This window comes from Rathayibacter sp. AY1D1 (genome assembly GCF_002932635.1).
Classification (GTDB): Bacteria; Actinomycetota; Actinomycetes; order Actinomycetales; family Microbacteriaceae; genus Rathayibacter.
In genome coordinates this window covers 1-55,911 of record NZ_PSVY01000013.1, presented here as the reverse complement: position 1 = coordinate 55,911, position 55,911 = coordinate 1, and the positions used below count along the sequence as shown (strand labels likewise).

Below are 55,911 nucleotides of genomic sequence, written 5' to 3'. Positions count from 1 at the left end.
GCCCTCGTGCTCGCGCTCTGCGGATGCTCCGCGGACGGCACGGCGGCCCGCCGCGCGGCCGACGCCTTCCTCTCCGCGCTCGCCGACGGCGACGGCCGCGCGGCGTGCGCGCTGCTCACCGATTCCGCCCGCGAGGCCGTGGAGGACCGGTAGGGCGACTGCCCCGGCGGCGTGCTGGAGCTCGGGATCGCGGAAGACGGAGCAGGGGACGCCGAGGTCTACGGCCGGGCGGCGATCGTGCGCTCCGGCGGCAGCGCGGTGTTCCTCACCCCGGGCGACGACGGCTGGCTGGTGCGCGCGGCGGGGTGCACGCCGGTGGCGGACGCGCCCTTCGACTGCGTCCTGGACGGGAGCTGACGTGCGCACCGCTTCCGCCCTGTACTACGCCGTGATCGTGCTCGGCCTGATCGGGTTCTTCGCCGTCGGGATCCTCGGGAGGTGAGCCGGATGCGCCGCTTCCTGCGCGAGAACGGACTCTCGCTGTTCTTCCTCGCGATCTTCCTGCTCGCTCTCCTCGGGCAGTCGTTCGCCGGGCTCGCCGCGTACAACGACACCCAGGTCGCGGAGGGGCTGCGGGAGGTCGGCTACTGGCGCTTCGTCACCTCCTCCGACTTCGCGATCGACGTCGCCGAGAACTGGCAGTCGGAGTACCTCCAGTTCTTCCTCTACATCGGCGCGACCGTCTGGCTCGTGCAGCGCGGCTCGCCCGAGTCGAAGCGGGTGGGCGAGGAGGGCCTCGAGACCGACGAGCAGCAGAAGGCGGGGGCGTCCGCGGAGGACGACTCGCCGCCCTCGGCGTCCGCCGGCGGCGTGCGGCAGGCGCTGTTCTCGCACTCGCTGCTGCTGGTGATGGGGGTGGTGTTCCTGCTGTCCTGGGCGGCGCAGTCGGTGACGGGCGTCGTGGCCTACAACGAGGAGCAGCTGACGAGCCTGGAAGCGCCCGTCGACTGGCTCGGCTACGTCTCCTCCGCCGACTTCTGGAACCGGACGCTCCAGAACTGGCAGTCGGAGTTCCTCGCGGTGGGCAGCATGGCGGCGCTCGCCGTGTTCCTGCGCGAGCGCGGGTCGAGCGAGTCGAAGAAGGTGGGCGACCCGCACGGGCGGACGGGGATCTGAGCGGTCAGGGGGCGTCGGATCGGACGCGAATCTCGTCGCCCTCGAGGGCGAACCGCAGGGACGTGCCGATCGGGAACCGCTCGCGCAGGGCCTCCGGCGCCGCCGACGTCACGGTGAACTGCGCGACCGCGGGGAACGCTCCGGCCGTGCAGCCCTGGAAGAACAGGCCGTCCTGCGGCTCGGCGGTCCGCACGGTGGAGAGGCACGAGCCGGCGCTCGAGGAGCGGCGCTGCCGGACGACGGTGAGCCCCGTGTCGGCGGGCAGGCTCTGCCGCACGACGGTGAGCCCGCCGAAGTCCTCGGTGGTGACCGATCCGTCGAACCCCAGTCCCTCCCAGCCGGGGAGGTCGGTGCCGTTCGACAGCAGCAGCACGGCGACCTCGCGGCCGGGCTGTCCGTCCCCGGCGGTGGCGAGGAGGGTGGCCCCCGCGGCGACGGCGGCCGTCGCGGCCAGCGCGGCGAGGAGGAGGAGGCCGCGCCGACGGGAGCGGCGGGGCGGGACGTGGCCGAAAGGGTCGGACTCCTCGTCGGCGGAGGCGTCCGCGGAAGGTGCCGCGTCCTCCGGCGCCGCGTCCCCGGAGACCGCGGGAACCACCGCGCCCGGCAGTGCGGTGCCGAGGGCGGGACGGACGCGGGCCTCGAGCGCGGAGAGCCGGGCGAGCGCGCCGGGGTCCCGCTCGATGTCGGAGCCTCGGCCGTAGGCGCGCCGCTGCAGCTCCGCGAGCTCGTCCGGTCGCTGATCGTCCACCCCCGGATCCTCGCAGGCCCGGCGCCCGAGCGGGACCCGCCGGCGCGCCGAGGTCCTGGCGGTCGAGCAGCCCGGACGGCTCATCGAGACCCGGTGGACGGTGCGGCCGCTCGGCCGGCGGGGGAGGTCAGTCGTCGTCGTCGTCGAGGTCGTCGTCGCGGTCGGCGGCGATCATCTCGACGATCGTGTCGACCGTGAGCCAGGGGCCGTTGCTGACCTCGCCGATCTTCTCGCGGTCCTTGAAGACGACGATGCGGTCGCTGAGGCGCACCACCTCCTCCAGCTCGGACGAGATGTAGACGACGGTCACCCCCTCCTTCGCGAGCTGCGCGATGTGCGCCTGGATCTCGACCTTCGACGCCACGTCGATCCCGCGCGCCGGCTCGTCGAGCACGAGTAGCCGCGGACGGGTCGCGAGCCACCGCGCGAGGACCACCTTCTGCTGGTTGCCTCCGGAGAGGTACTTCACCGGGATGTCCGGGTCGGCCGGCGAGATGTTGAGCGCCTCGACGTAGGTGCGCACCAGGGTGTCGGTCTCGGCGGCCGAGAGCGGGTGCGCCCAGCCGCGCAGAGCCTGCAGGCCCAGCACGAGGTTCTCGCGGAGGGAGAGGTCGCCGATGATCCCGTCCTCGCGGCGGTTCTCGCTCGAGTGGGCGATGCGGTGGCGCAGGCCCGACACCGGGTCGGAGATGCGGGCGGGCTCGCCGTCGATCAGCACCTCGCCGGTGTCCGGCTTCTCGACTCCGCTCACGAGCGACGCCAGCTCGGTGCGCCCCGAGCCGCGCAGGCCCGCGAAGCCCACGATCTCGCCGCGGTGCAGCTCCAGATCGGTCGGGCCCACGGCGCCGCGGCGGCCGATCCCGTGCGCGCGGTAGATCGCCGGGCCGACCGGCTGGCGGCGGTGCTCGCGGCGGTCGGAGCCGATCTGCCGCAGCGCATCGATGTCCTTGCCGATCATCTTCGCGATCAGCTCGGCGCGGTCCATGGTGTGCGCCGGGTACTCGCCGACGGTGCCGCCGTCGCGGAGCACCGTCAGCCGGTCGCTGAGGGTGAGGACCTGCTCGAGGAAGTGCGAGACGAACAGGATCGCGACGCCCTGGTCGCGCAGCCTCCGCAGCACCGTGAAGAGGCGGGCCACGTCGCTGAGGTCGAGGCTGGAGGTGGGCTCGTCGAGCACGAGCACGCGCGGACGGTCGACCATCGCGCGGCTGATCGCGACAAGCTGGCGGATCGCCGGCGAGAGCGAGCGCAGCGGCAGGTGCGGGTCGAGGTCCTCCAGGCCCAGCTCGGCGAGCATCTCGGCCGCGCGGTGGTGGGTGCGCGACCAGGAGATGCCGAAGCGGCCGCGGACCTCGTGTCCGAGCATCACGTTCTCGCCGATGCTGAGGTTGTCGGTGAGGCGCTCGTCCTGGAACACGGCCGTGATGCCCGCTGCCTTCGCCTCCGCCGGGCCGCTGAAGCGCCGGGCGACGCCGTCGACGAGGATCTCGCCCGCGTCGGGCTGGTGGATGCCGGTGAGCGTCTTGATCAGCGTGGACTTGCCCGCGCCGTTCTCGCCCATCAGTCCGTGGATCTCGCCCGGCACCAGCCGCAGGTTCCCGTCCTTCAGAGCGGGTCCGGAGGCGAAGGAGACGCGGATGCCGGTCATCTCGACGACGGGTGCCGCGGAGCTCCGGGTCGTCCTCGATGAGATCGCCACGTGCCGTCCTCGGTTCGTGTGCGGCGCGCCGTCAGGGTCCGGCGTGCCAGGGGCTGCCGCCGATGATACGCGAGCGCATGCGGCGGGACGGGAACAGGAGGGTCACGATCGGGGAGCGGCCGTGGAGGAGCGGATCACCAGCTCCGTGGGGATCCGGGTGCGCTGCGGGATCTCCTGGCCGCGGATCCTCGCGTGGATCACCTCGGCGACCGTCGTCCCCAGCTTGTCGAAGTCCTGGCGGACCGTCGTCAGCGGCGGGAGGAAGTGGCGGGCGGTGGGCAGGTCGTCGAAGCCGACGATGCTCATGTCCTCGGGCACGCGGATCCCGCGCTCGACGAGGCCGTGGATCACTCCGAGCGCCATCTCGTCGTTCGCGACGACCATCGCGGTGAAGTCGGGCACCGACTGCAGGCTAGCGGCGAAGTCGTACCCGGAGTCCGGGGTCCAGTCGCCGATGACGATGGGGCGCTCGTGCATCCCCCACGACTTCGCGCGGCTGTGGAAGGCGCGCTCGCGGGCGCGCGCGTCGAGCCAGTCGAGGGGGCCGGAGAGGTGCAGCACGTCGCGGTGGCCGAGGTTCCCCAGGTGGTCGACGGCCTGGAACATGCCGGCCTGCTGGTCGACCGAGACGGTGAGGAAGCTCGGATCCTTATCGCTCTTCACCACGAGCGTCGGCACGCCGATCTCGACGGTGCGGAGGGTCGCCACGGAGGAGGAGCGCGGCGCGATCACGCAGAGCGCGTCGATCCCGAGGCCCATCAGGTGGGCGATCGCGTCGGTGGGGGTCATCTCGAGGTCCGGCCGCAGCGCGACGGAGGTGATCGAGTACCCCTTCTCGCGGGCGGCGCGCTCGATCGCGCGGAGGGTGCTCGACGGCCCGTACTCGGCGCCGCTCTCGATCATCACGCCGATGCGGTCGGTGCGCTGCGTGACGAGGGAGCGGGCGGCGATGTTCGGCCGGTAGTTGAGCTCGTCGACCGCCTCGAGGACCTTCTGGCGGGTCGACTCCTTGATGTTGGGGTGCCCGCTGAGCACGCGCGACACGGTCATGTGCGAGACGCCCGCGACCGCCGCGACATGGCGGAGGTTCGGCCGATCGGCCATGAGAGGACCTCCTCCGCTCCCCGGGCGGGTGAGCCGCGCCACCCCGGCGCGGACGAGGCTCAGAGGGCTCGGCTGCCGGGGGTGGCACCAGCATAGTCAGGCGGGGCCGACCTCCCGGTGGGCGCCTCCTGAGCGGGCGGGCATCGTCCGTTCCGCTGCCGGATCCGCCGTGGCGCGGGGCGGGCGGGACCGTCCCGGTCGCGTCGCTCTCACTGCGGTCCTCGATGATCGAGGGGGCTCCGGGGCGTCGTGAGCCCTCGCCAGAACACGTCGTGCAGGGAATGCTCGGCGACGAGCTCCGGAAGGATCGGGGCCGCGTCCGCTCCTCGTAGGAGGATGTCGTCCAACGAAGCGATGACGTCCACGACCGAGCGCGGAGTGAACTGCCCGGCGAGACGTTTCGCCTTCGCGCGGACGTTGTTGGGCGTGGGGCCCGCATCGATCACGGAGTGGTTCCAGAGCCGGCTGTGGTGAGCGCACCGGTTGCGCAGGTAGACGAGTGCGCGGACCCGGTAGGCGAAACCGGCTCGGGCGACTCCCAGACCGGACGCGACGTCCCCCGCGAGCGATCCTCGTGCCCCTCGCTCGATGCATCTCGACAGAGTTCCGAAGGACCAGGCCTCGACGGCCGACCACACCGGTAGCTCGCCGAAGGCGGCCGCGCCCCTGCCGCCGGGGAGCTCCGTGAAGCGGAGGACATGCCGTTCCCTGCTGCGCTCGATGTCGCGGAGGCACGAATCGACTGTCGACTCCGCGTTCGGAGACTCGGAGTAGAAGCTCTTCTCGAGAGAGCACTCGTACGGGCCGTGCTGACGAGCGATGACATGAGCCGTACGGCTGCGGAGAAGGATCTCGGCATGAGCCAGTCGAGCACGCAGGCTCTGCCGCAGCGCTTCATCTGCGTCGCAGACCGCTCGGACGTCCTCGAACGAGACTCCGTCCGCGAACGAGTCGTCCCCGTCGTGCGGAGCCCGCTGGAAGTAGCGGGCGTACCCGGAGAAGCGGTAGTAGTTCTGCGCGGCCAGGTAGCTCGTGCAGGCCTCCCCGTCGGCGATGCCGAGCCCGCGGTCACGGAGGAGCTGGACCTGCTGCTTCCACGACAGGCTCGGTTTCCGTGCCATCGCAGTACCTCGGTGCCGAAGAAAAAGGCCCCTCCCATGTGAGCATCGCGGAGAGGCTTGGGAGGGGGTCGATCGGATCGAATCTACCAGGCGTCCCTCAGCCGTGGTCCCTGCGGCGCCACTCGACCAGCAGGTGGCACGAGTGCTGATCGGACCATCGCCGCAGGACGGAGAGGGCCGACCGCTGCGGCGCCGAACGCTGCGGGTCTTCGAAGGCGCGGGGCGGGCGAGTACTCTCGGGAGCCTCATGGCACGCGACAACGAACCGACCGTCACCCTCACCGATCCGCTCGAGGAGCGCCTGCGCGCGCAGGTCGCCCGCGAGGGGGAGCGCAACGTCGCCCTGCGATCCGCGGCCCTGCTCACCGGCGGGTACGAGGGCGAGTCCTTCCTCCTCACCGTGGGCGGCGAGCACGCCAACGGGATCCTCAAGGGAGCGCCCTCCCTCTACTGGCCCGAGCTCTGGGGCGCCCGCGCGCTCCTCTACGTCTGGGACGACGACGCCGCCGACGCGGTGACCGCCGGACTCGCGAACCCCTCCTGGCGCGTCCGCGAGATGTGCGCCCGCGTCTGCGCCGAGCGCGTGCTGGGCGGGCAGAAGAAGCTGTCCCGCCTGACCACCGATGAGCACCCCCGGGTCCGCGCGGCAGGAGCCCGCGCTCTCGTGGCGGCCGCTCTGGCGGGGATCTCCTCCGGTCGCGACGCGAAGGGCGAGTTCGCGGCGAGCGTCGAGGCCGTCCTGACGGGCATGCTCCGCGACCCGGACCGCGACGTCCGCCGCGCCGCGCAGCAGTCGGCCGACGCGCTGCGGGACGCCCGCTCGGCCTGAGCGGACCGCCCGCCGGCGGTCGAGGCGTCGCGAAGGGCCGCTTCCCGGCTCCGATGACGACCGTTCGTGACGCCTCGGAGCCCCGGGGGCTCAGCCGACCAGGTGCGTCGCGCGCTCGAAGGCGCGCTTCAGCTCGTCGCGCTTGCGGGGCTGGCTCATCGCCCTCTGGCCGGGGCTCCACGAGTCGATGACCGTCGGGCCGTCGACCAGGTACGGCTCGATGTTCTTCTTCCAGCCGCTGGTCGGCGCGGTCCCGGCGTTGACGACGACCCGCAGGTCGGGGAGCAGCGGCAGGAGCCGGCGCAGCTCCATCGCGCCCTGCCGCACCTCGTCCGCGTCGGGGGCGCCGTCGAGCTGCCACGGCACGATGTTCCAGACCAGGGTGCGGGCGTGCAGTCCGACCTCGTCGCGGAGGGTCCAGGTCGAGGCGGCGGTCGCGTCGTCGTTGTCGACCGAGACGAAGCCGGAGCCGTCGGGGGCGGTCGACATCGGTCCCGGGGCCTCCAGCACGATGAGCGCACGCGCCTCGACGCCGGCCTCGGCCGGGTCGAAGTCGGGCACCACGGCACCCGGATGCCTGCGCATGCGCCGGGCGAGGAGCTCCTCGCGGAACGCCCGGAGGGGCTGCACCGAGGGCTCGTCCTCGAGCAGGGCCCGGCGCTCGTCGAGGGCGGAGCGGTCGCGGAAGCCGTACGGCTCGGTCAGGAACACCCTCCGAGGCTAGTCGCGATCGGCGCCGCCGCGGGAGGTGGGCCTGCGGGCGCCCTCCTGGGTGACCCCTGCAGGGCCTGGCTCGCGCCGCCCCCGGCTCCTACGGTCTGACTGCAGTCGAGAATCTGGACCGGAGGGGGTCACCGTGTCGGACGAGCCGTCAGTGAGCATCGGGGTTCCGTACGTCGAAGGGGGGTCGTCGCCACAGGTGCTGGACGTGTACAGCAGGTCGGTGTCCCCGGCCGAGGACGCCGCTCGGCCGGCCGTCGTGCTGATCCACGGCGGCGGGTGGTTCCGGGGGGACAAGAGCAAGGAGCGGGCGCTCGCGACGATGCTGGTCGACGCCGGCTACCTCGTGTTCGCGGCGGACTACCGCGAGGCTCCGGACTCGGTCTTCCCGGCCAGCAGGGACGACGTGCTCGCCGCGGAGCGGTGGGCGGTCGCGTCCGAGTGGGCGTTCGACCGGAGCAGACTGGCGTTCTTCGGCGGATCGGCGGGCGGGAACCTGGTCGTGGAGGCCGCGATCGCCACCGGCCGGCCCGCCGTCAGCTGGTCGGGGATGTTCGACCTCCTCGGCATCGTCGAGGCGACCGACGACCTCCCGGCCACGCCGACGACGCAGGACCTCGACGCCATGAAGAGCGCCGACATCAACCAGACCGGCCGGAACGACGCCTTCCTGCGCTGGACGATCCTCAACGAGGTCGGGGGCGACCGCGGGCTGCTCACCGCCGCCTCAACGACGCGCCACGCCTCCCCGGACGGTGGGCCGGTGTTCCTGGCCAACTCGCTCGGCGAGTTCGTCCCCGTGAGCGACGCGCAGGCCATGCAGGCGGCGCTCTCCGCGGTCGGAGTCGCCAGCACGCTGCAGCTGATCCCGGGCACCCGTCACGCCGAGGGGTACACGGAGGCGGCCATCGGCCCCTCGCTCGCCTTCCTCCGCGACGCCCTCCCGCCGGCCCGAGCATGACGACGACGGAGTTCGCCGGAGTCGGAAACGTCTTCTACTTCGTCGACGACCTCGACGCCGCGATCGCCTGGTACTCGGCGCGGCTCGGGCGCGAGCCCGTCGTCCGCGGCGGGGCGCTCGTGGCCTACGACCTGGACGGCACCCGCCTGACGCTGCACGAGCGGGACGAGCTGAACCGGCCCGGACCCGACGGCACGAGCCCGTACTGGACGGTCCCCGACGTCGACGCCGTCGTCGCCGACTGGACGGCGAACGGCGCCGTCGCCCACCGCGGTCCGAAGACGGTGTTCACGGGGGAGCGGCTGTGCCAGCTGCTGGACCCGTTCGGCAACCTCTTCTCGGTGCGGCAGGCCGTGCCCCGTGACTGAGGACGTCGCTCCGGCTCCGGCCGCCCCGGCGCAGACGTCCGCGCCGGCGCAGCCGTCGGCCTGGGCGCCCATGGCGATCACCGCCTTCCGCGTGCTGTGGTTCGCCCAGCTGGGCAGCAACATCGGCACCTGGATGCAGACCGTCGGAGCCCAGTGGTACCTGGTCGAGGCGGCCGCGGGCGCGGCGGTCGTCGCGCTCGTGCAGACGGCGAGCCTGGCGCCCTCGATCCTCGTCGCCCTCCCCGCGGGCGTGCTGGCCGACTCGCTCGACCGGCGGCGGCTGCTCATCTGGGGGTCGTCGGCCAGCGCGCTGCTGGCGGCGGCTCTGACGGTCGTGGCGGCGGTCGGTGCGCTGACGCCGTGGACGATCCTGGCCTTCACCTTCCTCCTCGGCATCACCTCCACCCTGACCTCGCCCGCCTGGCAGGCGATCCAGCCGGAGCTCGTGCCCCGGAACCTGATCGCGGCGTCGTCGGCCCTCGGAGGGGTGACGGTGAACGGCGCGCGCGCGGTCGGCCCGGCCCTGGCGGGCGTCGTCCTCTCGGCGTTCGGCGCTCCGGTAGTCTTCGGCATCAATGCACTGAGCTTCATCGGCGCGGCGCTCGCTCTGCTCTGGTGGAAGCGGCCGGCGCAGACCGGCCTCGACGACCGCGAGCAGTTCGGCGCCGCGCTGAAGGGAGGGATCCGGTACGTCGCCTCCGCGCACCTCGTCCGCCGGATCCTCCTCCGCTCCGCGCTCTTCGCCCTGCCGGCCAGTGCGCTCTGGGCGCTGCTGCCGCTCACCGCGAAGCGCCTCCAGCTCGACTCCAGCGGCTACGGCTTCCTCCTCGGGGCCCTCGGTGCCGGTGCCGTGCTCGGCGTCTTCGCCCTGCCGCTCGCCCGCCGGAAGCTCTCGGACGACGTCGTCATCGGGGCGAGCGCCGTGCTGTTCGCGGCGGGGACGCTCGCGGCGGCCTTCCTGCCCCTCGTCCCGGCGCTGCTGCTGCTGGTCCTCGCGGGGCTGGCCTGGATCGGCACCCTCACCGTGCTGAACGCGGCACTGCAGCTCACACTGCCGCAGTGGGTGCGGTCCCGCGGAGCCTCGATCTACATCCTGGTCTTCATGGGGACCATGGCGGTCGGCTCGATCGGCTGGGGCCTGGCCGCGCAGGTGCTCGGCACCGCGCCCGCGTACGCCGCGGCGGCCGCTCTGCTCCTCCTCGTGGCGGCCAGCGTGCGGGTACTGCCGCTGCTGCCGGGGACGGGCACCGTCGACCGCAGCATCTCGATGTCGTGGCCGACGCCCACGCTGGTGTTCGAGCCGGAGCCGACGGACGGGCCGGTGATGGTGCAGATCTCGTGGACGGTCCGCCCCGACTCCCTCGCGGACTTCCGATCGGCCTTGCGGCTGCTGGAGAGCTCCCGCCGCCGGACCGGCGCCTCGCGGTGGGCGCTCTACCGGAGCGGGGAGGAGGCCGACGTGCAGCTGGAGACGTTCATGGTGCCCTCGTGGGGCGAGTTCCGGCGGCAGGAGACCCAGCGGCTCACCGGCCGCGACCGCGAGATCCGCGCGGCGGCGCTGACCCACGCCGACGGCGATCCCGTCGAGCGGCACTTCTTCCCGAGCGCGACGCCCTCCTCCTGAGAGAGGGAGCGGCGGCGAGCCGTCCCCGTGATCGTCGAGACGCCGGCCTGCGAGCGGTGTCCCGGCGGCGCGCGGACGCCTCGGCGCGTCTCGGGCGCGAGGGCCGAGGTGCGCCGCGGTCAGCCGCCGACGGTGGAGCCGAAGCCGGACTTGCCGGAGGAGCCGAAGCCGCCCGAGAGGGTCGCCTTCGAGCCGACGGTCGAGCCGGCCGGCGCACGCTGCACGACGTCGGGCTGGGTCGCTCCGCGGGCCGCGAAGCCGCCGGACGCGACGGGCGCCCAACTGGTCGCCCGCGTCGAGTTCCAGCGCGAGGACGCGAAGATCAGCGGGCCGAGCCAGAAGCCGCCGGCGTAGTGCCCGCGGTACTCGTCGGTCGCCTCGCACAGCTGCTCGGGGTCGTCGCCGACCTCCTCGCCCTGCGCCTGGAGCTGGGCGATCTGCTCCCGCACGTCGGCGAGGCAGTCCTCGCGGCTCGCGTAGACGGGGCGCTCGGCGTTCTCGGGGATGACGTAGTCCTGGCCGTCGGCTCCCGTGGCGACGACGCCGTCGGTCGAGGGGCCGCCGTTCGCGAGAGCGACGGCGAGGCCCACCGCGCCGACCGCGACCGCGCCGCCGATGAGCAGGCCGCGGCGGTTCTTCGCGATGCCGCTGATGCCCACGCTCCGGGAGCGGTGGGGAGCGGTGCGGGTGGAGCCGTCGCCGCGGCCGGTGCCGCCGCTCGAGCCGCCGCTCGGCGTGCCGGAGCCCGCCTCGGGCTCGCGGCTGCCCCAGTCGTTCCCGGAGCTCGGCGTCCCGGAATCGCCGGGGGTGCGGTCGTCGTCCGTCATCGGGTCTCCTCGTCCTGCGGGCGGGCCGCGCGGGTGTCCTGCGGCCGGTCGTGCTCGGGGGCGCCGTACTCGGGCGCGGGGGTGCCGGGCGCGGGAGCGCCGTAGGCGGGGGTGGCGCCGTGCCCGGGGCGGGAGGCGGCCGACGCGCCGTCCGCGGCCGTCGCGACCCCGTCGCTCCGTCCGCCCTCGATGTAGTGGGGGACGAACTCCGCCAGGTCGCCGGTGATCAGGCCGCTCGTCTCGCGCACGTCGATGCCGGCCGGGGTCTCGCCGACGATCCAGCTGCCGATGACGACGGTCTTCCCGTCGACCCGGGCCAGCTCGGCGCGCTCCTGGTGGATGAAGCCCTCGGCGCCGTAGCTCCCGCCGTTCTCGGCGACGACCGAGCCGTCGGCGTCGAGGACCGTCACGTTGGCGCCCTCCCGCCCCAGGCGCGGCTTGCGCACCTGGGCGGTGCCGGGCAGCGGATGCACGGAGGCGGGCAGCAGGTTCGGGTGGCCGCGGAACATCTCCCACAGCACCACCAGCAGCTGCTTGTTGCTGAGCAGGAGCTTCCACGCCGGCTCGACCCAGCGGGTGCGCTCGCGCCGGTCGAGGAGGAGGCCGCCGAACTGCTCGCCGAGCATCCACTCCCACGGGTAGAGCTTGAAGACGTGGCGGATCGGCTCGCCGTCGCCGTCGAGGAAGCCGGCGCCGTCGAGCTCGTAGCGGATGTCCTCGACGAAGATCAGCTTGGGGTCGAAGCCGGCCTGCGCCGCGGTCTCGGCCATGTAGGCGACGGTGTCGGCGTCCTCGACGATCAGCTCGCCGTCTCCGGAGTCGTGCAGCGACGCGAGGTGCAGCCGGGCGCCCTCGTCGAGGCTCCAGCGCTCGAGGCGGAGGTGGCGCCACTGCTCGACGAGCTGCTCGTGCAGGCTGTTGAACTGGTCGGCGTCGGGCCCCTTCGTCTCGACGAGCCACTGCCACTGGGCCGCGGCGGTCTCGACCAGCGAGGTCGGGGTGTCGGCGTTGAACTCGAGCAGCTTCACTGCGCCCGCGCCGTCGTAGGCGAGGTCGAAGCGGCCGTAGACCGTGGGGTCGTCCTCGTCCCACGAGGTGCGCACCAGGTCGTGGAAGCGGGGCGGGATGCCGAACTCGGCGAAGCGGCCCTTCCGCACCACGAGCTCGCACGCCTCCATGCAGAGGTCGAAGAGCTCCGAGGTCGTGCGCTCGAGCAGGTCGATCTCGGCGGGCTCGAAGGAGTAGGCCGCGGACTCGTTCCAGTAGGGGCGGCCGCCCTCGGAGGGGAGGTCGTAGAAGCTGAAGCCGATCTCGTCGCAGCGGGCTCGCCAGTCCGGTCGCGGAGTGAGGGTGTGTCTGCGCATGATGTCCGGCAAGTGTAGGTCGGGCGTCCGCGTGAGGGCAGGGGGTGGCGCCGTCCTCCGCGCTAGCCTCGACGGGAGCGAAAGGCCGTGCCATGACCGCACCCCTCCCGCTCGCGGGCGTCCGCGTCCTCGAGCTCGGCAACTTCATCGCGGCGCCCACCGCGGGCCGGCTGCTCGCCGACTTCGGCGCCGAGGTGATCAAGGTGGAGCGGCCCGGCACGGGGGACGAGCTGCGCCGCTGGCGGCTGCACGAGGGGTCCGAGACCTCGCTCCTCTTCCACACGATCAACCGCAACAAGCGCTCGATCGCGCTCGACCTGCGCACGGACGAGGGGCGCGACGCCGTCCGCCGCCTGGTCGCCGAGTGCGACGTGGTGCTCGAGAACTTCCGGCCCGGCACGCTCGAGCGCTGGGGGATCGGGCCGGCCGTGCTCGACGATGCCCGGCCCGGCATCGTGATCGGCCGCATCTCCGCGTTCGGGCAGACCGGCCCGCTGTCGGCCCGGCCCGGGTTCGCGGCGGTCGCGGAGGCGATGGGCGGGTTCCGCGAGCTGGTCGGCGACCCGGACCGGCCGCCCGTGCGCGTCGGCGTCTCGATCGGCGACTCGATCGCCGGGCTGTACGCGGGCTACGGAGTGATGATGGCGCTGTTCCAGCGCGAGACCCGCCGCTCCGCGGGGCTGGATCCGGCACCGCTGGCGGAGCGGGTCGTCGACGTCGCGCTGCACGAGGCGATGTTCTCGATGACGGAGTCGCTGATCCCCGACTACCAGGCGCACGGCATCGTCCGGGAGCGCGTCGGCGGGCGGATGGAGGGCATCGCCCCGACCAACGCCTACACCTGCGCCGACGGGGCGAGCATCGTGATCGCGGGGAACGCGGACGCGATCTTCCAGCGGCTGATGGCGGTGATCGGCCGCGCCGACCTGGGCGGGGACCCGGCGCTCGCCTCGAACGAGCAGCGCTGGGCCCGGCGCGACGAGCTGGACGCGGCGATCGGCGCGTGGACGGCGGGCCGCACCGCCGCCGAGGCGCTCGCGGTCCTCGACGACGAGGGCGTCCCCTCCGGCCCGATCTACACGGCCGCCGACATCAGCGCGAGCGAGCAGTACGCGGCGCGCGACATGATCCAGGCCTTCGACGTCGAGGACGCCGGCGGCACCCTGTGCGGCGTGGGCTTCCCGGGGATCGTGCCGGTGCTCGGCGGCCGCTCCCTCCCCATCCGCTCGCTCGCGCCCGACCTGGGCCAGGACACCGAGGAGGTGCTGGGGATGCTCCGGCGGATCGGTCCCGCTGCTCCCTCCGCCGGCGGGGCTGCTGCTGCAGCTCCGGCCGCTGCTGCTGCAGCTCCGGCCGCTGCTGCTGCAGCTGCTCCCTCCGCCGCCGCTGCCGAGGAGGCCGGCCGGTGACCGCGCTCGCCTCCGCGCGCCTGCGAGACGTCACCCTCCGCGACGGCCTGCAGCTCACCGGCAAGCTCCTGACGACCGAGCGCAAGGTCGACCTCGCGCGCACGCTGCTCGCCGCAGGGGTGCCCGAGCTCGAGATCGGCTCGCTCGCGCGCGGCGACCTCGTCCCTCCGATGGCCGACACCCTCGACGTGATCGCCGCGCTCACTCCCGAGGAGCTGGAGCGGTGCTGGGTGTGGGTCGCGACTCCGCGCCACGTCGAGCGTGCGGCCGCCGCGGGGGCGCGCCGCTTCCAGTACTGCTTCTCGGCGTCCGACTCGCACAACCTCGCCAACGTCGGCAGGCCGACCGAGGCGAGCCTGGCCGCGATGCCGGAGGCGGTCGCGCTCGCCGAGAGCGTCGGCGGGCGGATCCAGCTGTGCATCGCCACCTCCTTCACCTGCCCGTTCGAGGGTCCGGTCGACCCGGAGCGCGTGCTCGCGATCGCGCGCGACCCGCGAGCGGCGGGAGCGGCCGACGTGGTCGTCTGCGACACGCTCGGGCAGGCGCACGCCGGCCAGGTGGCGTCGCTCGTCTCGCGCGTGGCCGCGGAGACCCCGCCGCGCGAGATCGTGTTCCACGGCCACGACACCTGGGGCTCGGGCGTCGCGAACGCGATCGCCGCCGTGCAGGCCGGGGCCGCGGTGGTCGACGGCGCGCTCGGCGGCCTCGGCGGCTGCCCCTTCGCGCCGGGCGCCAGCGGCAACACGGCGACCGAGGACCTCCTGTTCGCCCTGCGCCCCGACTGGTTCACGCCCGGCGCGCTGGCGGTCCTCGTCGGCGAGTCGGAGTCGCTGCTCGCCGAGCTCGGCGAGCCCGGCCGCTCGAAGGCCGCGCAGGGCGCCCGCTCGAACGCCCCCGCGTTCCCCTGGGCGCTCTGAGCGGATCGTCCCCCGCCCGCCGGTCCGAAGCGTCGCGAACGGCCGCCTCCCGCCGCGGAGGACGACCGTTCGCGACGCCTCGACAGCGTCGTGCGGGTCAGCGCGCGAGCAGCGCGCCGAGGCGTGCGCGCTCGGCGCGGAGGACGTCGACCAGGAGGGAGCCCTCGGGCGCGGCGAGCCAGCGCTCCAGGGCGAGGTCGAAGAGGGCGGAGGCCGCGAGGGCGGCGAGGGCCGCGTCCTCCGGCGCGACTCCGGCGTCGACGAGGGCGGCGCGCATGCTCTCGGCGAGGGCGGCCGACTTCAGGAGCTCGCGCTCGCGCAGCTGCGACTCGGAGCGCACGACGGCACGGCGGGCGGCGATCGGAGCGCGCCAGGTCTGGAGGTCGCCCGAGGCGGCCGCCTCGAGGCCGTGCATCACGAGGTCCATCGGCGCGAGGCCGGCGGGGGCGCCGGCGAGCAGGCGGCCGACGATCTCGGGGAACTCGCGCTCGCGGAGGAAGAGGACGTCGCGCTTGTCGGCGAAGTGGCGGAAGAAGGTGCGGGTGGTGAGCCCGGCGCGCTCCGCGATCGCGGGGACGGTGGTGCCCGCGTAGCCGTGCTCGGCGAAGAGCTCCATCGCCGCCTGCTCGAGGCGGAGGGCGGCGTCGGGGGCCCAGCGTGACATCCGCCCAGGATAGCTGACGACACGACGTGTCATCGGGAGTAGTGTGACGACACGTCCTGCCATCACTTCCGACTGGAGCCGCCCGTGCCCGAGAACGCCGCCGCCCTGCTGACCGCCCCGCGGGCCGACCTCGTCGTCCGCCCCGCTCCGATGCCCGTCCCCGGTCCGGGGGAGGTCCTGCTGCGCAACCGCGCCCTGGCCGTGAATCCGGTCGACGAGATGAAGCAGTGGACGGGCGATCTGATGTTCCGGTGGGTGCCGTACCCGGCGGTGCTCGGGGAGGACGTGGCCGGAGTGGTCGAGGCGGTCGGCCCTGGAGTGACGCGCTTCGCCGTCGGCGACCGGGTCGTCGCGTACGCGGTCGGGATGGAGCGCGGGCGGCGGAACCGCGACGAGGGCGCCTTCCAGGAGTACACGGTCGTGCGCGAGGACCTGGCGGCGCCGATCCCCGACCGGCTGGGCTTCGAGGAGGCGGCGGTGCTGCCGCTCGCGGTCTCGACGGCGGCGACGGCGCTGTTCCAGCGGGACCACCTCGCCCTGCCGCACCCGAGCGTCCCGGTCCGGCCGACGGGCAGGACGGTCGTGGTCTGGGGCGGGACGACGAGCGTGGGGAGCAACGCGATCCAGCTCGCCGTCGCCTCCGGGCACCGCGTGGCGACGACCGCGTCGCCCCGCAACCACGATCGGATGCGCGAGCTGGGCGCCGAGATCGTGCTCGACTACCGCAGCCCCACCGTCGTCGCCGACCTGGTGGCGGCGCTCGCGGGCCACGAGGTCGCGGGGGTGCTCGCGATCGGGACGGGCTCCGGTGCCCCGTCGGTGGCGGTGGCCGCGGGCACCAGAGCGCGACGCGTCGCCCTGGCCAGCCCCTCCGTCTCGTTCGGCTCGCTCCCGCGCCGGCGCGGTGTCAGCGGCGCCTTCGTGCGGACGATGCTGCGCCTGGTCGGCGGCACCGCGGCGCTGCAGATCGCGGCCCGTCGCCGCGGCATCCGCGCCCGCTTCGTCTGGGGCGGCTCGCTGACGACGAACGAGGTGGGGCCGATGCTGTGGCGCGACCACCTGCCGGCGGCGCTCGCCGAGGGCCGTCACGTCTGCGCCCCGGCGCCCGAGGTGGTGGGTGAGGGGCTCGCCGCGCTGCAGCCCGCCCTCGACCGGCTGCACGAGGGTGTGTCGGCGGTGAAGCTGGTCGTCCGGCTCTGAGGGCGGGCCGCCGCCGCCCGCCCAGGCCGTGCCGCGGACCGGCCGCTCCGCCCGCAGCCGCTCCGCCCGAGCCGTGCCGCCGAGTGGCCGCAGCGCCGGAGCCTCGGTATCGTGGCGCGCTCCGACGCGACCCGAGGAGATCCCGTGATCCGCCGCACCGCCCCCGGAGCCGCCGCGCTCCTCCTGCTCGCCCTGACCGGCTGCTCCGCCGGGTCGTCGCCCGCGGCGTCCCCGTCCGCCACTCCGGAGCCCGTCGGCGGCCTCGGGGTCGCCGTCTCGGCGCTCTGCGAGCCCGGCTCCGATCCGCAGTGCGTCCCGGTCGGCGGGCAGGACGTCCTCGTCGATCCCGAGGACTTCACCCGCGCGGGCGTCGCCGCGGTAGAGGCCGATCCGAGCACGGGGGTCGTCGACGTCCGGTTCGACGAGGCGGGCGCCGCCCTCCTGCGTCGCGGCTCGCAGGCGGCCATCGACGAGGGGGCCGACGGCCGGCTCCTCCTCCGCGTGGGCGACCGGGTCGAGTCTGCGCTCTCCGTGATGCAGCCGATCGAGGGCGACACCGTGCAGATCGTTCCCGCGGAGGGCGACGCGCAGGGGCTGGTCGACCGGATCCTCGCCGGCTGACGCCCGCCTAGGATCGGCGCATGGCGAAGGGTTTCCGCACGGAGCGCGCGCAGGCGCTCCTCCTCGCGCAGCCCTGGGCGCTCTCGCTGGTGAGCGCCGTCTTCGTGGCGGGGATGCTCTGGCTGGCGGCGGACGCGGGCTGGGATCTCGGCGCGGTCGTCGGCGGCGGACGCCGGCACGCACCGCTGTGGCTGGTGCTCCTGCTCGGCCTGCCGCTGTTCGGCGCCGGAGTGGTGCTCGGCGCGGTCCGGCAGGTGCGGCTCCTGCGGCGGCCGGCGGCGCCGCCCGTCCCGAGTCCGGAGGCGGAGCGGCTGCGGCGCGAGGGCCCGGGCTGGCTCAGCCGGCGCGAGGACGAGCGGGCGGCGCAGGACGGGACCGGGAGCGCGCAGGGCGGCATCGGCAGCACACCGGACGTGATCGGCAGCGCTCCCGACGGCACGGACGACCCGCGCGACGAGGCCCGCTGACCGCGCCTCAGAGGTGCAGCATCCCCCAGTCGATGATCACGGCCAGCGCCGTGTAGGCCGCGGCCACCGCTCCGACCGCCTTTCCCGCGCGGTCGAGGTCGGCCTGCGGGTCCGGACCGGCGTCGGCGACGACCCGGAGCAGCGCTCCGACCAGCGCGATCAGCGTGATCGCCAGGATCCAGACCTTGAGCGACGCGTGCGGATCGACGTGCGCGAGCGTCAGCGCGACGACCGGCACCGCCACCACGAGCACCGACGCCAGCACCAGGAGGCAGCCGCGCCGGGTGAGGCCGGTCGGCCCGAAGGAGCCGCCGCGCATCCAGGCGCGCACGCGCTGCCTCCGCGACGCGGGCGGACCGCCGGCGGAGTCCGCGTCGGTCGAGGGCCCCCAGTCCTGCGCGGTCGTCATCGCGCGGTGCCGGAGCGGTCGGGAGTCGGGCTGGGCCGCATCGGGTCCTCCAGGAGACGAGGGGGCACGTCGGACGGTGGTGCCGACCCCTCAGTCTCGGGAGCGCCTCCGGCAGCGGCAAGCGCCTCTTCCGGACATGTCCGGAAGAGGACGCTCAGGCCCGTCCCTGCAGGATCAGATTCCAATACACCCACGGCAGGACGCGGCGGTCGGCGAGGTAGGTGAGGCGCCGCTCCTTCGCCAGGCCCGTCCAGAAGGGGACGGTCGGCTTCGGGCGGTAGCGGTCGTCGAACTCGGCGAACACCACGCTCGACCGCGAGACCACGAAGGGGCAGACGGAGTAGCCGTTGTAGACGCGGGGGAGCGGGCGCCCCTTCTGCGCGGCGACGAGGTTCTTTGCGAGCGTGGTGGTCTGCTGGCGCAGTGCTCCTCCGGACTTCGAGTTGACCGTGGCCGCCGCGTCGCCGAGCGCCCACACGTCGGGGAACCGCGGGTGCCGCAGGGTCAGCGGGTCGACCTCGACGAAGCCGCCCTCGTCGCCCTCGGCGGCCAGTCCGGTGCCGGCCAGCCAGTCGGGGGCCGACTGCGGGGGCACGGCGTGCAGCACGTCGTACGACAGCGTCTCGCGCGGGCCGTCGGTCGAGCGCCGCGCGCGGTCGGGGCCGGGGAGGGCGGTCGCGCGCTCGTCGACGGCGAGGACGACCCTCCGCTCGGCCGCGTCGACCTCGACCAGCTCGCGGCCATAGCGGACCTCGATCCCGTACTCCGCCACCTTCCGCTCGAGCTCGGAGTCGATCAGCGGCATCCCGAACAGGGTGGGGGTCGGCACGACGAGCACGACGCGGATGCGGTCGAGGACGCCGGTCGCGCGCCAGTAGTCGCAGGCGAGGTACATCGGCTTCTGCGAGGCGCCGGAGCAGGTGCCGGGGCCGCCGGGCTGCGTGAAGACGACGGTGCCGGAGCGGACCTCGCGGAGCACCTGCGACGCCTTGCGGGCGTACTCGTACTCGTAGTTGGACACTCCGAACGGCGAGTCCATCGCCTCCTGGAGCCCGGGGACCGCGGCCCAGTCCTTCTGGATCCCGGGGCAGACGACGAGCTGCCCGTAGCCGACGGTGCGGCCGGAGAGGAGGGTGACCGTGTGCGCGACCGGGTCGATCGTCTCGACGCGGTCCTGGATCCAGACGACCCCCTTCGGCGTCACCGAGCCCTGGGGCCGGGTCGCCGCGGAGGCGGGTGCGGTGCCGCCCGCGACGTGGGAGAGCATCGGCTGGTAGACGTGGGTCGACCGGGGCTCGATCACCGCGACGTCGTCCACTCCGGAGCGCCGCAGCCGTCCCGCGGTCGAGAGTCCGGCGTTGCCGCCGCCGATGATGAGGACGTCGTGGCGGGCCGCGCCGGGATCGGTCATGGCCTCACCCTAGGGGCGCGCCGGGGCGAGCGGACGGGCTTGCGCAGACCCGCGGAAGGGGGTGCGCTCGGAGCGCCCGGGACGGTGATCCCGCACGGCCGCCCGGCTCGCGTCAGGCCGCCTCGAGCGCCTGGATCGCGGTCCTCGCGGTCGCGCAGGGGTAGGAATCGTACCCGTCGTGGGCGTCGAAGGCGCGGCACTCGGCGCAGCGGAGCCGCACTCCGGCGCCGCCCTCGAGGACGCGCTCGGGGCGGTGCCCGTGCAGGATGACGGCGAGGCTCGCGACGAGGGGGTCGCTGCTCACCAGCGCGCTCCGCAGCGCCTCCGACCGGCGGCGGAGGTAGTCGTCCGCCACGGCGTCGATCGACTGCTCGGGGAGGTCCGGCTCGGGCCAGGAGGCGGGCCGCTCGACGGGCAGGTCGAGCTCGTCGAAGCCCATCGACCAGTCCGGGAACCGGCGCTGCTCGTGCACGCTGGTCCAGACGGTGACCACTCCCTCGTGCCGCGGGTCGGCGAGGATCCGCGCGTAGAGCGAGCGCACGTCAGACTCCTCGCCCTCGAGCAGCTGCATCACTCGGCGGCCGCGGAAGACGAGCATCCCCGAGACGCCGTGCTCGACGTTGTTGCGGCGGCTCGTCTCGAGCAGCCGGCGGATCTCCCCCGAGCCCAGGTCGCGGTCGAGCGTGCTGACGTAGACGACGGTGAAGACGAGGGAGTCGCGCCGAGGCGAGTGCTCGACGAGGTGGAGCGTCGCGGGGGAGCGGGCGCCGGCTTCGGGGTCCATCAGGGCCGCGACCTCCGGGAACTCGAGCCAGATCAGGTCCTCCGGAGCGCTCGGCTCCACGGCGGTGACCGCCGGGACCGCGTCCAGCCACTGGGTCCGCTGGCGGAGGTCGGCGGCGACGGCCTTCTCGTCGAGCCCGGGCAGGAGGCCTGCGGCGCCGGAGACGAAGAGGCTCGTCGCGGAGTTGAGCAGCAGCGTCACGACCGTCGCGTGGCCGTCGCCGCCGAGCACGGGGAGCTCGACACTGTCGGTGCGGCCGTGAGCGGCGAGCCCGGAGGCGTAGGAGACGAGTGCGTCGGCGACCGCGTCCCCCACCTGGAAGGTCGCGCCGGCGTACTGGATCTGCTTCACAGCCCTACGATGCGCCTGCGGCGGATCCACGGGTAGGGGTACCGGTGCCGAGTGGAGCGTGCAGGGGTCGCGGCTACTCCCGCCCGAGGAGCAGGGAGCTGCGACGGGCGCCTCCGCGCCGGCCGCGAAGGCGAGCTCCGGGCGCCCGCGGTGCCGGACGGCGGCGGGATCGGCGCGGGCGTCGGCATGCGCGGCTCTCTCAGCATGCGGAGAGCGGCTCCCCATCTCCGCGCGCTCGTCCGCACCCTGCCCCATCACGGGCGCCACCGGTACCCTTGACAGGTGCCCCTGACCCTCCCTCCGCTGAGCCGCGCCCGCGCGCGCGCCGCCGCGGCGTACCCGACCCGGCAGCTGCTGACCAAGCGCGCCTCGGGCACGAACGGATGGCTCAGCTCGTGGGGGACGAACGCGCACGGCGAGATCGCCGGCTGCCCGCCGCCGCGCGGCTGACCCGCGACCGCCCCTCCTCCGGAGTCCGCGGCCGCGTCCCCGCGCTCACCCACCCCTCCGGACGGAACCCCTCATGCCGCACCAGCCCCTGCCCGCCGATCAGGCCCCCCACTCGATCTGGCGGGGACTCCGCCAGACCCTCCAGAAGGACACGGTCGGCGGAGCGTTCCTGCTCACCGCGACCCTCCTCGCCCTGATCGTCGCCAACAGCCCCGCGTCCGCGCTCTACAGCGCGGTCCGCGACTTCCGCTTCGGCCCCGAGGCCCTGCACCTCGAGCTGAGCGTCGGGTCGTGGGCGGCCGACGGCCTGCTCGCGATCTTCTTCTTCGTCGTCGGGCTCGAGCTCAAGGAGGAGTTCGTCGCCGGCAAGCTCCGCGACCCCAAGACGGCGCTCGTGCCGATCGTCGCGGCCGTCGGCGGCGTGGCCGTCCCCGCCCTGATCTTCACCGCGGTGAACCTGCCCCGCGGAGGAGCCGCGCTGGACGGCTGGGCGATCCCCGCCGCCACCGACATCGCCTTCGCCGTCGCGGTGATCGCCGTGGTCGGCCGCTTCCTCCCGCCGGCGCTGCGGACGTTCCTCCTCACGCTCGCCGTGGTGGACGACCTCATCGCGATCACGATCATCGCCGTCTTCTACACCGCCGGCATCGACGTGCTGATGCTCCTGCTCGCGCTGGTGCCGCTGGCGGTCTTCGCGGTCTGCGTGCAGCGCGGCGTGCGCGCCTGGTGGGTGCTGATCCCGCTCGGAGTGGCGACGTGGGCGCTCGTGCACGCCTCGGGCATCCACGCCACGGTCGCGGGCGTGCTGCTCGGCTTCACCGTGCCGGTCGTCGCGACGAAGCGCGCCCGGGTGCGGGTGGGGTCGGATGCGGAGGGGCGCCCGGTCTACGACGGCCTCGCCGCGCACTTCGCCGACCGCTGGAGCGTCCTCTCGACCGCGGTCGCGGTGCCGGTCTTCGCGTTCTTCTCGGCCGGAGTGACGGTCGGCGGAGTCGCGGGCCTGGTCGACTCGTTCCAGGACTCGATCGCCGTGGGCATCATCGCGGGCCTCGTGCTCGGCAAGCCGCTCGGCATCGCCGGGAGCACCTTCCTCCTGACCCGGTTCCGCGGCATCGGCCTGGATCCGTCGCTGCGCTGGGTGGACGTGATCGGCATGGCGTTCGTGGCCGGCATCGGATTCACGGTGTCGCTGCTCGTCGGCGAGCTCTCGTTCGGCGCGGGCAGCGAGTCCGACGACCACGTGAAGGTCGGCGTCCTGGCCGGCTCGTTCCTCGCGGCGGTGATCGGAGGCGCGATCCTCTCGGTCCGCAACCGCCACTACCGCCGCCTGCAGGACTGACGGCCGACGGGATCTCGCGGCGCCCGCGGCCCGGGCGGCTCGATCGGCACGCGCCTCCTGCTGGTCGAGCAGCCGCCGCAGGCGCCCTGTCGAGGCCCGCGCGGCTCAGCCGTGCAGGCCGTGGACGACCGCGTGGCCGCGGCCGCCGGAGATGAGCAGGCGGTTCACCGGGGTCGTGACGACGAAGGCCAGGGCCAGGGCGCCGGCGAGCGAGCCCCAGAAGAGGCCGGACGAGAGGCCCGCGTCCATCGCTCCGGGGATCGCGAGCACCACCGTGTTGTCGACGATCTCCATCACGGCGATCGAGACGGTGTCGGCCGCCAGCGCGATGCCGACGGCGGCGCGCCACGTCACTCCGGAGCGGAGCACGCCCCGCAGCGTGAGCGCGTAGCCGAACACGAAGGCGAGGACGATCGAGAGGGCGACCGTCGCCAGGGCGGGCAGCCCCAGGGCGGAGCCGATCACCATGCCGAGGACCTCGCCGATCGCGCAGCCGGTCAGGCAGTGCAGGGTCGCGAGGGCGGCGGCGCGCCAGGTGGTCGGGTGGTGGTGGGCGTGGTCGGTCATGGTGTCTCCTCCGGTTCGGTCCAGGGGAGTGCAACATACCCCCGGGGGGTATATTCCCGACCCGGCCGTCGGAGTCTCCTCCGGCTCCGCAGGCGCGCGAGCCGTTCGCCCGGGCGCGCTACCCTCGCCCCGTGCTCCTCCGAGCACCGCCCCTCGACACCAGGAGCCCCGATGGCCGCCCCCACCGTCCTCTTCGTCTGCATCCACAACGCCGGCCGCTCGCAGATGGCCGCCGGCTACCTCCGCGCCCTCTCCGGCGGCGCCGTCGAGGTCCGCTCCGGCGGCTCCGAGCCCGGCGACAGCATCAACCCGATCGCGATCGAGGCGATGGCGGAGGAGGGCATCGACATCTCGCAGGCCGTCCCGCAGCTGATGACCACCGAGCAGGTCCAGGCCTCCGACGTCGTGATCACGATGGGCTGCGGCGACGTCTGCCCCGTCTTCCCGGGCAAGCGCTACGAGGACTGGGACCTCGCCGACCCGAAGGGCCGACCGCTCGAGGAGGTCCGCTCGATCCGCGACGACATCAGGGCCCGCGTGCAGTCACTCGTCGCGGAGCTGCTGCCCGCCTGAGCCGGTCGATCCCGTCCGGCCGCGTCAGCGTTCGGCGGGAGGCGGGAACGTCCGCCCGACCGGAGGCGAGCCCGCCAGGAGCGCCGCGCGCGCCCGGTGCAGGAAGACGGCGGTCATGACGACCCGGGCGCGGGCCGGCGACGAGTCGAGCGGGCCGATCAGCTCCTCGATCCGCGCGAGGCGGTCGTAGAGGGTCTGCCGGCCGATGCCGAGCGCGGCCGCCGTCGCCGTCTTGCTCCCCCACAGCGACGCGAAGGCCTCGAGGGTGGCGAGCAGCTCGCCGCGCTGGGCGCGCAGGGGCCCGAGCACCTCCTCGACGAGGTCGTCCGCCTCCGGATCGTCCTGCAGAGAGCTCGCGAACCGCTCCAGGCGGTACTGGCGCGAGTCGACGACTCCGCCTGCGGGCGCCCACTCGCGCGCGCCGCGCACCTCCGCCAGCTCCCGGGGCACCCGCTCCTGCCCGCCGAGCCCGCTGCCGACGCAGAGCAGAGCGTCCGAGTCGAGGGCGGCGCCGAGGCGCAGCAGCTCCGCGCGGCCCTCCTCCATCGCGGCGGCGGTGGCGAACGGCAGCAGCGCCAGCAGCTCGGAGCCGACCACGCAGAGCACCGGGCCGGGATCCGCTCCCGCGCCCGTCAGGAGGCGGAGCAGAGCGCGGAGCCGCCGGTCGTCGTGACCGGTGTCGGCCCGGACGCCGAGGTAGCGCTCCCGGGATCCGGCGCCGAGGCGGCCGAGGAAGGCGTCGATCTGGAGGTCGGCCGCCGGGTCCGCGCGCTCGACGGATGCGATCGCGAAGAGCTGGGCGGTCAGCCGCTCGGTGACCGACGGCGGGCGGTGCCGGAGCACGGCGATCGCGAGGACGTCCGGCGCCCGGTCGAGCGCGACGGCGACGGCGTGGAGGTCGGCGTCGGCGTGGGCCCGCAGATGCAGGGTGCCCAAAAGGGAATCGCCCGCGTGCAGCACGTTCGAGAACGTCCCGGCCGTCGGCTCCGTGTCGACGCCCGGCCCGGGCGAGGCGCGGGCGATCTCGTCGCCCGTGAGCGAGACGAGCGAGGCGGAGGCGCCCGTCGCGGAGGCGACGACCTGCAGGAGCTCGTCGACACCGGCGTCCCCGGAGGCCGCGTCGGCCAGCAGACCGGACACTCTGTCCGCCAGTCGGATGCTCCGGAACTTCTGCTCGGTGAGGTGGGTGTTGATGCTCTCGCAGACCTGCACGAAGGGGACGCGCCGGGGCAGGGCGAGCACGGGGAGGCCGAGCTCGTCGGCCGCCGCGACGATCGGCGGCGGCACCGCGGGCAGGCGCGGCGAGAGCTCGAGAGCGAGGGCGCCGACTCCCGCATCCACCAGAGACCGCACGTACTCGCGGCACTCCGCCGGGTCCTGGTCGGTCGAGAGGAGCGCGCCCTCCATCAGGAGCAGCTCGCCTCCGAGGAGGAGGGGCGCGATGTCGAGCTGCTCGCTCGTGTGGGCCCAGCGGATCACGGCGCGCTCGGCGGCCGCGTGCCCGGCGGCCACCACCGGGAGCATGGCGGCGAGGCGCGGATCCTTCATCGCGTCCGACAGCAGGTAGGCCATACAGAACGTCCTCTCGCGTCACGGCGAATTTACACGCGGACGCGCCGCCCGAAACGGGTCCGCACGAGAGTGGAGCCTCACCGGGCGCCCCGCCCTCCCCTTCATCCCCCTCCCCGAGAGGATCCGCCATGAGCACCGACACCCTGCACGGCACCGCCGACGCCGAGGACGCGCTGAGTCCCCTGCCCGACTCCCGGCGCACCGCCCGGCTCGACGGGCAGTTCTGGATCTGGGCCGGCGCCAACATCGCCCCCATCAACTGGGTGCTCGGCGCCCTTGGCGTGAACATGGGCCTCGGCCTGGCGGACACCGTCACCGTCCTCGTGCTCGGCAACGTGGTCGGGATGGCGGTGTTAGGCTTCTTCGTCCTCCTCGGCCAGCGGACAGGGGCGACCGGGATGCTCGTGGGACGGGCGGTCTTCGGCCGGCGCGGCAACTACGTCCCGGCCGCGATCCAGGCCGTGGTCGTGATCGGCTGGTGCGCCATCAACACCTGGATCGTCCTCGACCTGGTCATCGCGCTCCTCGGCTCCGTCGGCGTCGTCGACCCGGAGCAGGCGAACGTCGGCTGGAAGATCGCGGTGGCCGCGGTGATCATGGCGGTGCAGGTCGCGATCTCCTTCCTCGGCTACCGCGCGATCGCCGCCTTCGAGCGCTGGACCGTGCCGCCGACCCTCCTGGTGCTGGCGATCATGTCGGTCGTCGCCTGGTTCTTCCTCGACATCGACTGGTCCTACGCCGGCCCCGCGGAGGGCGCGCTCACCGGCGGCGACCGCATCGCGGCCATGTCCATCGTGATGACCGCCATCGGCATCGGCTGGGGCCTCACCTGGCTCGCCTACGCCGGCGACTACTCCCGCTTCGTCGGACCCCGCTCCTCGAAGCGGGGGCTCTACCTCGCCAGCGTCCTCGGCCAGTTCATCCCGGTGGTCTGGCTCGGCGTCCTCGGCGCGACCCTCGCGACGAAGAACGGCTCCGTGGATCCCGGGGAGCTGATCGTCGAGAACTTCGGCGCCCTCGCGATCCCCGTGCTGCTCCTGGTGGTGCACGGTCCGATCGCGACCAACGTCCTGAACATCTACTCGTTCGGCATGGCGACCCAGGCCCTCGACATCCGGCTCGGGCGCCGCGCGCTCAGCCTCATCGTCGGCGTGCTGGCCTTCGCGGCCGCGGTGTTCTTCGTCTTCCAGGACGACCTCGCCACCACGCTCGACGCGTGGCTGGTCGGCCTCGTCGGCTGGGTCGCCCCGTGGGGTGCGATCGTGCTGGTGCACTACACCGTGTTCGAGCCGCGCGTCCGCTCCTTCGGGCACCTGTTCGCCCCGGTCGGCTCGCCGCTGCTGCCGGACGTCCGCTGGCGGGCGCTGCTCTCCTTCGCGATCGGCGCGACCCTGACCTGGCTGTTCATGAACGGCTCGGTGCCCGCCCTGCAGGGTCCGGCCGCGACCGCCCTCGGCGGCGTCGACGTCTCGTGGCTCGCGGGCGGAGTCTCGGCCGGCATCGCCTACCTCCTGCTCGGCCGGGACGCTCCCGCCTGGGTCGAGCGCCGGGAGTCGGCCGCGCCGGTCGCCGCGGAGCCCGAGCCCGTCCGCGGCTGAGCCCGAGCCCCTCCGCGGGCCGGCCCCCTCGCGAGCCGGCCCGCCCCGTCCCACCCCGCACCACGAACGGAACCGCCATGCCCCTCTTCCTCTCCGACGCCGCCGTGATCACCATGGACCCGGTCTCGGGCGCCGTCCCGATCACGGCGAGCATCCGCATCGTCGACGAGCTGATCGTCGCGATCGGCCCGGGCCTCGTCCCCGAGCCGGGCGACGAGGTGATCGACGGGCGCGACCGCCTGGTCGTCCCCGGCTTCGTCAACGCCCACACCCACTCGTGGGAGTACCTCTACAAGGGCCGCTACGACAACCTGCCGCTCGAGCTGTGGATGCTGCTGTCGTACCCGATCCTCGGGAACAGCCGCGTCGCTCCGGATCTGGTGCGGCTGCGCTCGTCGCTCTTCGCCCTCGAATCGCTGAAGGCCGGGGTCACGACCCTGGTCGACGACGTGCTCGAGAACCCTGACCAGGACGCTGAGCAGCTCGCCGCGGTCTTCGACGCGTACGACGAGATCGGAGTCCGCGCCAACATCTCGGGCCACGTGATCAGCAGGCCCTTCCACGAGACGATGCCGTTCCTCGAGGAGTACGTGCCCGCGGAGATCCTCGACCAGGCGCGGTCGGCGTCGCGCCCGACGACGGAGGGCTACCTCGCCTTCAGTCGCGAGGCGTTCGCGACCCAGCACAGGAGGGGAGGCGGGCGGCTGCGCTACATGGTCGCCCCGTCCGCTCCTCAGCGCTGCGGGCCCGAGCTGCTCGTGGGGGCGACCGAGCTGGCGCTCGAGCACGGGGCGGAGTGCCACATCCACGTCCTCGAGACGAAGACGCAGCTGGTGACCGGCGAGGTGTCCTACGGCTCGACGCTGGTCGAGTACATGGAGCGGATCGGCGCGCTCTCCCCGAACACGACCTTCGCCCACGGGATCTGGCTCACCGACTCCGACATGGAGCGGATCGCCGCCGCCGGCACGTCCGTCTCGCACAACCCGATCTCGAACCTCAAGCTCGGCTCGGGCATCGCCCCGTGGCGCGCGCTGCACGACGCGGGCGTGAACCTCGGCCTCGGCACCGACGGCTGCTCGAGCAGCGACTCTCCGCGCATGCTCGAGGTCGTGAAGGCCGCGGCGCTCCTGCACAAGGTCACGGATCCGGACATCGCCACCTGGCCGACCGTGTCCGAGGTGCTCACGGCCGGAACGATCGGAGGCGCGCGCAGCGCCGTGCTCGACGGCGTCACCGGCAGCATCGAGGTCGGCAAGCAGGCCGACCTCGTCGTCTACGACCTCGAGACGCTGAACTTCACCCCGCGCCAGCGGCTCGAGAACCAGCTCGTCTACTCTGAGAACGGCTCGTCGATCGACACCGTGATCGTCGCGGGCCGGGTCGTCGTCTCGAAGGGCGTCTCGACCACCGTCGACGAGGCGGCCCTCCGCGCGGATCTCGCCGCGCAGCTGGGGGAGATCGTGGCCTGGCAGGACTCGCTGGACCGCACGAACGGCGTGCTCACCGAGCCGTTCCGGCGGATGTACGAGCGGGCGATGCGCCACGACGCCCCCGTCGACCGCTTCAGCGGCCGCCGGCTGGTCTGAGGGCGATCCGGCTCCCGGCGGACTCCCGGCTCGGCACACGGACGGGCGGGGGCGCGGCTCCAGTAGGTTGCGCACATGAGGTGGCGAGCGGGAGCGGTGGCGGTGCTCGTCCTCGCGCTCGCCGGGTGCACCGCGCCGGCCGACCCCGAGCCGACGACCGGGCCCACGGCCGCCCCCTTCTCCGGGCCGGTGGTCGGCGGCTACGGCGACCTGCACGTCGCGCCCGACGGGTCGATGATGTTCTGCTACTCCGACCCCGACCCGGGATTCACGGGCGTCTGGCGCGAGTGCCAGGACGGGATCCGCACCGTGGGCGTCGACCCGGCCGCGATCGACGCGACCCTCGGGGAGACGGCGACGGCCGATCCGGGCGGGCACCGCTGGGTCGGCGCGGCGGCCGGGAAGCGCACCACCGAGGACGGCACCGACGTCTACACCGTCTTCCTCGCGGGCACGCGCACGGACGACGCCTTCACCGTGACCGCGGTCGGCGAGGGCGCCTACCGCGTGCCGTCCGAGTACCAGGAGCTGCAGCCGGGAGTGCCGGGCGGGTTCCTGGTGCGGCTCGAGCCGATCGGCTGAGCGGGGGCGCCGGCGCGGGTGGAGGAGCCGAGCGGGGTGCAGCGGCCGGGAGGGGCGGAGCCGGCGGACTCGCGCACCCCCTCCGCCCGACCCTCACAGCGGGCGCGGCCGATACCGCTCGATCAGCGCGTCGAACAGGCCGTTCATCCGCTCGTCGACCAAGCGGCGCGACTCGTCGGCGTCGTACCACTCCACGATCTCGCGGGCGCCGTCGCGGAAGCGCACCGAGGGGGAGTAGGCCGGGACGAGGCGGCGGATCTTCGCGTTGTCGAACACCATCGAGTGCGCCTTGTCGCCGACGATCCCGGCACCGAGCTCGGGGTCGGCGGCGGCGATCGCGTCGGAGGCGACGTGCACGAGGCGCGGCTCGACTCCGGCCGCCGCGGCGAGGTCGTGGTGGATCTCGTCCCAGGTCGGCGTCTCGTCGCCGGTGATGTGGAACGCCTCGCCGATCGCGGCGGAGGCGCCGAGGAGGCCGACCAGGCCGACGGCCACGTCGTCGGCGTGCGTGAGCGTCCAGAGCGAGGTGCCGTCGCCGAGGACGACCACCTCCTGGCCGCGCCGCATCCGGTCGACGACGGTCCAGCCTCCGTCGACGGGCAGCGCGGTGCGGTCGTAGGTGTGCGAGGGGCGGACGATCGTGACCGGGAAGCCGCTCGCGCGGTACTCGGCCACGAGCAGGTCCTCGCACGCGATCTTGTCGCGGGAGTACTGCCAGTAGGGGTTCCGGAGCGGAGTCGACTCGGTGACCGGGAGGCTGCGCGGCGGCTTCTGGTAGGCCGAGGCCGAGCTGATGAAGACGTACTGGCCCGTGCGGCCGGCGAACAGGTCGACGTCCTGCTGCACGTGCTCGGGCGTGAAGGCGACGAAGTCGATGACGGCGTCGAAGGTCTTGTCGCCGAGGGCGGCGGTGACGGAGTCGCGGTCGCGGCCGTCGGCCTGCACCTCGCGGACACCCTCGGGCAGCGGGCGGAGCGACGTCCGCCCCCGGTTCAGCACGGTCACGTCGTGGCCGAGCCGCAGCGCCTCGCGGACGCAGGCGGCGCTGATGATGCCCGTCCCGCCGATGAACAGCACGCTGAGCGACATGGATCCTCCTCCGGCGGCGCCCGCGGCGGACGCCTCCCGATCCGATTCCCCCACATCGGGACGCCGCACGCGAGTCCCTTGACCCGGCTACCGCTCGACGGGACGCCGGTGCTCGTCCTCCGGCTCGGGGGCGAGCAGCGCCTCCGGAACGGCCGCCGCGGTCGGCACGTCGGGCGTCGTCCGCTGCTCGAGGGAGCGGCCCCAGGCCGTGCCCGCGAGGATCAGCGCGATGCCGAGGAAGCCGACCGGCGCGATCGGGTCGCGGGCGAGCGCGACTCCGACGACCGCGGCCCACACCGGCTCGGTGCCCAGCAGGAGGCTGACGCGGGAGGGCGAGGTGCGGCGGACCGCCCACGTCTGCACGAGGAAGCCGAAGACGGTGCAGACCAGGACGAGGTAGAGGAACAGGCCGGCGCCCACGGGGTCGAGCCCCGCGACGTACTCGGGGATCGGCACGCCGACGACGAGCGACGCGGCGCTGAAGACGACGGCGCAGGTGCCGAGCTGCACCGTGGTCAGGCGGAGGGAGTCCATCGGCGCCCGCGCCGAGAGGCGGTGCATCGACGTGACGTGCACGGCCCGCACGACGGCGGCGCCGAGGATCAGCAGGTCGCCGGGGGAGAGCGGGCGGAGGGCGCCGTTGCCCGCGAGCAGCGCGACTCCGACGACCGCGACGAGGCATGCGAGCAGGAAGCGGCCCGGGAGGCGGCGCTTCGTGACGGCGGAGTCGAGGATCGGCGTGATCACGATCGTCAGGCTGATGATGAGGCCCGCGTTGGTGGCGGAGGTGCCGGCGATGCCGTAGGTCTCGAGCGCGAAGATCGTCGCGAGCAGCGCCCCGATGGTCACGCCGACCCGCCACTCCGCCGCGGTGATCCGGTGCCGCCGCGCCGCGACGATCACGGCCAGGCACAGCGCGGCGAGGGTCATCCGCGAGCCGAGCAACGCCATCACGCTGGAGTCGGTGACGAGCTCCTTCGCCGCGAAGTAGGTCGAGCCCCAGGAGGCGGCGACCACGAGCAGGAGGAGGTCGACCCGGAAGCGGGAGAGGAGAGCGCGCACGGCTCATCGTGGCGGCACGGAGACCCGCCGGACAAGACTGCATCTTCTGCGCCGACGCGTAAGTTGGAACTCATGGAACTCGGACAGCTCAGGGCTCTGAGGGAGCTCGGCGAGCGCGGGAGCATCGCCGCCGTCGCCGCCGCGATGCGGGTGTCCCCCTCCTCCGTCTCGCAGCAGATCAGCGCGCTGCAGCGCCGCACTCCGACGGCGCTGACCTTCCGCGACGGGCGCCGGACTGCGCTGACCCCCGCCGGCCGCGCTCTCGCGGCGGCCGTGGTCGAGGTGGAGGTGGCGCTTGAGCGCGCGGCCCGGGCGGTCACGGACTTCGAGGGGGAGCCGAGCGGCACGGTCTCGGTCGCCGCGTTCCACAGCGCGGGGCTGGCGATGTTCGGCCCGCTGCTGGAGGCGCTGCGCGCACCGGGTCGGCCGGGCGTCGCGCTCGCGGACTTCGACGTGGCGCAGAGCGCCTTCGCCGGGCTGACCGCGGATCACGACCTGGTCGTCGCGCACCGGCTCGCCGGCAGCGCCGAGTGGCCCGGGACCGTGCGGTCGACGCCTCTCCTCTTCGAGCCGCTCGACCTCGCGCTCCGCCGCGACCATCCGCTCGCCGCGAAGGACGTCGTCCGTCCCGCCGACCTCCGCGACGAGGAGTGGGTCGCGGTGCACGAGGGCTTCCCCCTGGAACGGGCGATCGACGCCATCGCGGTCCTCGCGGGCGGCGACGCGCGCATCCCGCACCGGATCAACGACTTCCTGGTCGCGGCGGCGGTCGTGTCGGCGGGCGACGGCGTGGCGCTGCTGCCGCGGTACACGACCGACCTGCGGCGCACGCCGGAGGTGGTGCTGCGGCCGCTCGGGATCCCGGGGCTCGGCCGCCACATCGACTGCCTCGCCCGGCCCGAGACGCTGGAGCGCTCGGCCGTGCGGGCCGTGCTCGAGCAGCTGACCGGGATCGCCGCGGGGCTCGCCGCCGCGCCGTAGCATCGTGCCGTGCACCGCCTGATCGAGACCACGGCCGGAGACCCGGCAGCCACGGACCTCTTCGCCCTGCAGGAGGCCGACCTCCTCGCCCGCTACGGCGGCGACGACACCGGTCCGCGCCCTCCCGCCGACGCTCCGACCCTGCTGCTCGAGGTCGACGGCGGGCTCGTCGGCTGCGTGGCGCTCGCGGTCGAGGACGGCATCGGCGAGATCAAGCGGATGTTCGTGGTGAGCGCCGCGCGGGGCCGCGGGCTCAGCCGCGTGCTGCTCGCCGGCGTCGAGCGGCTGGCGGCCCGCGAGGGCGTGGAGCTGCTCCGACTGGTCACCGGCACGGAGCAGCCGGAGGCGATGGCGCTCTACGCGAGCGCCGGCTACGACCCGATCGCGGGCTACGGCTACTGGGGCGACGAGCCGAGCGCCCGCTGCTACGCGAAGCGGCTCGACCGCGAGGCGCTGCTCGCCGACGCGGGCTGACGCCGGGCTGGCGCTGGGCTGATGCCGGGCTGGCCGTTCGGCCGTCGGGGCGTGACGCCGGGCTGACGCCGGGCTGCCCGTTCGGCCGTCGCGGGCCGGCGCCGGACTGACGTCGGGTTCTGCGCTCGGCCGTCGCGGGCTCTCCGGGCCGCTCGGTCCGGGGTGCTCGCGAGTCGGGCCGCCCGCTCGGAGGGTCCGTATCGGCGAGTCCGACGGGGCATCTGCGACGTCGTGCACGACTGGTCGGCGCTGCGGAGAAGTCGCTGAGGATGAGGCGCGGGGGGCGCGGCGCGCCGCCTCAGGGCAGGTTCGCGCCAGAGCGGCCTCGAGCGGCGTGCCCCGTCGCGGAGCAGGCGACTCTGTCGGAGCGGCCCGGGCATCCTCCCGCGCCTCTCACCCGACTCTGCCCCCGATACCCAGGGGTGCACGATGACAGAAGGACTCCGATGCAGAACGAAGACACCAGCACGCCGACCGGCGCCCCCGATCGTCTGACCCAGCGCCGAACCGTGGTGAAGGGCGCCGCATGGGCGATTCCTGTTGTGGCCGCCTCGATCGCCGCTCCGATGGCGTCGGCCTCGACCGCCCCCCAGTGCGCCCTGCAGGACGCGCAGCGCATCGACGCCACCTCGACCACCGCGCTCGCGGCCCGGACGATCCCCGTGCCCGCGGGAACCCAGTGGGTCCGCTTCACGGCGGTCGGCGGAGACGGCGGCGGCGTCCGCACCGGGTCGGACGTCACCAGCGCCGGTGCGCGGGTGACGGGCACCATCCCCGTCGACGCGCTCGGCGGAGCGTCCGAGATCGTCATCACCGCGGGCTCGGGCGGCAGCAACCAGGCCGGCGGCCGGGGGCTCGGCAACGGCGGGGCTCCGGGCACTCCGGGCTACATCGGCTCCGGAGGAGGGGGCGGGGCCAGCGGGATCACCGCCGCGGGCTCCCTGCTCGTCATCGCGGGCGGCGGCGGCGGTAGCGCAGCCGGCTTCACCTCGAACGACTTCACCCGGTCCGCCCGCGTCGGGCCGAACGCGGGGTCCGGCGGTCCCGTCGGCGGCTCCGGCTACGAGAGCGCCGTCTCGCGCGCGGACAGCAGCACCGGCTCCACGGAGCAGGCCCCGAGCACCGGCGGAAGCCAGACCGGGCCGGGGCAGCCCGGTGTGACGACGGTCAACGTGACCGAGACGGTTCTCGGCAGCCCGGGCTCCGGGCGCGACGGCGGTGCCGGCGCAGCGAGGACGAACGCGAGCCGCCAGGTGACCTATGCGTCCGGTGGTGGCGGCGGCGGCTACTTCGGAGGTGCCGGCGGTGGCACCTCCCTGTGGGTGCGCGGTGGCGGCTCCTACGCGGCCAACGCGTCGACGGGCGCAGGAGGCAGCAGCTTCGCCGCGTCCGGCGTGACCGTCGAGAACTCCGACGTCGACACCCGTTCGCAGACGATGGGCTACGTGGAGGTCGCCTTCTTCGTCTGCGAGTAGCGCCTGCCCGAAGGCCAGGTGAGCCTCCGTGGTCGCCCGCTCCGGCGTGCGACCACGGAGGCTCGTCGTCGTCACCGTCCGCTCCACGTCGTCCCCGTCCTCCTGATGTCTCAGCACCATATCAGTATGGGGCGGGAGGCGCCAGCCCTCACTCCTCCTGCGGCTCCGCGCCGTCGTGCTGCAGGCGCACCAGGACGCGGCGGAGGTGCATCGCCGCGAGGACGCCGGGCCCGAGGGTCCGGGAGGTCGCGGCGGTCCGCTCGTCGACGACCTGCACGAGGTGCCGGATCGCGCGGGCCGCGCCCCCGATCGCCCGGTGCGCGGCGGGGGACCCGACGTCGTCGCGATCGATCGCGTCGGCGACCGCCCGGCAGGCCTCGCTCAGCGGCGGGCCGAGCGCCGGATCGAACGGGAGCGCGCCCGGCCGCTCCCAGATGGTGTCCGCGAGGGCGCCGCTCAGGTCGCGGACGTGGAAGAGGATCGCGTCGAGCGTCTCGAGGCGGAGGTGGTCGGGTCGGGAGTCGCGCCGGTGCAGCAGTGCGCGCGGGTTGCCCTTGCGGCTCTCGTCCGCGTCCGCGAGGGCCGCGCGGACCTCCTCCGCCGTCCGGGCCAGCTCCTCGCCGTTGCGCGCCCACGCCTCGTGCTCGGGCGGCCACGTCTCCTCGAGCGCGGCGGCCAGCTGGCGCAGGTGCTCCGCGAGCTCGCGCTGGAACGCGTCGACCCGGGCGGACGCCGCCTCGACGGTGAGCCCGGGGGCGACGACCACGTTCACCAGCAGCCCCACCACCACGCCCACCGCCATCTGCACGAGGTAGCCGAGGGAGTAGTCCTCGGCGTCGGCCCCGCCGATGATGAGCACGAAGAGGGCCGCCATCGGCACGTACTCGCGGCCCGCGCCGAACCACCCCGTCCCCGAGAGGACCACGCCGATCCCGACGACGAGCGGGATCGTCCACCAGGTCGGTCCGACGGTGACGACCACGAGGGCGGCGAGGCCGATCCCCGCCGCGAGCCCGAGCAGGGTCTGCAGTCCGGTGCGGACCGAGCCCATCAAGGTCGGGTACATGCTGACGAGGGCGCCGAGCGGCGCGTAGTACGGGTACTGCTCCGCGACTCCGGGAGCGAGCGGCGCGACGGCCCAGGCGATGCCGACCGCCAGCGCCGTCTTGAGAGCGAGCATGAGGCGCGAGCCGGTGACCGCCTCCCGCCAGGCGAGGGCGGCGCGGGACGTCCGGGTGCGGGGCATCCCGGCACCCTAGGCGAGGGGCGCGGACCGTCTCTCCCCTCTTGACAGCGGCGGCGGAGGCGCGAGCGGCGGTGGAAGAAAGAGGACGGCGGCTCGGGACGGCGGTGCTGATCACGACTCACGACGAACGTCCGATCCGGCCCACGTCGCCTGCGCCGTTCCACGGGGCGCCGCGGATCCTTCCTCCGTGACGAGAGCGACCGCGCGGACCGCAGGCGCCGTGAAGTGATGCCACCCCCGCTCACGGGGGCCGTTGAGTTTGCGCAGACGCCCTGTTACCGTGAACAAACCGTGCAGCTGGCGGCGTCGGAGGCCTCGAGGTGGAGGTCGCGCCGGATCCTGCGAGTCACGGCGAGTTCTTCTCCGAGGTCCACCGGGCCTCTCCTGTTGGCGCCCTCCGGCGCCTCTCCGCAGCCCCCCCGCCCCCGGGGGCGCGCCGCTCACGGTGCGCCTCCGGGCCCCACGCCGCCCCTGACGATGGAGTCACGATGACGACCGCATCGACGCCCGTCGACGCCGAGCTCCCCCGATCCGCGGGGCTCCGGCGCCGCCACACGGCCGGGCTGCTGATCCTCCTCGCCGCGGTGGCTCCGCTGCCCTTCACCGCCGCCTCCCCGGCCGTCGCCCTCGACAAGCCGACCTCCACCGACCCGATCGCGCCGGACACCGCCGACCCCGCGATCGAGTTCCACGACGGCGACTGCTCCATGGTCGCGACAGCCCGGGCAACCCCGTCGTGATGCGGAAGGCGCCCACCCTCGCGGCACTCGGCACCACCGCCCCGACCACCGGGTACACCGACACGAACCCCGGCGGCTGATCCCTCGTGCCGGTCGAGCAGCTGCCCCTCCCTGCCGGTCGAGCAGCCGCCCGGCGGCGTATCGAGCCCTTCGTGCTCCGCACACAGGCTCCGACACGCCCCTGACGGCGCTGCTCGACCCAGCAGGGCTCGGCACCCCGAGATCCTCTCCCCCTCCCTGAACCGCACCACTCCACTGAAGGAGCACCATGCCCCCCACCACCACACCCGCGCGGCGAGCGCCGCTGCGCGCAGCGCTCGCCGCGCTCGGCCTCGGAGCAGTGCTGCTCTCGGGCCTCGTCGCCCCGGCTCCGGCCGCGCAGGCGGCCGATGCCGTGATCCCGCAGCAGGGCCTCCTCGCCGACTACCGGTTCACGCAGACCACCGGCAGCACGGTCCCGAACACCGTGAGCGGAGGCGTGGGAGCCGCCACCGTCCGCAACGCGACCGACGCGCTCTGGACCGGCACGTCGCTCCGCCTCACCGGCGGCCCCAAGAGCAGCACCACCGCCCCCTGGGTGCAGCTGCCCGCGAACCTGCTGACCGGTCGCTCGTCGGCCACCGTCACGATCGAGACCCGCGCCGACGCGTCGATGCTCTCGAACTTCCACTTCCTGTGGAACATCGGCAGCGACAGCACGAACCAGTACTGGTTCGCGTCCGTCCGCGACCGGGTGCGCACCGCGATCACGACCAGCGGAGGGAACGGCGAGAACAACGCCCGCAGCGCCTCCGCCCTGACCGCCGACCGCTGGTACAGCCTCACCTCGGTGATCGACGGCAGCGCCGGCACGATCTCGTTCTTCGTCGACGGCGTCCAGGTCGCCTCGGCGCCCACCGCTCTGCGCCCCTCGTCGGTGGCGGACCAGTCGCTGAACACGATCGGCCGAGCACCGTACCCCGACCCGTTCTACACGGGCGAGGTCTCGGCGTTCCGCGTCTACGACCGCGCGCTCACCGGGGCGGAGGTGGTGGCCGTGTCGAGCGTCGACGCGAAGCCTCACGCCTCCACGTTCTCCCCGATCGCCGCCGCCGTGCTGGCCGGGGTCGCCCCGCTCACCGTCGACGACTCGACCACGAACCTGCCCGACTACGGGGGAGCGGTGACCTGGTCCTCCAGCGACCCGACCCTGCGCGTCTCGGCCGACGGCCGCACCCTCAGCGCCGACCGCCCCGCCGTGGGCCAGGCCGCGCGCACCTCGTCGCTCACCGCGACGGCGTCGATCCGCGGAATCGTGCAGACCCGCTCGATCGCCGTGACGGTCGAGCCGCAGGTCGGCGTCGACACCCCCTACGGCTACCTGATGGTCCACTTCGTCGAGGACTCCCAGGGCTACGCCGAGAAGATCTACCTCGACGTCTCCCGCGGCGACGACCCGGAGAAGTGGGACCCGCTCAACGGCGCGAAGCCGATCCTGGCCTCCGACCTCGGCACCACCGGTGTCCGCGACCCGTACCTGACCTACAACCCCGACACGAAGAAGTACTACATCATCGCCACGGACCTCCGCGTCTTCGGCGGCGACCGGGGCCCCAGCACCTGCGACACCTGGTGCTACTGGACCACCAAGGGCAGCACGAAGATGAACGTCTGGGAGTCGAGCGACCTCGTGTCGTGGAGCGACGTCCGCCAGTTCGACGTGGCGCTCGACGCCGCGGGGACGAAGAAGCTCGAGGCCGGCATGATGTGGGCTCCCGAGGCCACGTGGGTGCCGGACTATGCGGGACCCGGCAAGGGCGCGTTCGTCGTCTACTGGTCCTCGACGGTCTACCCGACCGCGGCGCACACGCCGGGCACCGGATCCTCCCGCGTGCTCTGGGGAGCGACCACGGACTTCACGCAGGCCACCTACTCGTACGGCGGCACCTTCATCGACACCGGGGCCGACACGATCGACACCACGCTGATCCAGGACTCCGGCACGACCTACCGGATCTCGAAGGACAACGGCACCGGCAAGGGCATCTACATGGAGTCGACCACCTCGGCGACCTGGTGGCTGCCGACGACCTCGTGGACGCAGATCCAGTCGCGCATCGGCGCGGTGTGGTCCGGCGGCAACCCCGGTGGGGTCGAGGGCCCCGCGGTGTTCAAGGACCACGGCGAGGACACCTGGTACCTGTACGTCGACGTGATCCCCGCGACCGGCTACAAGCCGATGGTGACGAACGACCTCGACACGGGCTGGACCCAGCTCACCGACCCGGGCTTCTCGCTCGCCTCGTCGACCAAGCACGGCGGCATCGTCTCGCTGACCGCGGGGCAGTACGCCGAGGTCCGCTCGGCCGACGCCGCCTCCGCGGTCCGCTCGGACCTCGGCGAGGTGACGGTCGCCTCCGGCACCGACGCCGCGGCGGCTCTGCCCGCCCGCGCCGACGTCGTGCTCGCCTACAACCGGGGCACCGCCTCGCAGCCGGTCACCTGGAACACCTCCGCGGTGGCGACGGCGCCCGGCCGCTACTCCGTCACCGGAGTCGTCCGCACGATCGGTGCGAACGACAACCAGTGGGTGGGCGCGAACGGATCGACGGCCTACGACGCCGCCGACCGTCGGCTCTCGAGCTCCACGGCCGTCACGGTCACCGCGACCGTGGTGGTGACGGCACCGACCTCGACGCTCACCGCGTCCACCCGCTGCGTCGCGGGCAAGGTCGTCCTCACCGGAGTGGTGAAGAACACGGGCACGACGCCCCTCTCGGTCGTCATCCGCTCGCCGTTCGGCGCCTCGCAGACGCTGACCGCCGCCCCCGGCGCCAGCGCCTCGGCCGCCTTCACCACCCGTCAGGCCTCGGTCCCGGCCGCCTCGCTCACCGCGGGCGCCCTGACCGCGGCCTACCCGGCGCGCACCTGCTGACGCACGCGCGCCGCTGACGCCGAGACGGCCCGCCCCCGCCGAGACACCGCCCCACCGCGGTGCCTCGGCCGGGAGCGGGCCGTCTCGGCGTCGAGCGCCTCGGAGCTCCGCGGCGGCCGCCCCACATCCCGGCACGGCAGGCTGTACGGATGAGCGCGCCTGGAACCACCGACCCCCTCGACCACGTCCGCGTGCGCGGCGCCCGCGAGAACAACCTCCGGAGCATCGACGTCGACGTGCCGCGCGACGCCCTCGTCGCCTTCACGGGGGTCTCGGGATCGGGCAAGAGCTCGCTCGCCTTCGGCACGCTCTACGCGGAGGCGCAGCGCCGCTACTTCGAGTCGGTCGCCCCCTACGCGCGGCGGCTGATCGACCAGGTCGGCGTGCCGGACGTCGACTCGATCGAGGGCCTGCCGCCGGCCGTCGCCCTCCCGCAGCGGCGCTCCGGAGGCTCGGCCCGCTCCACGGTCGGCAGTGCGACGACGCTCTCGAGCGTGGTGCGGATGGTGTTCTCGCGCATCGGCGCCTACCCCGAGGGCGCGCCGATGCTGCTCGCAGAGGACTTCTCGGCCAACACCGTGCAGGGCGCGTGCCCCAGCTGCCACGGCATCGGCCGGGTCTACGACGTCCCCGACGAGCTGATGGTGCCGGACGACTCCCTCTCGATCCGCGACGGGGCGCTCGCCGCCTGGCCGACCGCCTGGCACGGCAAGCAGCTGCGCGACAGCCTGATCTCGCTCGGACACGACATCGACGCTCCGTGGCGCGACCTGCCCGCGGAGGACCGCGACTGGATCCTGCACACTCCTGACTCCCCGCAGGTTCCCGTGTGGACCGACCGCTCGCCCGCGGAGGTGCGCGCCTCCGTGGCCGCCGGGGACGAGCCGCGCTACATGAGCACGTTCCTCGGGGTGCGCCGCTACGTGCTCGACACCTTCGCCGGCTCGAAGAGCGCCCGGATGCGCGAGCGCGCGGCCTCGTTCGTCGTCAGCGTCGCCTGCCCGGTGTGCGGCGGCCGGAGGCTGAAGCCCGACGCGCTCGCCGTCACCTTCGAGGGGCTCGACATCACCGAGCTGTCGGCGCTCCCGCTCGAGGAGCTGGTCGTCGTCGCGCGGCGCGTGCTGGAGCCCGGCTGGACCCCGGCCGACGGCGCTCCGCAGACCCGCCTGGCCGCGCAGCGGCTGGTCGAGGACCTCGTCGCCCGCCTCGCGCCGATCGTCGACCTGGGCCTCGGCCACCTCTCGCTCGACCGCTCCACGCCGACACTCTCCTCGGGGGAGCTCCAGCGGATGCGCCTCGCGACGCAGGTGCTCTCGCGCCTCTTCGGCGTCGTCTTCGTGCTCGACGAGCCGTCCACGGGCCTGCACCCCGCCGACACGGAGGCGCTGCTCGGCATCCTGCGGACCCTGCGGGCGACCGGCAACACCGTCTTCTTCGTCGAGCACTCCCTCGACGTCATCCGCGAGGCCGACTGGATCGTCGACATCGGCCCGGGCGCGGGGTCGGGGGGCGGCACCGTCGTCTACTCCGGCCCGCTCGACGGCCTGCCGGGCGCCCGCGACTCCGTCACCCGCCGCTACCTCTTCCCCGAGGGCGACCCGGCGCCGCTGCGCTCCCGCCGCACCGCGGAGCAGTGGATCGAGCTCGCCGGCGTCTCGCGGCACACCCTCGACGACCTCTCCGTCGCGTTCCCGGTCGGGGTGCTCACCGCGGTCACCGGCGTCTCCGGATCGGGCAAGTCGACGCTCGTGAACCAGGCGCTGCCCGATCTGCTGGGCGCCTCGCTCCGCGCCGACGTCGCCGAGGACGCGCCGGCCGAGGAGGGCGGGGAGGCGGACCCGCTGCTCGACGCGGCTGCGGCGGCGACCCGCGGCACCGCCTCCGGGCCCGCGGACCGCCTGCGCCGGGTGGTGCAGGTGACCCAGACCCCGATCGGCCGGACCTCGCGCTCGAACGTCGCGACCTACACGGGCCTGTTCGACCGGGTGCGGACGCTCTTCGCGGCCACACCGGAGGCGAAGCGCCGCCGCTTCTCGGCGAGCCGCTTCTCCTTCAACCTGCCCAGCGGGCGCTGCCCCGTCTGCAAGGGCGAGGGCTCCGTGGAGGTGGAGCTGCTGTTCCTCCCGACCGTCGAGGCGCCCTGCACGGCGTGCGGCGGCACCCGGTACAACGACGAGACCCTCGAGGTCACCCTGGGCGGCCGGACGATCGCCGACGTCCTCGCGCTGAGCGTCGCCGATGCGCGCGAGGCCTTCGCCGAGGACCGCGAGGTCGCCCGCCACCTCGACGCGCTGGTGGACGTGGGGCTCGGCTACGTCTCGCTCGGCCAGCCGGCGCCCGAGCTGTCCGGGGGAGAGGCGCAGCGGGTGAAGCTCGCCTCGGAGCTGCGTCGCGCCCAGCGCGGGGACACGCTCTACCTGCTCGACGAGCCGACGTCGGGCCTGCACCCCGCCGACGCCGACCGCCTGCTCGAGCACCTGCAGCACCTGGTCGACGCGGGCAACACGGTGATCGTCGTCGAGCACGACATGCGCGTCGTCGCCGACGCGGACTGGGTCGTGGACCTCGGCCCGGGAGCGGGCCGGGCCGGCGGCTCGGTGGTCGCGACGGGCACTCCGGAGGAGGTCGCCGAGGCCGCGGGCAGCCGCACCGCTCCGTACCTCCGGGCGGCTCTGGACCGGCGCCGCTGAGCACCCGAGGACCCTGTCAGTCCTCTCACCGAAACCTCACCGAAAACAGTTGTTAACGGTAACATTCGAGGCGGCCCGCCCCCCTGGGCCGGATTTCTCAACGACGAGAGGCCTCACGAATGCGACGACGACTCCCCCTGGCCACCGTGGCGGTGATGGCGCTGACGGCGGGTCTCCTGTCGGTCGGCCCCACGGCTCAGGCCGCCCCCACCACCTCGCTCGACGCCGCGAAGGTGCTCGAGCTCCCGTTCGACGGGTCGCTCGCCGACACCAGCGGTCGTGGTACCGCCCTCGGGATGCAGAAGGGCACCGCCTCCTACGGCACCGGCCTGAACGGCCGGGCGTTCGAGTTCACCGGATCGAACGCGATCTCGCTCGGCACTGCGGCGGCGCTGCAGCCCGCCGACCTCACCGTCTCGTTCTGGTACAAGCCGACCAGCGCGATGACCGGTGAGCAGGTCTTCACCTGGAACAAGACCGCCTACAACTCCGACGGCTGGTACCTCACCTCCGAGGGCGACGGCACTCCGCTCGCCCTCTCGATCGGCCCGTCCGGCGGTCAGCCGTACAAGGTCGCCGTCGAGACCGCCCGCTCCGGCTTCTTCCCCGCGGGGGAGTGGACGCACGTGGTCGCCACGTACGACAAGAGCACCAAGGCCGTCGCCTTCTACCGCAACGGGGTGAAGCAGACCGCCGTCGTCAAGACCGCGCCGTCCTCCTCCGCATCCGGCGTCCTCGGCTCCGAGAGCACCTCGACGAAGACCCTCGGCTTCAACGGCCCCCAGTACAACGGCGCGCACCTGCGCGGCCTGCTCGACGACTACGCGCTCTACAACGGCGTCGCGACCACCACCGACGTCGTCGCCCTGACGAAGGCCGGCAACCCCTCCTTCGACCCCGCGAGCATCGCCCGGGCCGACCTCGAGCTGGTCGCCCCGCCCGCGAGCACCAGCACCGGCTTCACCCTGCCCACCGTCGGCGCGAAGGGGTCCGCCCTCAGCTGGACCTCCTCCGACCCGGCGACCGTCGCGATCAGCGGAGGCACGGCCGCGGTCACGCCGCCCACCGGCTCCGCGACGCAGGTCGTCCTCACCGGCTCCGCCACCTACGGGGGCAGCACCGCGGTCACGAAGACCTACACTCTCCAGGTGCAGCCCCGGGGAGTGAAGACGTCGAACTACCTTCTGGAGGCCGGCCTGTCCGACGTCTCCGTGCAGGACCCCTACCTCGAGAACGGGGAGCAGCAGACCGTCGAGTACCTGCTGAGCCTCGACCCCGAGATGTTCCTCTACTCCTTCTACCGCGAGGCCGGGCTCACGCCGACCACCAGCGGCGGATACGGGGGTTGGGAGCGCGAGAACGGCACCCGGTTCCAGGGCCACTTCTTCGGCCACTACCTCTCGGCGCTCTCGCAGGCCTACGCGACCGAGGAGGACGCGGCCACCAAGGCGGCTCTGCTCGCGAAGCTCACCGCTTCCGTCGACGGTCTGAAGAAGGTCCAGGACGCCTACGCGCTGAAGGACCCCGCGAACGCCGGCTACGTCTCGCCGTTCCCGACCCGCTACCTCCCCTCGGGCGGCGACGGCCTGCTCGTCCCCTTCTACAACCTGCACAAGGTGCTCGCAGGCCTCCTCGACGCCCACGACCAGGCGCCCGACGCCGTCTCGCAGAAGGCGCTCACCGTCGCCGGCGGCTTCGGCAGCTGGATCACCGCCTGGGCGGGCCGCCAGGCCAACCCCGGGCAGCTCCTGAACACGGAGTACGGCGGAATGAACGAGGCGCTCTACCGCCTGTACGAGACCACGCACGACCCGGCCCACAAGCGCGCGGCCGAGTACTTCGACGAGACCGCGCTGTTCCAGAAGCTCGCGAACAACGAGGACGTCCTCAACGGGCTGCACGCGAACACGACCGTCCCGAAGCTGATCGGCGCGCTGAAGCGCTACCGCGTCTTCACCGACGACCCGGCGCTCTACGCCACGCTCACCGCCGCGGAGAAGTCGGATCTCGACATGTACCGCCGTGCCGCCGAGAACTTCTGGCGCATGGTCGACGAGACCCACACCTACGCCAACGGCGGCAACAGCCAGTCCGAGCACTTCCACGCCCCCGGCACCCTGTACGAGTACGCCACGAACGGCCAGACCACCGGCTACGGCGAGAACTCGACCTCCGAGGGCTGCAACATCTACAACATGCTCAAGCTCACCCGGGCGCTGTTCCAGGTGACCGAGGACGTGAAGTACGCCGACTTCTACGAGGAGACGTTCATCAACGGCGTCCTCTCGGTGCAAAACCCGGACACCGGCATGGTGACCTACTTCCAGCCGCAGACCGCGGGCTACGCCAAGGTCTTCGGACACGAGCTCGACGAGTTCTGGTGCGACCACGGCTCGGGTATCGAGAGCTTCACCAAGCTCGGCGACTCGATCTACTTCGAGAAGCCGAAGACCGTCTTCGTGAACCAGTTCCGCTCCTCGGTCCTCCGCTCCTCCGCGAACAACCTCCGGCTGACCCAGACGGCGGACATCCCGAGCACGGACACGGCGACCCTGAGGGTCGAAGCGCTGGCCGGAGGAGCCGTGGCCGCGGACACGACCCTCAAGCTGCGCGTGCCGTCCTGGATCGACGGAGCGCCGACGCTCACCGTGAACGGTGCCGTCCGTGCCGTCACGGCCCAGGCCGGATACGTCTCGGTCGCCGTCGCCGCCGGTGACGTGCTGACCTGGAAGCTGCCCGCCGCGGTCAGCGCGGTCGCGGACACGGAGAACCCCGACTGGACCGCGTTCCGCTACGGACCGGTGCTGCTGGCGACCGAGCTCAACCGCTCGAACGTCGAGGCGTCCTACGTCGCCGGCGTCCTGGTGCGCATGGGCACGGCCGACAAGTCCGTGAACTCGAACGTCGTCGTCGCGGACTCCGCGGCCTGGAAGTCCGCGGTCCGCGGCAACCTGGTCCGCCTGCCCGACGGCGCGGACGGCAACGGCCGCACGACGATGCGCTTCGGCATGAAGAACGTCGACGCCGCGTCCGCCGCCCGGGTGTTCACTCCGTACTACAGCCTCTACAACGCCCGCTACGCGACCTACATGACCCTGATCGAGCCCGACTCGGCCGCGGCCCAGGAGCTGATCCGGACGCAGAAGGAGCAGCTGCGCGTCGACGAGACGACGATCGACTCCCTCACCTCCTTCGACAACAACAACAGCGAGGCCGACAAGAACTACAAGACCGCGCGGTCCTCGGTGGGGACCTGGCGCGGCGAGGGGTACCGCGACGGCGAGCGCTCGGCGGAGGCGTACTTCCAGTACGACATGATCGTCGACCCGGCTCTGCCGGCGAACTACCTCGGGGTCCGCTACTACGGCGGCGACGCGGGACGCACCTTCGACGTCTACCTCAACGACGTGAAGCTCAAGACCGAGGTGGTCTCGGGAGCGGCCGGAGCGACGAGCTGGTACGTCCAGTACGACCGGATCCCGGCGTCGATCCTCAGCGGTCTCGCCGCGAAGGACAGCTACAAGCGCGACCAGAGCGGGAAGTACGTGCTCGACGCGAAGGGGCAGAAGATCCCCGTCGTCACGGTGCGCTTCCAGGGCACCGGATCCAGCTACGTCGGCGGTGTCTTCGGGGTCTACACGACCGAGTCGACCACCTACGCTGCGGACCCGGAGCTGACGAAGCTCTCCTCCGACGTCGGGACGCTCTCGCCGGCTCTCGCCGCCGGGGTCAGGGACCACACGCTCACGGTGCCGGCCGGTACGACGAGCGTCTCGCTCGACCTGGACCCGGCCGTGCCCAGCGGCCTGGTGAAGGTCGACGGCGTGCTGATCGACGACACCGTCCGCCGCACCGTGCCGCTCGCGGCCTCGGGGACGACGAGCGTGGTCGTCGAGTCGTCGGCGCAGGACCACACGACGACAGTGACCTACCGCCTCTCCATCGTCCGCGCCTCCGCGGCGACGGTGCCGACCACCGTGACGGCCACCAGCCGCTGCGTGGCGGGCAAGGTCGTGGTGACGGTCTCCGCTCGGAACGACGCGAAGGTCCCGGCGGCGATCACCCTCGGCTCCGCCTGGGGCTCGAAGGCGTTCACCGGGATCGCTCCCGGGTCGAGCGCCTCGCACGCCTTCACCACCCGCGCCGCCTCGGTGGCCGCGGGCTCGGCGACGGTGACCGCGACGGCGACCGTGGACGGAGCATCGGTGACCACCACGAAGCAGGCCGCGTACTCCGCTCTCACCTGCAAGTGACGTGACGACGACGGCCGCCGGGGATCGCCCCCGGCGGCCGTCGTCGTCAGTCGGAGGTGCGGTAGAGGCCCTGGAGCAGCCCGATGACGTCGCCCAGGACGGGCGGCGGGTCGCTCCGGATCCACGCGGCGTGCACGGGGACCGGCGGGGCGTCGCGGACGACCCGGTAGGCGAGGCCCTGCCGTCGGTACTGGCTCACCGTCGATTCCGCGGTCACTCCGCGGGCGGAGCCGCTGCTGATCACCGTGAGCCAGTCGTCGACGTCGGTCGTCGGGACGGTGATCCGCGGCCGGTCGTGCTCGGGCCAGAGGTCGAGCCGGGTGCTCCCGGTCCGGTCGTCGAGCGCCAGCGGAGCGGTCGCCACCTGGGCGAGGGTGACCGTGCGCTTCGCGGCGAGCGGGTCGTCGACGGACAGGGCGCAGTAGCGCTTCTCGGTGCCGATCAGAGCCGACTCGACGTCCGCAGCCGGAGATCCGCGCCGGAGGATCGCGAGATCGCTGAGGCCCTCCGCGAGCCCCGCGGTGGGCGTGTTGGAGCGGATCAGCCGCAGCTCGTGGCGGGGGAGCGCCGCGGCCCAGCGGCGCTGGAACTCCTGGGTGTGCTCGCCGAGAGCCGACCAGGCGTAGCCGATCCGGATCGTGTCCGTCCCGGCCGCCGCCTCCTCGCGCAGATCGTCGACGACGGCCAGGACGCGGCGGGCGTGTCGCAGCACCCGCTCGCCCGCCGGCGCGAGCTCGACGCTGCGGGTCGTCCGGTGGAGGAGCCTTCGTCCGAGGACGGACTCGAGCGCCGCGACGTTGCGGGAGACCGCCGTCTGGGAGATGCCGAGGTCGATCCCCGCGTCGGTGAAGGTCCCGGCGTCCACGACGCCGACGAACGACCGGAGGTGGCGCAGTTCCAGTTCCATGACCGCATCCTATTCATGCGGTTCCCGCATCGATCGGGCCGATGACGCATTGTGAGCCGGGGCCGGACGGCTCGCAGACTTCCGGAATGACGAAGCAGCTCCCCGGCGACGGCCGGACCGTCGGCGTCGCGACCGCCCTCGCGAGCGCCCTCTCGAATCAGCTCGGGGCGGCCTCCGGGACTCTGGCCTTCCCGGTCCTGGGATCCGTCGGAGTGGTCGCCGTCCGGCAGATCGTCGCCGCGCTGATCCTCCTCCCGGTCGTCCGGCCGCGGATCCGCGACCTGACCCGCGCGCAGTGGTGGCCCGTCCTGCTCCTCGCCGTGGTGTTCGGAGCGATGAACCTCACGCTCTACGCGGCCATCGACCGCATCGGGCTGGGGCTGGCGGTGACCCTGGAGTTCTGCGGGCCGCTGGCGGTCGCGCTCCTCGGCTCCCGGAGCAGGACCAGCGCGCTCTGCGCCCTCGTCGCCGGAGCAGGCGTCGTCGCGATCGCCGGGCCGAGGCCATCGTCCGACCAGGTGGGGATCGCGCTCGGTCTCGCGGCCGCGTGCTGCTGGGCCGCGTACATCCTGCTCAACCGGATCATCGGACTCCGTCTGCCCGGAGCGCAGGGGACCGCCACGGCGACCGGGATCTCCGCCGCCGTCTTCCTGCCCGTCGCCGTCTGGACGCTCGTCTCGACGCGCCCCGACGCGGGCACCGTGCTCCTGGCGGTCGGCGCCGGCGTCCTGGCGACGGCCGTCCCGTTCGTGGCCGACGTGATCGCGCTCCGGAGGCTCCCGGCGAGCGTCTTCGGGACGCTCATGAGCGCCAACCCCGTCCTGGCCGCCCTCATCGGCGCGGTCGTGCTCGGGCAGGACGTCGGCGCGGCCGGATGGATCGGCATCGCCCTCATCGTCACCGCGAACGCGGCGGTCCTCCGGCGGGGGCGTCGCGCGCGGTGAGGCCCGGCGGCGGGCCGAGCGAGAGGTGATCCCGTCGAGATGCCGCCGCTGTGCGTTACCTGTTCGTTATGAAAAAGGCGCCTACACGACCAAACCAGGGACACCCTGGGAAACGGCAGGTCGCGGGAGAAAACTCTCCTCCATGAACCAGACAGCGGCACCCGTGCGCGAGCATCGAGCTCTCTACTTCCTGCTCGCCGCCCTCGCGGGCATCGTCACGGGCGGAGTCCTCCTCGCCGTCGCCGAGCTCATCGCCCTCGCGGTCGCCCGCACCGCGAGCCCCGTGCTCGCGCTCGGCGCCTTCATCGTCGACATCGTCCCGCGCCCGCTCAAGGAGTTCGCGATCGAGACGTTCGGCGAGAACGACAAGACCTTCCTGCTCGGCAGCGTGGGCGCCGCGGTCGTCGTCGCCGCCGCGATCGCCGGAGTGCTCCAGCTGGTCCGCCCGCCGCTCGGCCAGGTGCTGCTCGTGATCGCCGGCGGCCTCTCGATCGCCGCCATCGTGACCCGCACCGGAGCGTCGCCGCTCGCCGCGGTGCCCACGCTGGTCGGACTCGTCGTCGCCGTCGTCGTCATGCACCTCCTCTTCACGCGCCTGCGCGGCTGGCGTGCGGCCCGGGCCTCGGAGGCCAGGGGAACATCCTCCGAGGCCCGTCCGGGCGCCCTCGAGCGCCGCGGCTTCTTCCGCATCGCGCTGATCTCCGCCGTCGGCGCGGCCGTCGTCGGCACCGGTGCCCGCCTGGTCAACGCGGCGACCTCCTCCCTCGCCGGTGTCCGCGACGCCCTGCGCCTGCCGTCCCCGCGCAGCACCGTCTCGATCCCCGCGGGCGCCGAGCTCGACATCGAGGGCATCACGCCGCTCTACACGCCGAACGCCGACTTCTACCGCGTCGACACCGCCCTCACCGTGCCCAACCTGGACCCGTCGGCCTGGTCGCTGAAGATCACCGGCATGGTCGATCGCGAGGTGACGCTGAACCTCCAGCAGATCTTCGACATGGGCCTCGACGAGTACGGCATCACCCTCACCTGCGTCTCGAACCAGGTCGGCGGCAACCTCGTCGGCAACGCCAAGTGGCTCGGCGTCCCCCTGCGCGACGTGCTGAAGATGGCCGGCGTGCAGAGCGGAGCCGACATGCTCCTCTCCACCAGCAGCGACGGCTACACGGCGTCCACCCCGATCACCGCGGTCACGGACGAGAACCTCGACGCGATCCTCGCCGTCGGCATGAACGGCGAGCCCCTCCCGTTCGAGCACGGCTTCCCGGTGCGGATGATCGTGCCCGGCCTCTACGGCTACGTCTCGGCCACCAAGTGGCTCACCGAGCTCAAGGTCACCACCTTCGAGGCCGACCAGGCCTACTGGACCCCGCGCGGCTACTCCGCCGAGGCCCCCATCAAGATGTCCTCGCGGATCGACACCCCGCGGATCGGCGTCCCCGTCACCTCGGGCGCTCTCAAGATCGCGGGCGTCGCCTGGGCGCAGAGCATCGGCATCGAGAAGGTCGAGGTGAGCATCGACAACGGCGACTGGCAGGAGGCGACGCTCTCGACCCCGGTCAACCTCGACACCTGGGTGCAGTGGTTCGTCGACTGGGACGCCCAGCCCGGCTCGCACTACGTCGCGGTCCGCGCGGTCGACAAGAACGGCATGGTCCAGATCGAGGACCGCGCGCCGGTCGCGCCCGACGGATCCTCCGGCTGGCAGCGCACGCTCATCAACGTCACCTGACGCCCCGTGGAGGCGCCGATCCCCGGGGGTCGGCGCCTCCGTTGCGTCCGGCGTCCGTCGCGACGACGCCCCCGCAGTGCGGACGGCCCTGACGCGACGTCGCCTTGGCGGCAGGCACCGCGGCACGTCCCGGCCCGGCGCGCAAGCCTCCGCGGCGGCGCAGCCCGCGAGGAGGCGCCGCTCTAGCCTTCGAGGATGCGCTCCCGGCTCCTCCACCTCCGCGAATCCTTCTGGTTCCTCCCGGCCCTGTTCGGCGTCCTCGCCGTCGGGCTGGCGCTGGGGCTGGTCGAGGTCGACCATCTGCTGGTCCGCGCCGGCGTCAGCGACATCCCCCTGATCGAGGACCTGTCGCCGACCGGCGGCCGGGCGATCCTCTCGGCGATCGGCGGGACGATGCTGGGCGTCGCCGCGACCTCGTTCTCGATCACGATCTCGGTGCTGGCGACCACGTCCTCCGCCTACGGGCCCCGGCTGGTCCGCAACTTCATGGCCGACCGCGGCAACCAGGTCGTCCTGGCGGTGCTCACGTCCACGTTCCTGTACTCGCTGATCGTGCTGCGCGCGGTGCACACCGAGGAGGACGCGTCGCTGACGTTCGTGCCGGTGGTGGCCGTCTCGTTCTCGGTGCTGCTCGCGGTGGGCGACGTCGCGGTGCTCGTCTACTTCATCCACCACATCGCGCTGTCGGTGCAGGTGACGACGCTGCAGCAGCGGGTGCTCGGCGAGCTCGTCGACGTGATCGAGCGACTGCATCCGGAGGACGGTGAGGAGCCGGTGGACGCGGAGGAGGCCCTGCTCGCGGAGGAGGCCCTGCCGCCGGCGGGGCGCGAGCCGGTCGTGCTGTGTGCGGTGCGCGGGGGCTACGTCGAGCAGCTCGAGGTCGAGCGGCTGGTCGCCCTGGCCCGCCGCGGCGACACGCGGCTCCGGGTGCTCGCGCTGCCCGGCGACCACGTCCTCGTCGGCGACCCGGTGCTCGAGGTCCTGGAGGGGTCCGTCGCCCAGGAGGAGGCGGTCGCCGCGGTCGTCGTCGCCGACGCGCGCACCCCGCACCAGGACCTCCGCTACGCCGTCCAGCAGGTGGTCGAGATCGGAGTCCGCGGGCTCGCGACCGGCACCAACGACCCGTACACCGCGGTCGGCGCCGTCGAGGCCCTGACCAGCGCGCTCGTCGACCTCTGCGGCCGGCCGGAGGCGCGCGGCCGCTACTCCGACGCCGACGGAGTCGTCCGCCTGGTCGTCCCGTGGCCCCGAGCGGGCGAGCTGCTGGCCGACGTGTTCCTCGCCCTGCGCTCGTACGCGATGGAGCAGCCGCTCGTCGTCCGCGCCGGCGTGCGCCTCGCCGAGCGGCTCGCGGTCGTCGCCCGCGGCGGGACCCGCGTCGAGCTGCACCGCCAGGTCCAGGCGTTCGCCGCCGCGCACGCCGCTGCCGACGGCGACGCCCTCGAGGCGCCGGCCCTGCGCGCGTCGCTCGCCGCGCTCGAGGCGCGCCTCGCGGCCTGACGCTCGGCCTGCCCGGCGCTCCAGGAAGCCACGCCGCCCGTGGAGTGCTCGAATCGATTCGAGTAGGCTCGGCGCATGACAGAGAACACCACTGAGCTGCGCGTGGGGGTCGTCGGCCTCGGCTTCGCCGGCACCACCCACCTCGATGCCTTCCAGTCCCTGCCCGGCGCCCGCGTCGTCGCGCTAGCCGGCCAGGAGGAGGCGCGCCTGCACGAACTCGGCGCGACCCGCGGCGTCCCCGACCTCTACGCCGACTGGGAGGAGCTCGTCGCCCGCGACGACCTCGACGTCGTCTCCATCGGCGTCCCGAACCACCTGCACCACCCGATCGCCGTGGCCGCGCTCGCGAGCGGCAAGCACGTCTTCTGCGAGAAGCCGCTCGCCACCACCGCCGAGCTGGCGGCCGAGATGGTCGAGGCCGCCCGCACGAACGACCGGGTGCTCGAGATCGCGTACAACCACCGCCGCCGCGCCGACGTCGCCTTCCTCCGCGACTACCTCGACGACGCGCCGCTGGGCGACGTCTACCACGCCCGCGCGAGCTGGCAGCGGCGCACCGGCATCCCCGGCATCGGCTCCTGGTTCACCAGCAAGGAGCTCGCCGGCGGCGGCCCGCTGATCGACCTCGGCTCCCACGTGCTCGACATCGCGCTGCACCTGCTCGACGAGCCGCGCGTGACCAGCGTCTCGGCGGTCGCGTACGGCGAGATCGGCCGCTCCGGCCGCGGAGGGCGCCCGCACGGCGTCGCCGCCACCGGCACGCACGCGTTCGAGGTGGAGGACTTCTCGAGCGCCCTGCTGCGCCTCGACAACGGCCGCTCGCTCCAGCTCGACGCCTCCTGGGCCAGCTACTCGAAGGTCGACGAGGACATCGAGGTCGAGCTGCTCGGCTCGGCCGGGGGCGCGCGCCTCCACATCGCCGACTACGCCACGGAGGGGACTCTGACGCTCTACTCCGAGGTCGCCGGAGCGCCGACCGTCTCGCACCCCGACGTGAAGGTCCCCGCCGGGCACCACCGCTCGGTCATCGCCGAGTTCCTGGAGGCGATCGCCTCGGGAGCCGACGCGCCCGCGGGCGGCCCCGCTACTCCGGCCACTACGGCGAGTACGCGCTGCACCGCAGCCGGGTGGTCGACGCGATCTACCGCTCCGCCGCCGAGAAGCAGGAGGTGGCGGTCGCATGAGCTCCCCGATCGAGGTCCTCGTCTGGAACGAGTTCCGCCACGAGACCCGCGGCGACGAGACCGTGCTGCGCCACTACCCGGACGGCATCCACCGCGTCATCGCGGACGGACTCGCGGAGTCGCTCGGCGACGCCGTCTCGGTGCGCACCGCGACGCTCCCCGAGCCCGAGCACGGGCTCACCGAGGAGGCGCTCGCGACGACGGACGTGCTGCTGTGGTGGGGGCACATCGCGCACGAGGAGGTGTCGGAGGAGGTCGTCCAGCGGGTCCTGCGGCACGTGCAGGAGGGGATGGGGATCCTGGTCCTGCACTCGGGCCACTACTCGTCGATCTTCAAGGCGCTCATGGGCACGACCTGCTCGCTGAAGTGGCGCAACGACCGCGACCGCGAGCTCGTCTGGACGATCGCACCCACGCATCCGATCGCCGAGGGCGTGCCCAGCCCGCTGATCATCCCCGAGCAGGAGATGTACGGCGAGTACTTCGACATCCCGGTGCCGGAGGAGACGGTGTTCCTGTCGACGTTCACCGGCGGCGAGGTGTTCCGCTCCGGCGTGACCTACACCCGCGGCCTCGGGAGGGTCTTCTACTTCTCGCCCGGCGACCAGGACTACCCCGTCTACCACCACCCGGACATCCGGCGCGTGCTGGCGAACGCCGTCCGCTGGGCCCGCCCGACCCGGCCGCGCACGCCCCTCACGGCCGACCACCACCCCCGGGGCTGGTTCGAGTCCTGACGCGGTCCCCTCCCTCTCCGCGGGATGCCGTTCCGGTACGCGACACGCCGTGCCGGGCGCACCGACGTGGCGTCTCGCGGGGAGGTACTGGGGGGATGCAGCAGTCGGAGGGGCGCGAGCCGGACGAGGTGCGCCGGTACGGGGAGGCTCCGGAGCAGATCGCGGACGTCTTCCGCGGGGCGCCCGGCGAGGCGCGCCGGCCGGTCGTGCTCGTGCACGGCGGGTTCTGGCGGGCGCGGTGGGACCGGCGGCACGCCCGGCCGCTCGCGGCGGCACTGGCCGAACGCGGGCACGACGTGCTCCTCCCCGAGTACCGGCGCACGGGCGACCCGGGAGGCGGCTGGCCGGGCACCGGCGACGACGTCCTGGCCGTGCTCGCGGCGCTCCCGGCACTGCTGCCCGGCGCCGGACCGGTCGCCCTCGTCGGCCACTCCGCCGGCGGCCACCTCGCCGTCTGGTCGCAGGCCGCCCGTCCGTCGCCGCACGTCGCCGCTGTGGTGGCACTGGCGGGCGTGCTCGACCTGGCCGCCGCCTCCGCCGACCGCCTCAGCGACGACGCCGTGGGGGAGCTCCTCGGCGGCGACCTCGCGCTGCTCCCGGGCGCCGACCCCGCGCAGCTGCCCGCGCCGCCGCAGCCGACCACGCTGATCCACGGCGTACTCGACGAGGACGTCCCCGACGCCTACAGCCGCCGATACGCCGACCGGCACCCCGCCGTGCAGCTGCACGAGCTCGCCGACGCCGACCACATGGCGCTCGTCGATCCGACGACGCCCGCCTTCGCGATCCTCCTCGCCGCGCTCGCCTGACGCGCGATCGCACCCCCTCGCCCGTCGGCGTGCGCTGGGGACGGATCGCGACGCACCGCCCGCCGACGCGCGACGGGGACGGGCCCCCTACAGGACCGGCGGGTACAGGAAGAGCGGGACCTGGGCGGTGGGGAAGGTGCGGGTGACGTAGCTGTGCTTGCCGCCGTAGTTGTACTCCTCGAGGAGCACGGTGCCGTCGTCGTTGACCTTCTGCACGTACGAGACGTGGTTGTAGGTCCACCACGCGACGCAGCCGACGATCGGGACGCTGCTGGTCGCCCAGCCCTTCGCGGCCCAGTTGTCCGGCCACTCGTAGGCGCTGCCGCCGAGCGGGGTGATGTTCCCCCACGTGTACTTCCACGGCGCGGAGGTGCGACCGGCGTCGCGGTTGAGGCGCCAGGCCACGAAGTCGACGCACTCGCGGTAGTAGTAGCCGAGGGGCGAGAGTCCGCCGCCGTCGTCGTCGATGGTCTCGTAGGGCCACGGGTAGTCGTCGCCGACCGCGCGGGTCTGCACGGTCGAGAACTCGCCGCCGTTCGATCCGGAGAGCACGGCCGCCTGGCGGCTGGCCTCGTCGAGCTGCGCCTGGGTCGGTGCGGCGAAGGCGTCGCGGACGGCGGTCTGGCCGGCGGCGTCGGAGGAGACGGTGAGGTTCTGGAGGCCGACCCGGTTCGCGGCGGCGCGGCCGGTCGCGGTGGCGGAGGAGCTGCGGGCGCCGTACGCGGGGATCGCGGCCGTGGCGAAGAGGCCGCCGACCACCGAGAAGGTGCCGAAGGCCAGGGCGCGGCGGCTGAGGCCACGGGCTCGGGCGGGCTCGGCGGCGCGGGGAGCGACGGGGCGGGAGGCGGACGCGCGGCGCGGTGAGGCCGGGATCGACCGGGAGGCGGGGGAGGCGACGGCGGGGATCTCGACCGACACGGTCGGAGCGGTCGCCACGGCCGTTGCGGCGTCGACGGCGGTGGGCGCGGAGTCGCCAGCGGCTGCGGAAGCGGCGGAGTCGTCCGATCCGCTGCCCTCGACCGCGGTGCCGGCGGAGGCCGCGCCCGTCTCCGCCTCGGCCCGGGCCGCACGGCGCTCGGCCTCGCGGGCCTCGCGCCGGGTCGGGGGTGCAGTGGTCGGGGTGCCGGCACTCTCCTCAGGGGTGGGAATGCCTGGCTTCGACACGCGTGCGTTCTCCTCGGATGACGGTGGTGACGGGGGGTCGGGGGCCGGTGGGGATCCGGCGACGAGCCACTCTAGCCCGAGGCCCGCGCATGACGGAACGATCACGACGGATCCGGCACGGATGCTCCGACCGCTCGCGCCCGTGCGGTGCCAGGATGGGGCGCAACCGGGAAGGAGCTCCTCATGACCGCACCCACCCCCACCGGGCCCGTCCTCGTCGGCATCGTCGACGGCCAGCGACCCGAGGTCCTGCGCACCGCCGCCCGCGTCGCCGCCGACGCCGGAGCCGCCCTGCTGCTCGTGTCGGTCTCGGCCGATCCGTACCTCGTCGGCGAGTACGTCGATCCGATGACCGGCGGCATCCCGCTCGGCTTCGTCGGCGCCGCGGCCGACCGCGGCGAGGGCCCGTCCCTCCCGCCCGGGCTCCGCGAGACGGTCGAGCACGAGCTGGACGGCAGCACCGTGCAGTGGTCGCTGCGCGCGGCGCGGGGCGAGCCCGCCCTGGCGCTCGCCGAGGTCGCCGAGGAGGTCGACGCGCGGATGATCGTGGTCGGCACCCGCGACGCGGGCGTGCTCGCGAGCATCGCCGAGTTCCTCAGCGGGAGCGTCGCCGCCCACCTCGCGCACCGTCAGCACCGCCCCGTGCTCGTCGTCCCGCGCGCCGACCGCGACCCGTCGCGCCCGGCGCCCTGGGACCTCGCGGAGTGACGCGACCCCTCCACCTGCGCCCCTCCGCGATCCTCCTCGTCGCGGCGGGCGGAGCCGTCGGCACGGCTGCCCGCGCCGCGATCGGCGCCGCACTTCCCCCGTTGGGCGTCGTGCCGGTCGCGACGCTCGCCGGGCCGGCCTGGGGTACGGCGTCGGCACGGCTGCGCTCGCCGTCGCGGCGGCCGCCGCGGGCCTCGCCCTGACGGGCGTCCGGCTGTCTTGAGCGGCGCGGTGGGCACTCCGACGCGGCGCGGCGGGCGAACCGGAGCGGCGTGCGGCTCTGCTCCTCACCGCCCTTCCCGGAGCCCACCCCACGCC

General features: G+C 73.7%; 50 protein-coding genes and 1 pseudogene (1 of these 51 only partly in view). 33 read left to right on the top strand and 18 right to left on the bottom strand.

The window, feature by feature from the left end:
* From C5C56_RS10180 to C5C56_RS10170, 3 genes are all read left to right on the top strand, one after another.
* Positions 1-153 carry the 3' portion of a hypothetical protein gene (locus C5C56_RS10180; RefSeq protein WP_104222395.1) on the top strand. 48 nt of this gene lie to the left of the window's left edge, so the window shows 153 of its 201 coding nt (coding positions 49-201); its start codon lies off the left edge, out of view; its stop codon occupies positions 151-153.
* Positions 154-171: 18 nt separating this feature from the next.
* On the top strand, positions 172-357 hold the full coding sequence (locus C5C56_RS10175; RefSeq protein ID WP_104222396.1) for a hypothetical protein: 186 nt from the start codon (positions 172-174) through the stop codon (positions 355-357).
* Positions 358-447: 90 nt separating this feature from the next.
* Positions 448-1,116: a DUF6766 family protein gene (locus tag C5C56_RS10170; RefSeq protein WP_104319533.1), complete on the top strand. Its 669-nt coding sequence runs from the start codon at positions 448-450 to the stop codon at positions 1,114-1,116.
* A 4-nt stretch (positions 1,117-1,120) separates the two neighbouring features.
* Here C5C56_RS10170 and C5C56_RS10165 read toward each other — a convergent pair whose 3' ends face one another.
* The 4 genes from C5C56_RS10165 to C5C56_RS10150 form a co-directional block, all read right to left on the bottom strand.
* Positions 1,121-1,864, bottom strand: a complete 744-nt coding sequence (locus C5C56_RS10165; protein ID WP_104319532.1) for a hypothetical protein — start codon at positions 1,862-1,864, stop codon at positions 1,121-1,123.
* Between the two features lie 127 nt (positions 1,865-1,991).
* Positions 1,992-3,512: a sugar ABC transporter ATP-binding protein gene (locus C5C56_RS10160; RefSeq protein ID WP_104255631.1), complete on the bottom strand. Its 1,521-nt coding sequence runs from the start codon at positions 3,510-3,512 to the stop codon at positions 1,992-1,994.
* 153 nt (positions 3,513-3,665) lie between these two features.
* Complete coding sequence (locus C5C56_RS10155; protein ID WP_104222399.1) at positions 3,666-4,667, bottom strand: LacI family DNA-binding transcriptional regulator; 1,002 nt, start codon at positions 4,665-4,667, stop codon at positions 3,666-3,668.
* A 209-nt stretch (positions 4,668-4,876) separates the two neighbouring features.
* A complete protein-coding gene (locus C5C56_RS10150; protein ID WP_104319531.1) occupies positions 4,877-5,788 on the bottom strand; it encodes an Abi family protein in 912 nt (303 codons plus the stop codon).
* A gap of 247 nt (positions 5,789-6,035) precedes the next feature.
* Between C5C56_RS10150 and C5C56_RS10145 the strand changes: the two genes are divergently transcribed.
* A complete protein-coding gene (locus C5C56_RS10145) occupies positions 6,036-6,617 on the top strand; it encodes a HEAT repeat domain-containing protein (protein ID WP_258065656.1) in 582 nt (193 codons plus the stop codon).
* Positions 6,618-6,707: 90 nt separating this feature from the next.
* On the opposite strand, the gene C5C56_RS10140 is transcribed toward C5C56_RS10145, so the two are convergent.
* The gene (locus C5C56_RS10140; RefSeq protein WP_104319530.1) at positions 6,708-7,328 is read right to left on the bottom strand and encodes a hypothetical protein; all 621 of its coding nucleotides are present in this window, start codon (positions 7,326-7,328) and stop codon (positions 6,708-6,710) included.
* Positions 7,329-7,545: 217 nt separating this feature from the next.
* Here C5C56_RS10140 and C5C56_RS10135 point away from each other — a divergent pair, with 217 nt between their 5' ends.
* The 3 genes from C5C56_RS10135 to C5C56_RS10125 are packed head-to-tail and all read left to right on the top strand — an operon-like array spanning position 7,546 to position 10,290.
* Positions 7,546-8,298: an alpha/beta hydrolase gene (locus tag C5C56_RS10135; RefSeq protein WP_181065720.1), complete on the top strand. Its 753-nt coding sequence runs from the start codon at positions 7,546-7,548 to the stop codon at positions 8,296-8,298.
* A complete protein-coding gene (locus tag C5C56_RS10130) occupies positions 8,295-8,666 on the top strand; it encodes a VOC family protein (RefSeq protein WP_104250023.1) in 372 nt (123 codons plus the stop codon). Before C5C56_RS10135 ends, C5C56_RS10130 begins: the two co-directional genes overlap by 4 nt.
* Positions 8,659-10,290, top strand: coding sequence for an MFS transporter (locus C5C56_RS10125; protein WP_258065655.1), 1,632 nt, complete (start codon positions 8,659-8,661; stop codon positions 10,288-10,290). Before C5C56_RS10130 ends, C5C56_RS10125 begins: the two co-directional genes overlap by 8 nt.
* Positions 10,291-10,409: 119 nt before the next feature.
* On the opposite strand, the gene C5C56_RS10120 is transcribed toward C5C56_RS10125, so the two are convergent.
* The gene (locus C5C56_RS10120) at positions 10,410-11,117 is read right to left on the bottom strand and encodes a hypothetical protein (RefSeq protein ID WP_104292575.1); all 708 of its coding nucleotides are present in this window, start codon (positions 11,115-11,117) and stop codon (positions 10,410-10,412) included.
* On the bottom strand, positions 11,114-12,481 hold the full coding sequence (locus C5C56_RS10115) for a glutathionylspermidine synthase family protein (RefSeq protein ID WP_104319528.1): 1,368 nt from the start codon (positions 12,479-12,481) through the stop codon (positions 11,114-11,116). Before C5C56_RS10115 ends, C5C56_RS10120 begins: the two co-directional genes overlap by 4 nt.
* A gap of 92 nt (positions 12,482-12,573) precedes the next feature.
* Here C5C56_RS10115 and C5C56_RS10110 point away from each other — a divergent pair, with 92 nt between their 5' ends.
* Together C5C56_RS10110 and C5C56_RS10105 are read left to right on the top strand one after the other, a co-directional pair.
* On the top strand, positions 12,574-13,890 hold the full coding sequence (locus C5C56_RS10110) for a CaiB/BaiF CoA-transferase family protein (protein WP_104319527.1): 1,317 nt from the start codon (positions 12,574-12,576) through the stop codon (positions 13,888-13,890).
* Positions 13,887-14,807, top strand: a complete 921-nt coding sequence (locus C5C56_RS10105) for a hydroxymethylglutaryl-CoA lyase (protein WP_104319526.1) — start codon at positions 13,887-13,889, stop codon at positions 14,805-14,807. Before C5C56_RS10110 ends, C5C56_RS10105 begins: the two co-directional genes overlap by 4 nt.
* 97 nt (positions 14,808-14,904) lie before the next feature.
* On the opposite strand, the gene C5C56_RS10100 is transcribed toward C5C56_RS10105, so the two are convergent.
* A complete protein-coding gene (locus C5C56_RS10100; RefSeq protein WP_181027219.1) occupies positions 14,905-15,471 on the bottom strand; it encodes a TetR/AcrR family transcriptional regulator in 567 nt (188 codons plus the stop codon).
* 84 nt (positions 15,472-15,555) lie between these two features.
* On the opposite strand from C5C56_RS10100, the gene C5C56_RS10095 reads away from it, so the two are divergent.
* The 3 genes from C5C56_RS10095 (at position 15,556) to C5C56_RS10085 (ending at position 17,759) form a co-directional block, all read left to right on the top strand.
* The gene (locus C5C56_RS10095; protein ID WP_104319525.1) at positions 15,556-16,671 is read left to right on the top strand and encodes a zinc-binding alcohol dehydrogenase family protein; all 1,116 of its coding nucleotides are present in this window, start codon (positions 15,556-15,558) and stop codon (positions 16,669-16,671) included.
* Positions 16,672-16,815: 144 nt separating this feature from the next.
* Positions 16,816-17,292 (top strand): hypothetical protein, encoded by a 477-nt coding sequence (locus C5C56_RS10090; RefSeq protein WP_104269290.1) that lies wholly within the window; start codon positions 16,816-16,818, stop codon positions 17,290-17,292.
* A 20-nt stretch (positions 17,293-17,312) separates the two neighbouring features.
* On the top strand, positions 17,313-17,759 hold the full coding sequence (locus tag C5C56_RS10085) for a hypothetical protein (protein WP_104319523.1): 447 nt from the start codon (positions 17,313-17,315) through the stop codon (positions 17,757-17,759).
* Between the two features lie 7 nt (positions 17,760-17,766).
* On the opposite strand, the gene C5C56_RS10080 is transcribed toward C5C56_RS10085, so the two are convergent.
* The 3 genes from C5C56_RS10080 to C5C56_RS10070 form a co-directional block, all read right to left on the bottom strand.
* Complete coding sequence (locus C5C56_RS10080) at positions 17,767-18,168, bottom strand: hypothetical protein (protein ID WP_104226999.1); 402 nt, start codon at positions 18,166-18,168, stop codon at positions 17,767-17,769.
* Between the two features lie 154 nt (positions 18,169-18,322).
* Positions 18,323-19,579 (bottom strand): NAD(P)/FAD-dependent oxidoreductase, encoded by a 1,257-nt coding sequence (locus C5C56_RS10075; RefSeq protein WP_104234352.1) that lies wholly within the window; start codon positions 19,577-19,579, stop codon positions 18,323-18,325.
* A 112-nt stretch (positions 19,580-19,691) separates the two neighbouring features.
* A complete protein-coding gene (locus C5C56_RS10070; RefSeq protein ID WP_104222414.1) occupies positions 19,692-20,714 on the bottom strand; it encodes a BLUF domain-containing protein in 1,023 nt (340 codons plus the stop codon).
* A gap of 282 nt (positions 20,715-20,996) precedes the next feature.
* On the opposite strand from C5C56_RS10070, the gene C5C56_RS17845 reads away from it, so the two are divergent.
* On the top strand, positions 20,997-21,164 hold the full coding sequence (locus C5C56_RS17845) for a hypothetical protein (RefSeq protein WP_181027217.1): 168 nt from the start codon (positions 20,997-20,999) through the stop codon (positions 21,162-21,164).
* A 73-nt stretch (positions 21,165-21,237) separates the two neighbouring features.
* Positions 21,238-22,503 carry a Na+/H+ antiporter NhaA gene (nhaA, locus tag C5C56_RS10065; RefSeq protein ID WP_104319521.1) on the top strand — a complete coding sequence of 422 codons (1,266 nt, stop codon included), beginning with the start codon at positions 21,238-21,240 and terminating at the stop codon, positions 22,501-22,503.
* 105 nt (positions 22,504-22,608) lie between these two features.
* Here the strand turns inward: nhaA and C5C56_RS10060 are convergent, their stop codons facing one another.
* Positions 22,609-23,070 carry a DUF4396 domain-containing protein gene (locus C5C56_RS10060; protein ID WP_104247789.1) on the bottom strand — a complete coding sequence of 154 codons (462 nt, stop codon included), beginning with the start codon at positions 23,068-23,070 and terminating at the stop codon, positions 22,609-22,611.
* 171 nt (positions 23,071-23,241) lie between these two features.
* On the opposite strand from C5C56_RS10060, the gene C5C56_RS10055 reads away from it, so the two are divergent.
* Positions 23,242-23,643: an arsenate reductase ArsC gene (locus C5C56_RS10055; protein ID WP_104288152.1), complete on the top strand. Its 402-nt coding sequence runs from the start codon at positions 23,242-23,244 to the stop codon at positions 23,641-23,643.
* A 24-nt stretch (positions 23,644-23,667) separates the two neighbouring features.
* Here the strand turns inward: C5C56_RS10055 and C5C56_RS10050 are convergent, their stop codons facing one another.
* Positions 23,668-25,215 carry a PucR family transcriptional regulator gene (locus tag C5C56_RS10050; protein ID WP_104319520.1) on the bottom strand — a complete coding sequence of 516 codons (1,548 nt, stop codon included), beginning with the start codon at positions 25,213-25,215 and terminating at the stop codon, positions 23,668-23,670.
* 128 nt (positions 25,216-25,343) lie between these two features.
* On the opposite strand from C5C56_RS10050, the gene C5C56_RS10045 reads away from it, so the two are divergent.
* From C5C56_RS10045 to C5C56_RS10035, 3 genes are all read left to right on the top strand, one after another.
* Positions 25,344-26,813: a cytosine permease gene (locus C5C56_RS10045; protein ID WP_104319519.1), complete on the top strand. Its 1,470-nt coding sequence runs from the start codon at positions 25,344-25,346 to the stop codon at positions 26,811-26,813.
* 77 nt (positions 26,814-26,890) lie between these two features.
* Positions 26,891-28,402 (top strand): amidohydrolase family protein, encoded by a 1,512-nt coding sequence (locus C5C56_RS10040; RefSeq protein WP_104319518.1) that lies wholly within the window; start codon positions 26,891-26,893, stop codon positions 28,400-28,402.
* Positions 28,403-28,477: 75 nt separating this feature from the next.
* Positions 28,478-28,984, top strand: coding sequence for a hypothetical protein (locus C5C56_RS10035; protein ID WP_146086475.1), 507 nt, complete (start codon positions 28,478-28,480; stop codon positions 28,982-28,984).
* Between the two features lie 93 nt (positions 28,985-29,077).
* Here C5C56_RS10035 and C5C56_RS10030 read toward each other — a convergent pair whose 3' ends face one another.
* Together C5C56_RS10030 and C5C56_RS10025 are read right to left on the bottom strand one after the other, a co-directional pair.
* Positions 29,078-30,073, bottom strand: a complete 996-nt coding sequence (locus C5C56_RS10030) for an SDR family oxidoreductase (protein WP_104319516.1) — start codon at positions 30,071-30,073, stop codon at positions 29,078-29,080.
* Positions 30,074-30,160: 87 nt separating this feature from the next.
* Complete coding sequence (locus C5C56_RS10025) at positions 30,161-31,135, bottom strand: DMT family transporter (RefSeq protein WP_219813885.1); 975 nt, start codon at positions 31,133-31,135, stop codon at positions 30,161-30,163.
* A 72-nt stretch (positions 31,136-31,207) separates the two neighbouring features.
* Here C5C56_RS10025 and C5C56_RS10020 point away from each other — a divergent pair, with 72 nt between their 5' ends.
* From C5C56_RS10020 to C5C56_RS10010, 3 genes are all read left to right on the top strand, one after another.
* Positions 31,208-32,116, top strand: a complete 909-nt coding sequence (locus C5C56_RS10020; RefSeq protein ID WP_104319515.1) for a LysR family transcriptional regulator — start codon at positions 31,208-31,210, stop codon at positions 32,114-32,116.
* Positions 32,117-32,125: 9 nt separating this feature from the next.
* Positions 32,126-32,590 (top strand): GNAT family N-acetyltransferase, encoded by a 465-nt coding sequence (locus C5C56_RS10015; RefSeq protein WP_104226986.1) that lies wholly within the window; start codon positions 32,126-32,128, stop codon positions 32,588-32,590.
* Between the two features lie 446 nt (positions 32,591-33,036).
* Positions 33,037-34,065: a hypothetical protein gene (locus C5C56_RS10010; protein ID WP_146079257.1), complete on the top strand. Its 1,029-nt coding sequence runs from the start codon at positions 33,037-33,039 to the stop codon at positions 34,063-34,065.
* 148 nt (positions 34,066-34,213) lie between these two features.
* Here the strand turns inward: C5C56_RS10010 and C5C56_RS10005 are convergent, their stop codons facing one another.
* Positions 34,214-35,311 (bottom strand): aromatic acid exporter family protein, encoded by a 1,098-nt coding sequence (locus C5C56_RS10005; RefSeq protein ID WP_104248337.1) that lies wholly within the window; start codon positions 35,309-35,311, stop codon positions 34,214-34,216.
* A 488-nt stretch (positions 35,312-35,799) separates the two neighbouring features.
* Here C5C56_RS10005 and C5C56_RS10000 point away from each other — a divergent pair, with 488 nt between their 5' ends.
* The 4 genes from C5C56_RS10000 to C5C56_RS09985 all read left to right on the top strand — a co-directional run bounded on the left by C5C56_RS10000 (position 35,800) and on the right by C5C56_RS09985 (position 45,908).
* Positions 35,800-36,051, top strand: coding sequence for a hypothetical protein (locus tag C5C56_RS10000; RefSeq protein WP_104269303.1), 252 nt, complete (start codon positions 35,800-35,802; stop codon positions 36,049-36,051).
* A gap of 268 nt (positions 36,052-36,319) precedes the next feature.
* Positions 36,320-38,965 (top strand): LamG-like jellyroll fold domain-containing protein, encoded by a 2,646-nt coding sequence (locus C5C56_RS09995; protein WP_104288143.1) that lies wholly within the window; start codon positions 36,320-36,322, stop codon positions 38,963-38,965.
* 149 nt (positions 38,966-39,114) lie between these two features.
* On the top strand, positions 39,115-41,655 hold the full coding sequence (locus tag C5C56_RS09990) for an excinuclease ABC subunit UvrA (RefSeq protein WP_104319514.1): 2,541 nt from the start codon (positions 39,115-39,117) through the stop codon (positions 41,653-41,655).
* Between the two features lie 119 nt (positions 41,656-41,774).
* Positions 41,775-45,908 carry a beta-L-arabinofuranosidase domain-containing protein gene (locus C5C56_RS09985; protein ID WP_104288142.1) on the top strand — a complete coding sequence of 1,378 codons (4,134 nt, stop codon included), beginning with the start codon at positions 41,775-41,777 and terminating at the stop codon, positions 45,906-45,908.
* 46 nt (positions 45,909-45,954) lie between these two features.
* Here C5C56_RS09985 and C5C56_RS09980 read toward each other — a convergent pair whose 3' ends face one another.
* A complete protein-coding gene (locus tag C5C56_RS09980) occupies positions 45,955-46,815 on the bottom strand; it encodes a LysR family transcriptional regulator (RefSeq protein ID WP_104288141.1) in 861 nt (286 codons plus the stop codon).
* An 86-nt stretch (positions 46,816-46,901) separates the two neighbouring features.
* Between C5C56_RS09980 and C5C56_RS09975 the strand changes: the two genes are divergently transcribed.
* The 6 genes and pseudogenes from C5C56_RS09975 to C5C56_RS09950 all read left to right on the top strand — a co-directional run bounded on the left by C5C56_RS09975 (position 46,902) and on the right by C5C56_RS09950 (position 53,721).
* Complete coding sequence (locus tag C5C56_RS09975) at positions 46,902-47,759, top strand: DMT family transporter (RefSeq protein WP_104269307.1); 858 nt, start codon at positions 46,902-46,904, stop codon at positions 47,757-47,759.
* Positions 47,760-47,901: 142 nt separating this feature from the next.
* A complete protein-coding gene (locus tag C5C56_RS09970) occupies positions 47,902-49,491 on the top strand; it encodes a molybdopterin-dependent oxidoreductase (protein WP_104319513.1) in 1,590 nt (529 codons plus the stop codon).
* Between the two features lie 195 nt (positions 49,492-49,686).
* The gene (locus tag C5C56_RS09965; RefSeq protein WP_104260644.1) at positions 49,687-50,991 is read left to right on the top strand and encodes a DUF2254 domain-containing protein; all 1,305 of its coding nucleotides are present in this window, start codon (positions 49,687-49,689) and stop codon (positions 50,989-50,991) included.
* A 75-nt stretch (positions 50,992-51,066) separates the two neighbouring features.
* Positions 51,067-51,870: pseudogene (locus C5C56_RS18485) on the top strand (Gfo/Idh/MocA family protein); the annotation flags it as partial.
* A gap of 301 nt (positions 51,871-52,171) precedes the next feature.
* Positions 52,172-52,912: a ThuA domain-containing protein gene (locus C5C56_RS09955; RefSeq protein WP_104319512.1), complete on the top strand. Its 741-nt coding sequence runs from the start codon at positions 52,172-52,174 to the stop codon at positions 52,910-52,912.
* A 95-nt stretch (positions 52,913-53,007) separates the two neighbouring features.
* Positions 53,008-53,721: an alpha/beta hydrolase gene (locus C5C56_RS09950; RefSeq protein ID WP_104319511.1), complete on the top strand. Its 714-nt coding sequence runs from the start codon at positions 53,008-53,010 to the stop codon at positions 53,719-53,721.
* An 87-nt stretch (positions 53,722-53,808) separates the two neighbouring features.
* On the opposite strand, the gene C5C56_RS09945 is transcribed toward C5C56_RS09950, so the two are convergent.
* Positions 53,809-54,885, bottom strand: a complete 1,077-nt coding sequence (locus C5C56_RS09945; RefSeq protein ID WP_104319510.1) for a CHAP domain-containing protein — start codon at positions 54,883-54,885, stop codon at positions 53,809-53,811.
* A 183-nt stretch (positions 54,886-55,068) separates the two neighbouring features.
* Here C5C56_RS09945 and C5C56_RS09940 point away from each other — a divergent pair, with 183 nt between their 5' ends.
* Together C5C56_RS09940 and C5C56_RS09935 are read left to right on the top strand one after the other, a co-directional pair.
* Positions 55,069-55,593: a universal stress protein gene (locus C5C56_RS09940; protein WP_104239244.1), complete on the top strand. Its 525-nt coding sequence runs from the start codon at positions 55,069-55,071 to the stop codon at positions 55,591-55,593.
* The gene (locus tag C5C56_RS09935) at positions 55,590-55,796 is read left to right on the top strand and encodes a hypothetical protein (RefSeq protein ID WP_104247674.1); all 207 of its coding nucleotides are present in this window, start codon (positions 55,590-55,592) and stop codon (positions 55,794-55,796) included. The genes C5C56_RS09940 and C5C56_RS09935 overlap by 4 nt, the downstream gene beginning before the upstream one ends.
* Positions 55,797-55,911: the final 115 nt, after the last annotated feature.

Excerpts from the sequence above, each read along its gene's own strand:
- C5C56_RS10170 (WP_104319533.1), top strand. The coding sequence starts at position 448 with ATGCGCCGCTTCCTGCGCGAGAACGGACTCTCGCTGTTCTTCCTCGCG.
- C5C56_RS10160 (WP_104255631.1), bottom strand. The coding sequence starts at position 3,512 with ATGACCGGCATCCGCGTCTCCTTCGCCTCCGGACCCGCTCTGAAGGAC.
- C5C56_RS10155 (WP_104222399.1), bottom strand. The coding sequence starts at position 4,667 with ATGGCCGATCGGCCGAACCTCCGCCATGTCGCGGCGGTCGCGGGCGTC.
- C5C56_RS10150 (WP_104319531.1), bottom strand. The coding sequence starts at position 5,788 with ATGGCACGGAAACCGAGCCTGTCGTGGAAGCAGCAGGTCCAGCTCCTC.
- C5C56_RS10145 (WP_258065656.1), top strand. The coding sequence starts at position 6,036 with ATGGCACGCGACAACGAACCGACCGTCACCCTCACCGATCCGCTCGAG.
- C5C56_RS10130 (WP_104250023.1), top strand. The coding sequence starts at position 8,295 with ATGACGACGACGGAGTTCGCCGGAGTCGGAAACGTCTTCTACTTCGTC.
- C5C56_RS10120 (WP_104292575.1), bottom strand. The coding sequence starts at position 11,117 with ATGACGGACGACGACCGCACCCCCGGCGATTCCGGGACGCCGAGCTCC.
- C5C56_RS10115 (WP_104319528.1), bottom strand. The coding sequence starts at position 12,481 with ATGCGCAGACACACCCTCACTCCGCGACCGGACTGGCGAGCCCGCTGC.
- C5C56_RS10110 (WP_104319527.1), top strand. The coding sequence starts at position 12,574 with ATGACCGCACCCCTCCCGCTCGCGGGCGTCCGCGTCCTCGAGCTCGGC.
- C5C56_RS10100 (WP_181027219.1), bottom strand. The coding sequence starts at position 15,471 with ATGTCACGCTGGGCCCCCGACGCCGCCCTCCGCCTCGAGCAGGCGGCG.
- C5C56_RS10085 (WP_104319523.1), top strand. The coding sequence starts at position 17,313 with ATGGCGAAGGGTTTCCGCACGGAGCGCGCGCAGGCGCTCCTCCTCGCG.
- C5C56_RS10080 (WP_104226999.1), bottom strand. The coding sequence starts at position 18,168 with ATGACGACCGCGCAGGACTGGGGGCCCTCGACCGACGCGGACTCCGCC.
- C5C56_RS10075 (WP_104234352.1), bottom strand. The coding sequence starts at position 19,579 with ATGACCGATCCCGGCGCGGCCCGCCACGACGTCCTCATCATCGGCGGC.
- nhaA (WP_104319521.1), top strand. The coding sequence starts at position 21,238 with ATGCCGCACCAGCCCCTGCCCGCCGATCAGGCCCCCCACTCGATCTGG.
- C5C56_RS10060 (WP_104247789.1), bottom strand. The coding sequence starts at position 23,070 with ATGACCGACCACGCCCACCACCACCCGACCACCTGGCGCGCCGCCGCC.
- C5C56_RS10055 (WP_104288152.1), top strand. The coding sequence starts at position 23,242 with ATGGCCGCCCCCACCGTCCTCTTCGTCTGCATCCACAACGCCGGCCGC.
- C5C56_RS10050 (WP_104319520.1), bottom strand. The coding sequence starts at position 25,215 with ATGGCCTACCTGCTGTCGGACGCGATGAAGGATCCGCGCCTCGCCGCC.
- C5C56_RS10045 (WP_104319519.1), top strand. The coding sequence starts at position 25,344 with ATGAGCACCGACACCCTGCACGGCACCGCCGACGCCGAGGACGCGCTG.
- C5C56_RS10040 (WP_104319518.1), top strand. The coding sequence starts at position 26,891 with ATGCCCCTCTTCCTCTCCGACGCCGCCGTGATCACCATGGACCCGGTC.
- C5C56_RS10035 (WP_146086475.1), top strand. The coding sequence starts at position 28,478 with ATGAGGTGGCGAGCGGGAGCGGTGGCGGTGCTCGTCCTCGCGCTCGCC.
- C5C56_RS10030 (WP_104319516.1), bottom strand. The coding sequence starts at position 30,073 with ATGTCGCTCAGCGTGCTGTTCATCGGCGGGACGGGCATCATCAGCGCC.
- C5C56_RS10020 (WP_104319515.1), top strand. The coding sequence starts at position 31,208 with ATGGAACTCGGACAGCTCAGGGCTCTGAGGGAGCTCGGCGAGCGCGGG.
- C5C56_RS10010 (WP_146079257.1), top strand. The coding sequence starts at position 33,037 with ATGCAGAACGAAGACACCAGCACGCCGACCGGCGCCCCCGATCGTCTG.
- C5C56_RS10005 (WP_104248337.1), bottom strand. The coding sequence starts at position 35,311 with ATGCCCCGCACCCGGACGTCCCGCGCCGCCCTCGCCTGGCGGGAGGCG.
- C5C56_RS10000 (WP_104269303.1), top strand. The coding sequence starts at position 35,800 with ATGACGACCGCATCGACGCCCGTCGACGCCGAGCTCCCCCGATCCGCG.
- C5C56_RS09995 (WP_104288143.1), top strand. The coding sequence starts at position 36,320 with ATGCCCCCCACCACCACACCCGCGCGGCGAGCGCCGCTGCGCGCAGCG.
- C5C56_RS09990 (WP_104319514.1), top strand. The coding sequence starts at position 39,115 with ATGAGCGCGCCTGGAACCACCGACCCCCTCGACCACGTCCGCGTGCGC.
- C5C56_RS09985 (WP_104288142.1), top strand. The coding sequence starts at position 41,775 with ATGCGACGACGACTCCCCCTGGCCACCGTGGCGGTGATGGCGCTGACG.
- C5C56_RS09980 (WP_104288141.1), bottom strand. The coding sequence starts at position 46,815 with ATGGAACTGGAACTGCGCCACCTCCGGTCGTTCGTCGGCGTCGTGGAC.
- C5C56_RS09975 (WP_104269307.1), top strand. The coding sequence starts at position 46,902 with ATGACGAAGCAGCTCCCCGGCGACGGCCGGACCGTCGGCGTCGCGACC.
- C5C56_RS09970 (WP_104319513.1), top strand. The coding sequence starts at position 47,902 with ATGAACCAGACAGCGGCACCCGTGCGCGAGCATCGAGCTCTCTACTTC.
- C5C56_RS09965 (WP_104260644.1), top strand. The coding sequence starts at position 49,687 with ATGCGCTCCCGGCTCCTCCACCTCCGCGAATCCTTCTGGTTCCTCCCG.
- C5C56_RS09955 (WP_104319512.1), top strand. The coding sequence starts at position 52,172 with ATGAGCTCCCCGATCGAGGTCCTCGTCTGGAACGAGTTCCGCCACGAG.
- C5C56_RS09950 (WP_104319511.1), top strand. The coding sequence starts at position 53,008 with ATGCAGCAGTCGGAGGGGCGCGAGCCGGACGAGGTGCGCCGGTACGGG.
- C5C56_RS09940 (WP_104239244.1), top strand. The coding sequence starts at position 55,069 with ATGACCGCACCCACCCCCACCGGGCCCGTCCTCGTCGGCATCGTCGAC.